The 54,357-nt window shown below is 67.6% G+C and carries 49 protein-coding genes and 1 tRNA gene; 28 read left to right on the top strand and 22 right to left on the bottom strand.

Annotated elements, in window-relative coordinates:
• A partial coding sequence (locus tag BM394_RS23930) for a DUF3662 domain-containing protein (RefSeq protein ID WP_139235220.1) occupies positions 1-692 on the bottom strand: 692 nt, incomplete at its 3' end.
• Positions 693-957: 265 nt separating this feature from the next.
• Between BM394_RS23930 and BM394_RS12930 the strand changes: the two genes are divergently transcribed.
• Positions 958-1,041, top strand: a tRNA-Leu gene (locus tag BM394_RS12930).
• 487 nt (positions 1,042-1,528) lie between these two features.
• On the opposite strand, the gene BM394_RS12925 is transcribed toward BM394_RS12930, so the two are convergent.
• From BM394_RS12925 to BM394_RS12915, 3 genes are all read right to left on the bottom strand, one after another.
• Positions 1,529-2,551, bottom strand: a complete 1,023-nt coding sequence (locus BM394_RS12925) for a CNNM domain-containing protein (RefSeq protein WP_092978099.1) — start codon at positions 2,549-2,551, stop codon at positions 1,529-1,531.
• Positions 2,552-2,846: 295 nt separating this feature from the next.
• Positions 2,847-4,247 carry a hemolysin family protein gene (locus BM394_RS12920; RefSeq protein ID WP_092978352.1) on the bottom strand — a complete coding sequence of 467 codons (1,401 nt, stop codon included), beginning with the start codon at positions 4,245-4,247 and terminating at the stop codon, positions 2,847-2,849.
• A 157-nt stretch (positions 4,248-4,404) separates the two neighbouring features.
• Positions 4,405-5,418 (bottom strand): sporulation protein, encoded by a 1,014-nt coding sequence (locus BM394_RS12915; RefSeq protein ID WP_217643487.1) that lies wholly within the window; start codon positions 5,416-5,418, stop codon positions 4,405-4,407.
• A 299-nt stretch (positions 5,419-5,717) separates the two neighbouring features.
• Here BM394_RS12915 and BM394_RS12910 point away from each other — a divergent pair, with 299 nt between their 5' ends.
• A complete protein-coding gene (locus tag BM394_RS12910) occupies positions 5,718-6,584 on the top strand; it encodes a M48 family metalloprotease (RefSeq protein WP_092978095.1) in 867 nt (288 codons plus the stop codon).
• 141 nt (positions 6,585-6,725) lie between these two features.
• On the opposite strand, the gene BM394_RS12905 is transcribed toward BM394_RS12910, so the two are convergent.
• Both BM394_RS12905 and BM394_RS12900 read right to left on the bottom strand, forming a co-directional pair.
• Entirely contained in the window at positions 6,726-6,986 is a 261-nt protein-coding gene (locus tag BM394_RS12905; protein ID WP_092978093.1) for a hypothetical protein, read from the bottom strand.
• Positions 6,987-7,017: 31 nt separating this feature from the next.
• Positions 7,018-7,710, bottom strand: coding sequence for a DedA family protein (locus BM394_RS12900; RefSeq protein ID WP_092978091.1), 693 nt, complete (start codon positions 7,708-7,710; stop codon positions 7,018-7,020).
• A 397-nt stretch (positions 7,711-8,107) separates the two neighbouring features.
• Between BM394_RS12900 and BM394_RS12895 the strand changes: the two genes are divergently transcribed.
• Both BM394_RS12895 and BM394_RS12890 read left to right on the top strand, forming a co-directional pair.
• Complete coding sequence (locus BM394_RS12895) at positions 8,108-8,797, top strand: LCP family protein (protein WP_217643486.1); 690 nt, start codon at positions 8,108-8,110, stop codon at positions 8,795-8,797.
• Positions 8,757-9,071: a LytR C-terminal domain-containing protein gene (locus tag BM394_RS12890; protein WP_139235213.1), complete on the top strand. Its 315-nt coding sequence runs from the start codon at positions 8,757-8,759 to the stop codon at positions 9,069-9,071. Before BM394_RS12895 ends, BM394_RS12890 begins: the two co-directional genes overlap by 41 nt.
• Positions 9,072-10,050: 979 nt before the next feature.
• Here BM394_RS12890 and BM394_RS12885 read toward each other — a convergent pair.
• The 5 genes from BM394_RS12885 to BM394_RS12865 form a co-directional block, all read right to left on the bottom strand.
• Positions 10,051-10,662, bottom strand: coding sequence for a DUF3800 domain-containing protein (locus tag BM394_RS12885; protein ID WP_217643485.1), 612 nt, complete (start codon positions 10,660-10,662; stop codon positions 10,051-10,053).
• A gap of 64 nt (positions 10,663-10,726) precedes the next feature.
• The gene (locus BM394_RS12880) at positions 10,727-11,503 is read right to left on the bottom strand and encodes a hypothetical protein (RefSeq protein WP_092978087.1); all 777 of its coding nucleotides are present in this window, start codon (positions 11,501-11,503) and stop codon (positions 10,727-10,729) included.
• A gap of 434 nt (positions 11,504-11,937) precedes the next feature.
• A complete protein-coding gene (locus BM394_RS12875; RefSeq protein WP_092978085.1) occupies positions 11,938-13,314 on the bottom strand; it encodes a dihydrolipoyl dehydrogenase family protein in 1,377 nt (458 codons plus the stop codon).
• A gap of 86 nt (positions 13,315-13,400) precedes the next feature.
• Positions 13,401-14,153: a Crp/Fnr family transcriptional regulator gene (locus tag BM394_RS12870; protein WP_092978083.1), complete on the bottom strand. Its 753-nt coding sequence runs from the start codon at positions 14,151-14,153 to the stop codon at positions 13,401-13,403.
• Positions 14,154-14,295: 142 nt separating this feature from the next.
• A complete protein-coding gene (locus tag BM394_RS12865) occupies positions 14,296-14,727 on the bottom strand; it encodes a hypothetical protein (RefSeq protein ID WP_092978081.1) in 432 nt (143 codons plus the stop codon).
• Positions 14,728-14,971: 244 nt separating this feature from the next.
• On the opposite strand from BM394_RS12865, the gene BM394_RS12860 reads away from it, so the two are divergent.
• Positions 14,972-15,763, top strand: a complete 792-nt coding sequence (locus BM394_RS12860) for a class I SAM-dependent methyltransferase (protein ID WP_245780161.1) — start codon at positions 14,972-14,974, stop codon at positions 15,761-15,763.
• Here BM394_RS12860 and BM394_RS12855 read toward each other — a convergent pair.
• Together BM394_RS12855 and BM394_RS22820 are read right to left on the bottom strand one after the other, a co-directional pair.
• Positions 15,727-16,104 carry a hypothetical protein gene (locus BM394_RS12855; RefSeq protein ID WP_092978079.1) on the bottom strand — a complete coding sequence of 126 codons (378 nt, stop codon included), beginning with the start codon at positions 16,102-16,104 and terminating at the stop codon, positions 15,727-15,729. The two genes, BM394_RS12860 and BM394_RS12855, sit on opposite strands and share 37 nt — an antisense overlap.
• Entirely contained in the window at positions 16,101-16,265 is a 165-nt protein-coding gene (locus BM394_RS22820) for a hypothetical protein (RefSeq protein ID WP_175530085.1), read from the bottom strand. Before BM394_RS22820 ends, BM394_RS12855 begins: the two co-directional genes overlap by 4 nt.
• Before the next feature lie 170 nt (positions 16,266-16,435).
• On the opposite strand from BM394_RS22820, the gene BM394_RS12850 reads away from it, so the two are divergent.
• The 5 genes from BM394_RS12850 (at position 16,436) to BM394_RS12830 (ending at position 23,838) form a co-directional block, all read left to right on the top strand.
• Positions 16,436-17,800: a dihydrolipoyl dehydrogenase family protein gene (locus BM394_RS12850; RefSeq protein ID WP_092978077.1), complete on the top strand. Its 1,365-nt coding sequence runs from the start codon at positions 16,436-16,438 to the stop codon at positions 17,798-17,800.
• A gap of 81 nt (positions 17,801-17,881) precedes the next feature.
• A complete protein-coding gene (locus BM394_RS12845; RefSeq protein WP_092978075.1) occupies positions 17,882-19,534 on the top strand; it encodes a radical SAM protein in 1,653 nt (550 codons plus the stop codon).
• A complete protein-coding gene (locus BM394_RS12840) occupies positions 19,524-20,330 on the top strand; it encodes a class I SAM-dependent methyltransferase (RefSeq protein WP_092978073.1) in 807 nt (268 codons plus the stop codon). Before BM394_RS12845 ends, BM394_RS12840 begins: the two co-directional genes overlap by 11 nt.
• Before the next feature lie 284 nt (positions 20,331-20,614).
• Positions 20,615-21,337, top strand: a complete 723-nt coding sequence (locus BM394_RS12835) for a DUF4386 domain-containing protein (RefSeq protein WP_092978071.1) — start codon at positions 20,615-20,617, stop codon at positions 21,335-21,337.
• Between the two features lie 332 nt (positions 21,338-21,669).
• On the top strand, positions 21,670-23,838 hold the full coding sequence (locus tag BM394_RS12830) for a HelD family protein (protein WP_245780160.1): 2,169 nt from the start codon (positions 21,670-21,672) through the stop codon (positions 23,836-23,838).
• A gap of 28 nt (positions 23,839-23,866) precedes the next feature.
• Here the strand turns inward: BM394_RS12830 and BM394_RS12825 are convergent, their stop codons facing one another.
• Positions 23,867-24,067, bottom strand: a complete 201-nt coding sequence (locus BM394_RS12825; RefSeq protein WP_175530084.1) for a DUF2795 domain-containing protein — start codon at positions 24,065-24,067, stop codon at positions 23,867-23,869.
• A 194-nt stretch (positions 24,068-24,261) separates the two neighbouring features.
• Between BM394_RS12825 and BM394_RS12820 the strand changes: the two genes are divergently transcribed.
• Entirely contained in the window at positions 24,262-24,636 is a 375-nt protein-coding gene (locus BM394_RS12820; RefSeq protein ID WP_092978067.1) for a MerR family transcriptional regulator, read from the top strand.
• A 143-nt stretch (positions 24,637-24,779) separates the two neighbouring features.
• On the opposite strand, the gene BM394_RS12815 is transcribed toward BM394_RS12820, so the two are convergent.
• On the bottom strand, positions 24,780-26,264 hold the full coding sequence (locus BM394_RS12815) for a SulP family inorganic anion transporter (protein WP_217643484.1): 1,485 nt from the start codon (positions 26,262-26,264) through the stop codon (positions 24,780-24,782).
• Positions 26,265-26,670: 406 nt separating this feature from the next.
• On the opposite strand from BM394_RS12815, the gene BM394_RS12810 reads away from it, so the two are divergent.
• Positions 26,671-28,275, top strand: a complete 1,605-nt coding sequence (locus tag BM394_RS12810) for a peptide chain release factor 3 (protein WP_092978065.1) — start codon at positions 26,671-26,673, stop codon at positions 28,273-28,275.
• A gap of 105 nt (positions 28,276-28,380) precedes the next feature.
• Entirely contained in the window at positions 28,381-29,730 is a 1,350-nt protein-coding gene (locus tag BM394_RS12805; protein WP_092978063.1) for an MFS transporter, read from the top strand.
• Positions 29,731-29,736: 6 nt separating this feature from the next.
• On the opposite strand, the gene BM394_RS12800 is transcribed toward BM394_RS12805, so the two are convergent.
• Positions 29,737-30,213: an Lrp/AsnC family transcriptional regulator gene (locus tag BM394_RS12800; protein ID WP_092925235.1), complete on the bottom strand. Its 477-nt coding sequence runs from the start codon at positions 30,211-30,213 to the stop codon at positions 29,737-29,739.
• A gap of 105 nt (positions 30,214-30,318) precedes the next feature.
• Here BM394_RS12800 and BM394_RS12795 point away from each other — a divergent pair, with 105 nt between their 5' ends.
• The 5 genes from BM394_RS12795 to BM394_RS12775 all read left to right on the top strand — a co-directional run bounded on the left by BM394_RS12795 (position 30,319) and on the right by BM394_RS12775 (position 36,171).
• A complete protein-coding gene (locus BM394_RS12795; RefSeq protein ID WP_175530083.1) occupies positions 30,319-30,948 on the top strand; it encodes a LysE family translocator in 630 nt (209 codons plus the stop codon).
• A gap of 580 nt (positions 30,949-31,528) precedes the next feature.
• Positions 31,529-32,731, top strand: a complete 1,203-nt coding sequence (locus BM394_RS12790) for a CynX/NimT family MFS transporter (RefSeq protein WP_217643483.1) — start codon at positions 31,529-31,531, stop codon at positions 32,729-32,731.
• A gap of 137 nt (positions 32,732-32,868) precedes the next feature.
• Positions 32,869-33,648, top strand: coding sequence for an IclR family transcriptional regulator (locus tag BM394_RS12785; RefSeq protein WP_092978061.1), 780 nt, complete (start codon positions 32,869-32,871; stop codon positions 33,646-33,648).
• Between the two features lie 329 nt (positions 33,649-33,977).
• The gene (locus BM394_RS12780) at positions 33,978-35,060 is read left to right on the top strand and encodes a DUF418 domain-containing protein (RefSeq protein ID WP_217643482.1); all 1,083 of its coding nucleotides are present in this window, start codon (positions 33,978-33,980) and stop codon (positions 35,058-35,060) included.
• A 460-nt stretch (positions 35,061-35,520) separates the two neighbouring features.
• Complete coding sequence (locus BM394_RS12775) at positions 35,521-36,171, top strand: hypothetical protein (RefSeq protein WP_175530082.1); 651 nt, start codon at positions 35,521-35,523, stop codon at positions 36,169-36,171.
• A 602-nt stretch (positions 36,172-36,773) separates the two neighbouring features.
• Here the strand turns inward: BM394_RS12775 and BM394_RS22815 are convergent.
• Together BM394_RS22815 and BM394_RS12770 are read right to left on the bottom strand one after the other, a co-directional pair.
• Complete coding sequence (locus BM394_RS22815) at positions 36,774-36,926, bottom strand: hypothetical protein (protein ID WP_175530081.1); 153 nt, start codon at positions 36,924-36,926, stop codon at positions 36,774-36,776.
• On the bottom strand, positions 36,923-37,225 hold the full coding sequence (locus tag BM394_RS12770) for an HC3 family zinc finger protein (protein WP_245780159.1): 303 nt from the start codon (positions 37,223-37,225) through the stop codon (positions 36,923-36,925). The genes BM394_RS22815 and BM394_RS12770 overlap by 4 nt, the downstream gene beginning before the upstream one ends.
• A gap of 119 nt (positions 37,226-37,344) precedes the next feature.
• Here BM394_RS12770 and BM394_RS12765 point away from each other — a divergent pair, with 119 nt between their 5' ends.
• The 6 genes from BM394_RS12765 to BM394_RS12745 all read left to right on the top strand — a co-directional run bounded on the left by BM394_RS12765 (position 37,345) and on the right by BM394_RS12745 (position 42,534).
• A complete protein-coding gene (locus tag BM394_RS12765) occupies positions 37,345-38,211 on the top strand; it encodes a helix-turn-helix domain-containing protein (RefSeq protein ID WP_092978059.1) in 867 nt (288 codons plus the stop codon).
• Between the two features lie 14 nt (positions 38,212-38,225).
• Positions 38,226-38,429 carry a DUF397 domain-containing protein gene (locus tag BM394_RS12760; RefSeq protein WP_092978057.1) on the top strand — a complete coding sequence of 68 codons (204 nt, stop codon included), beginning with the start codon at positions 38,226-38,228 and terminating at the stop codon, positions 38,427-38,429.
• 740 nt (positions 38,430-39,169) lie between these two features.
• Complete coding sequence (locus BM394_RS22430) at positions 39,170-39,505, top strand: hypothetical protein (RefSeq protein WP_139235209.1); 336 nt, start codon at positions 39,170-39,172, stop codon at positions 39,503-39,505.
• Between the two features lie 26 nt (positions 39,506-39,531).
• Positions 39,532-40,143: a DUF3558 domain-containing protein gene (locus BM394_RS12755; RefSeq protein ID WP_092978055.1), complete on the top strand. Its 612-nt coding sequence runs from the start codon at positions 39,532-39,534 to the stop codon at positions 40,141-40,143.
• Between the two features lie 529 nt (positions 40,144-40,672).
• A complete protein-coding gene (locus BM394_RS12750; protein WP_245780158.1) occupies positions 40,673-41,497 on the top strand; it encodes a hypothetical protein in 825 nt (274 codons plus the stop codon).
• Positions 41,498-41,718: 221 nt separating this feature from the next.
• A complete protein-coding gene (locus BM394_RS12745) occupies positions 41,719-42,534 on the top strand; it encodes an ESX secretion-associated protein EspG (protein ID WP_092978053.1) in 816 nt (271 codons plus the stop codon).
• Positions 42,535-42,828: 294 nt separating this feature from the next.
• Here the strand turns inward: BM394_RS12745 and BM394_RS12740 are convergent, their stop codons facing one another.
• A complete protein-coding gene (locus tag BM394_RS12740; protein ID WP_092978051.1) occupies positions 42,829-44,163 on the bottom strand; it encodes a D-arabinono-1,4-lactone oxidase in 1,335 nt (444 codons plus the stop codon).
• An 87-nt stretch (positions 44,164-44,250) separates the two neighbouring features.
• Here BM394_RS12740 and BM394_RS12735 point away from each other — a divergent pair, with 87 nt between their 5' ends.
• Complete coding sequence (locus BM394_RS12735; protein WP_245780157.1) at positions 44,251-45,528, top strand: alanine racemase; 1,278 nt, start codon at positions 44,251-44,253, stop codon at positions 45,526-45,528.
• On the opposite strand, the gene BM394_RS12730 is transcribed toward BM394_RS12735, so the two are convergent.
• Positions 45,498-46,145, bottom strand: coding sequence for a TetR/AcrR family transcriptional regulator (locus BM394_RS12730; RefSeq protein WP_092978321.1), 648 nt, complete (start codon positions 46,143-46,145; stop codon positions 45,498-45,500). The genes BM394_RS12735 and BM394_RS12730 overlap by 31 nt on opposite strands.
• Positions 46,146-46,736: 591 nt before the next feature.
• Between BM394_RS12730 and BM394_RS12725 the strand changes: the two genes are divergently transcribed.
• A complete protein-coding gene (locus BM394_RS12725) occupies positions 46,737-50,051 on the top strand; it encodes an L-tyrosine/L-tryptophan isonitrile synthase family protein (RefSeq protein ID WP_245780156.1) in 3,315 nt (1,104 codons plus the stop codon).
• Positions 50,052-50,874: 823 nt separating this feature from the next.
• Here BM394_RS12725 and BM394_RS12720 read toward each other — a convergent pair.
• Both BM394_RS12720 and BM394_RS12715 read right to left on the bottom strand, forming a co-directional pair.
• Positions 50,875-51,213, bottom strand: a complete 339-nt coding sequence (locus BM394_RS12720) for a hypothetical protein (protein WP_043569550.1) — start codon at positions 51,211-51,213, stop codon at positions 50,875-50,877.
• 12 nt (positions 51,214-51,225) lie between these two features.
• Complete coding sequence (locus BM394_RS12715) at positions 51,226-51,501, bottom strand: hypothetical protein (RefSeq protein WP_092978048.1); 276 nt, start codon at positions 51,499-51,501, stop codon at positions 51,226-51,228.
• 221 nt (positions 51,502-51,722) lie between these two features.
• Here BM394_RS12715 and BM394_RS12710 point away from each other — a divergent pair, with 221 nt between their 5' ends.
• The gene (locus BM394_RS12710) at positions 51,723-53,105 is read left to right on the top strand and encodes a helix-turn-helix domain-containing protein (protein ID WP_092925267.1); all 1,383 of its coding nucleotides are present in this window, start codon (positions 51,723-51,725) and stop codon (positions 53,103-53,105) included.
• Between the two features lie 76 nt (positions 53,106-53,181).
• Positions 53,182-54,093, top strand: coding sequence for a phosphotransferase enzyme family protein (locus tag BM394_RS12705; protein WP_092978046.1), 912 nt, complete (start codon positions 53,182-53,184; stop codon positions 54,091-54,093).
• Positions 54,094-54,357 lie beyond the last annotated feature (264 nt).

Below are 54,357 nucleotides of genomic sequence, written 5' to 3'. Positions count from 1 at the left end.
GGGTATCCGCCGCCGGGCTGACCGTAGCCCTGGTCGTAGCCCGGGGGTTGGCCGTAGGCCGGAGGGGGCGGGGGATAACCGGGCTGGCCGTAGCCCTGGTCGGGGAAGCCACCGGACTGGGGGTATCCGCCGCCGGGCTGACCGTAACCCTGGTCATAACCGGGCTGGCCGTAGCCGTAGTTCGGGTCCTGCCCGTACTGGCCCTGGTCGTAGCCGTACTGCGCCTGCTGGCCGTACGGATCCCCCTGGGGATATTGGCCTGGTGGCTGGCTCATGGGTCGGTCTCCTGCGGTACGAGGTGTTGCCGGCCGTCGGCTTACGTCGGGGTCGACGGACGAACTTATTCGAAACTGTCCCGTGTGCAGCGTCTCAGAGCGCTCCAGGGAGACTACGACGTCACCATATGTGTCCCACCGCTGCTCGGTGAGATGCTCCTGAACGCAGTCGGCGAGAAGATCGGTGACCCGATTCTCGTCCTCCATGAGTCGATCGTGATCGGTGGGGCTCAGCTGCACGACGTAGTGGTTGCACGCCAGCAATCTGCCGCCCGCGAGTTCACGCACCTGCAACTCGGCTTCCCGCTGCAGCGACTGCGCGACCTCCTGGGGAACGACCTTGCCGCCGAACACCCGCGCGAAGCTGTTGCCGACGATGCCTTCGAGCCTGCGCTCGAAGCGCTGCACGAGGCCCACGGCAATCCCCCTCCATACTCTCGACTCTTGCGTACCATCGTATCTGGCGCGACGAGCCGTTACAGCTACTAGTTCCGAGCGGGGGCGCACCCCGCGGGATTCCGGTGCCCCGACTGTGCTAGCCTGATCGGGCCGGTTGCGGAACACGGTTTCGCGGGCCGATTGTACCGATCGCTCACGGTCGGTGCGGCGCTTCGGACGAGGACCCCCGTTGAGGGGATCGGATCCGGGTGTTGTAGAGTGAGGTCACAACGCAAAAGCCCACGGGCGGGTGGCGGAATAGGTAGACGCGCACGGTTCAGGTCCGTGTGTCCGAAAGGACGTGGGGGTTCAACTCCCCCCTCGCCCACCGAGGGCCGACGATACAATCGATGTCGGGTGACCGACACGATGTTTCGTCGAGCTTGGACGTGATGATCGGGGAGAGCTTCGCTGGATGCGGGGCTCTCCCCGATTTTTTGTGTGTCCTGGTCTTGTAGGACTTTGTCGGCTGGACTGTCCGCTGTGCTCGGTCGGCGGCGCCTCTCGCGGGCTCTCGCTTACGTGTGCCGTGTCGGGTTTTCCGTGCCGCGGCGGGGTTTCCGGGGTGGTGGAGTGTTTCGAGTGTCACTCCGCAGTGGGTTTTCCGCGCTCTTTTCGGTTGGCACCGGGGTTGCTCCCGGACGCAACCGGAGCGTTGTCGGGGGTGACGTGCCGGCACTTTCCGCGAGTGGTCTCGCGCGGACTGTTGCTCGGGTCCGCACGCTCGTACGGCTCGACGGGCCACCGCGGCACCGGTCCTGCCCTCACTTCGGAGGGGCGGACGATCCGAGGACTCGACCGTGCCGTGGCCGTGGTCACGTCTCCTCCGATTCAGTTCCCGTCTGGCGGGGGAAGAGTCCCGCGAGGATGTCGGAGATGGTGATTATTCCGGTTGTGTGTTCGGGGGTTTGTACGAGCGCTAGTTGGGTGCTGGTGTGGCGCATTCGGGAGAGGGCGTCGAGGACGCTGGTGTGTGGGTCGAGTTGGGGGCAGTCGCGGATGAGGTTGCCGAGGGGGTCCGTTGGGTTGAGGGTGAGGGTGTCGCGGACGTGCACCAGTCCGTGGGGGTTGTTGGGGGTGCCCACGAGGATCCGCAGGTGTCCGGATTGTCTGCTGGCGGTTTGTACGTCGGTGATGGTGGCGGTGTGGGGTACGGCGGCGATGGATTCTGTGCTGGTGAGGTCGCCGACGCGGAGTCGGGTGAGTTCGAGTGCGCCGGCGAGTTGGTCGGAGGACCAGGTGTCGAGTTCGCCGCTTTCGGCGGAGTGGCGTACGAGTTGGCGGAGTTCGTCGGGGTTTTGTTCGATGGCGACTTCGTCGACGGGGCGTACGCCGACTGCTTCGACGAGTTTGTTGGCGGTGTTGTTGAGTAGTAGCAGGATGGGGCGGAACAGCCACATGAATCCGCGCATGGGGAAGGCGAGCAGGGTGGCTGAGCGTTCGGGGTGGGCGATCGCCCATGATTTGGGGGCCATTTCGCCGACCACCAGGTGTAGGAAGGTCACCAGCAGCAGCGCGAGGACGAACGACATCGTGCCGCCGAGCCAGTGTGGTAGGCCGAGTGTGGTCAGTGCGGGTGTCAGGGCGTGTTCCACGGCGGGTTTGGTGATCGCGCCGAGGGCGAGGGTGCAGGCGGTGATGCCGAGTTGGCAGCCGGCGAGTAGTACCGAGACTTCGGAGGCGTTGCGTAGTGCGGCGCGGGCGGCGCGGCTGGTGCTCGCGCGTTGTTCCAGGCGGGTGCGGCGGGCGCCGATGGTGGCGAACTCGATCGAGACGAACAGTGCGCTGGCCGCGATGATCGCGATGGTGATCAGCGTGGCCGTCCAGGGGCCTTGCATCAGGACTCCTCCTGCTCGGAGATCCCGGAGTCGGGGTTGCTCGTCCGGTGTGACGGGAGTGCGGTTTCTCGATTTCGGTGGGGCTCGCTTGGCGGAACCTCTCGCGGGTTCTCGCCGCGGGTGCCCCGACATCGGGTAGGTACTACACAACGTCGGGACCGTCCTCGCGAGAGCCCCGCGAGAGACCCCGCGGCGGTGCCGACTGCGTGAGTGCTCGCTTCGGCGCTCGCCGCGCCGAAGCACACCACCGGTGAGAGGCCCGATTTCGGCGGGCGTGCTGTGACTCGACGAAGCACTACTGGTCGCTCTCGTTCAGGTGATCCTCGGCAACGTCTTCGCTCAGTTCCAGCACCAGTTGTGCGGGGACGTGTTGGTCGATCTCGATGATGGTGGCGCGCAGCGTCCGGACCGGGGGGTGCTGTGTGTGGGCGAGTTCGGCCGGGTCGTCCGGGAGTGTGATGTCGACCACCGTGTTCTCCTCGGGCAGTGCCCCGTGGTGGGCGATGACGAGGCCGGAGACAGTTTCGTAGTCGCCGCGGGGGAGGGTGTGGGCCAGTTCGCGTTCGACTTCGTCGAGGGGGGCGTCGCCTCGGACCCGCCATCGCGTGCCGTTGTCGAGGGTGGTGACCAGGTGGGGTGGTTCGTCGGTGTCGTGTTCGTCGGTGAGTTCGCCGACCAGTTCCTCGGCCAGGTCTTCGAGGGTGACGATGCCGGCGAAGCCGCCGTACTCGTCGACGACGCAGGCCATCCTGCCGTGGGAGTCGGCCATCGCGGCCACCGCGTCGGGTAGTGACATCAGGGTGGGCAGGATGGTGGCCGGTCGGGTGAACTCGGTGACCGGACGCTCACCGCCGCTCGTGTCCGTTTCGATGGACTCGAGCACGTCCACCAGGTGCACGATCCCCGCGATGCCGCCCTCTTCGTTGAGTACCGGATAGCGGGAGTGTCCGCTGCTCATGGTTTCGCGTACCTCGGCGAGCGTGGCGGTGTCGGTGAGCACGTCCACCCGGGAGTGGGGCACGAGGGCGTGTTCGACGTCGCGTTCCGGGAAGTCCAGCACCCGGTCCAGCAGCAGCGAAAGCTCGGTGGGCAGTTCACCGGCCTGTCGGGAGGCGGTCACGATCCGCTGCAGGTCACTCGGGTTGGCGGCGTGTTCGACGTCGTGCACCGGCTCGATCCGCAGCAGCCGCAACAGCCCGGCCGAGGCCCGGTCGAAGAACCGGATCAGCCAGCCCGCCAGGCGCATGTAGACCACCGTGGAGGCCGACAGCCACCGCGCCAGCGGATACGGCCGTGCGATGGCGAGGTTCTTCGGGAACAACTCGCCGAACAGCATCTGCACGAAGGTCGAGATCACCAGCACCCCCGTGGTGCCGATCGCGATGCCCACCGCGGGGGACACGCCCACCCCGCCGAGCAGCTCGCCCACCGCGCGGCCGACCAGCGGCTCGGCGACGTAGCCGACCAACAGCCCCGTCACGGTGATGCCCAACTGGGCACCGGAGAGCATGAACGACGTCCGACGGGTCACCCGCAGCATCCGCGCGGCCACCCGATCACCCCGCTCGGCCCGATCCTGCAGCCGCGCTCGATCGACGGTCATGAACGCGAATTCCTGGGCGACGAAGTACCCGTTGGCCGCGATGATCACCGCGATCAACAACAGCCCACCGAGCAGAGACAACACGATCAACACACGACCATTGTGCCGAATGTCCGATTCCGCGGTGGTGAACCGGTGAGTCCGATCGGGGGAGGAGGCCGCTTCGCCGGTCGGGACGCAGCGGACCCGTGGCGGTGGTGGTGTCATGGTGCCGTTCGGTGTCCACGACACCACCATGTGGAGCGATCGGTTACTCCTCTTCCATCTCCTCCGCGAGTTCCTCGGCGAGTTCCTCCTCGTCGACCTCGCCCTCTTCCTCATCGCCGTCGAGCATTTCCCCGACGACCATGCCGCCCACCGCGCCGACGGCCAGCCCGCCCGCACCGGCGGCGATCATGCTTCCCATGCCGGGACCGGAATGCTCTTCCTCGTGTCCCGGGTGCCCGTGGTGTTCGTGCACGTGGTGCGTGTGGATGCCGCCGTGTCCGTGAATGCCGGACTCGTGACTGGTGGCCACGCTTTCGAGCCAGTGGGTGAGCTCCGCGTGCCAGTCGGTGTGGACGGCTTCCTCGTGGCTTCGCCGGAGGCGCCCGATGGCCTCGCCGTCGGGGGTGAACATCCCGCCCCGCTTGTCGGCCTGCAGCACGATGTCGATGCCGTCGGGGTGTGCGACGAAGGTGAGTTCGATCTCCTCGACACGTCCGGCCAACTGGGCCGGCGGGAAGAACTCGATCTCCTGGTAGAACGGCAGTTGCTGCGGGGTGCCGTGGATGTGGCCGTGTTCGAGCTCGGCCTCCTTGACGCGGGCTCCGAGGTCAAGCAGTGCCTTGATCACCGGGAGCTGGGAGTCCAGCGGCTCGATGTGGACCGGGTCCAGGTCACTGGTGTCGACCGCCTTGGCCACCGCGACCTGCGTGCTGACCCCCAGGTGCATGCCTCGCAACGTTTCACCGAAGACCGTCGTGATCGGTGCTTCCCACGGCACGGGCACGCTGAAGGGGATGGTGTGGTATTCCTCACCGGCCAGGTGTAGCTCTTCGGCGACGGTGACCTGCTGCAGTGGCATGACCCGCTTCTCGTCCTCGCCGATCTCCACCTCGGCCACGAGGGTCAGCACGACCTGCTGTATCTCGGTATCCGTGCTGGCGCCGCCGACCCGGACCTCACCGAAAACGGCACCACCCGGTCGGGCCGTGTCGTTGCTCAGGACAGCGTCCACCGACGGTCCGCCCACGCCGACGGCTTGCAGCATCTTCTTGAACATCACCGCTCCTGTGTTCCGTACGATCGGATTCGGGCCGGGCAACGTGTGCCCGTTATCAGCGGTTCCTCACGGATCGTGACGACTCGGTGATCGTTATCGACTCGTGATGGACGGGTTGTGTCCGTGCCTAAACACCGCGCACGCAACACCGCGCACGCACCCGTTCAATCCGACGAGCGGGTGTACTACGGCTCGTGTCCTCGTGCCGAGGCGTTCGTTCGGGAATCAGCCGCCCCGCAGGTCCGTTCGAGGACGAAAAGGGTTCTGTTCGGCCCGCTCCGATTCGAGATGAGGTAGAGGTGCACAGACTCCGCAACGGACTCAAGACCGCAGTGCTGTTGGGCGGCCTGTCGGCGTTGATTCTGCTGGTCGGCCAGGTTCTCGGCGGCACCGTCGGCCTGCTGCTCGCCGCCGTGGTGGCCCTGGGGCTCAACGGCGTGTCGTATTTCTACTCGGACAAGCTCGCGATCCGGGCGATGCGTGCCGAGGAGATCGGGCCGAACCAGGCCCCGCGGCTGCACGCGATCGTGGCCGAGCTCGCCGCCACCAAGGGGATGCCCATGCCCCGGCTGTACCTGAGCCCGACGGACAGTCCCAACGCGTTCGCCACCGGTCGCAACCCCTCCAACGCGGCGGTGTGCGTGACCTCGGGGATCCTGGAGGTTCTCGACGAGCGGGAACTCCGTGGTGTGCTGGGACACGAACTCAGTCACGTGGGTAATCGGGACATTCTGATCTCCTCGGTGGCGGCCGGACTGGCCAGCATGGTCATGATTCTGGTCAACATCGCCCAGCTGGGGGCGCTGTTCGGGTTCGGCGGGGACGAGGACGGTCCGAGCTTTTTCGAGATCATCCTCATGGCGGTGCTGGGTCCGGTGGCCGCCGGGCTGATTCAGGCCGCGATCAGCCGTTCCCGGGAGTACGCCGCCGACGCGTCCGGTGCTGAGGCCACTGGTGATCCGCTGGCTCTGGCCAGCGCGCTGGACAAGATCGAGCGCGTTGCCCAGGGACGCCCGTTGCCGGAAAGTTCCGAGACCGCTCCGGTCAGCTCGTTGATGATCGCGAACCCGTTCTCGGGTAAAACGATGATGCGGCTGTTCTCCACCCACCCCGACACGCGCGACCGTATCGCCCGGCTGCATTCCATGTCCGGCGAACAGCGTTGAGAAAGCGACGCGCTTCCGGAGGGAAGTGTCGACAGCGCTCTACCCCGGAAGCGGGAGGGCGGCCCGGTCACGCGTCCCCGGCGTATCGATGCTCCCGTGTCCGCCTGTCGGCGAGGAGCACTGTCGAGGTGTAGGTCCGCGTCAGCGCATCGTCCACAACAACAGCATGATCGAAACCAGCACATGTGCCGCCCCGAGCGCGATACCGAGTAGCGCGGTGATGTCGAGACGGTGATCGCCCCGGGTTGTCACCGAGGCCGCGCCGCAGACCACGGCGCCGACGGCACATACCACGCCGGGTACGAGCAACACCCAGCTCGCGATGCCCAGGCACAGGGCGACCGGGCCCAGCCAGGCATACGGGCCGGGACGATGTCGGGCCGGTATTCGTTCTCGGCTCATGCGGCTTTTCTGGGATACCGAACTCGGGAGCTCAGTGGCTCGAGGAGTCCTGGGGGAACCGGTCTCGTGACATCGAGGAGCGCTCGGTCTGCCGGTCGTTCTCGCTTTCCGGGCCCCTCCGGCGGTATCGACGCCAGAGCAGCGTGCTCACGACGATGAGGGCGAGCGCGGCGAAGAGAATCCAGCTCGCACGCCCGAGAACGTCCTCCAGGTAGGTGGCCGAAGCCCCGGCTGCTGTGCCGAGACCGACGTGCAACAACGACCAGCCACACGCTCCGAACAGTGCGGCGGGTAGAAACCGACGGAAGGACAGCCCGCTGGCCCCGGCGGCGACGGGGGTCAAGGTGCGTACGACGGGCAGAAATCGGGCGGTGAACACCGCCCCACTGCCGTGACGACGCAGCATAGCCGCGGCACGGTCCCAGTGCGCTTGCCCCAGTTTGGTTACGATACGTGTTTGCCGCATACGGGGGCCGAAACGGTGTCCCAGCCAGTACCCGAAGCAATCACCAGCGCAGGCACAGCCCGCGACGACGGCGACCAGACCCAGGAAGTAACTGGGTTCGGTCACGCTCGCGCCCGCGAGGAACAGGGCGGTCTCACCGGGGATGAGGAAGCCCAGTCCGAACGTGCACTCGCTCAGCGCCAGCACACCGGCCAGTACGATCACCAGCGGCCACGGAAGATCCGTCAGGACACTGACACCGTCTCCGATGTCGGGCATGCGGACTCCTCGTGGCCGGAAGCGGTGCCGACACCGTACCCGTGGCCGGGAACGCGTGCCGCAGCGAGCGGGGGCGCTGTGGCGGTAAGCCGCACGACGAAGCGAGCCACGGTGCGCGCGTGGGGTTGTCGTAGACACGTAGGTCGCCGTGCCGGACGAGCAGCAGCCCGGAACCGGTCGTGAGCAGCGCAGGCCCTACCGTGGTTACCGGTCCGATTCGCGGTATTCCGGATCCCTTTCCGATGACCGGCGGGGACGGGCCGGTGCGCCGCGCTCGTCCTCGATTGCCTCACACCGATCACGTCGGAACTCGCGGCGATCTCCTGACGCGACCGTCACACGCCCCATCCGTGCGGTTCCGCAACGCCCTGTCCGCCCGAGCCGGCTCCTACGTGCCGTGTTGAGGTCGACGCTGGCGCTGATGTCGGTGACGGTGCTCGTCGTCAGCGGGTACGCGTGGCTGATCCTCGACCACCTCGACGGCCGCCGCAACACCAGCGATGTCACCTCCAAGACCGATGCCGACGGCTCGATGGACATTCTGCTCGTCGGCAAGGACAGCCGTACCGACGCCAACGGCGACCCGCTACCCGACGACCTGCTCCGACGGCTGCGTGCCGGTGACAACGAGGCCGAACTCACCGACACGCTGATCCTGCTGCGCATTCCCCGTGACCGTTCGCGGGCCGTCGCCTATTCGATTCCGCGTGACACTTACGTCTCGATGCCGGACGGCTACGGCAAGCACAAGATCAACTCCGCTTTCGGGCGTGCCAAGGCGCAGGCCGCCGACGAGCTTCGCTCCGAAGGAGTGTCGGACTCGGCCGAGTTGGAACGTCGTTCCGCCGAAGCCGGCCGGGAACTGCTCGTGGACACGGTGACCGACCTGACCGGCGTGGGCATCGACGACTACGCAGAGGTCAATCTGCTCGGTTTCTACCGGCTGACGAAGGCCGTCGGTGGGGTGGAGGTGTGCTTGAAGAACGCCGTTGACGATCCGTACTCCGGAGCGGACTTCCCCGCGGGGCGACAAACCGTATCCGGTGGTGACGCGTTGGACTTCGTGCGGCAACGCCGCCGAACGTGACACCTCCCGCGTCACCTTCGGACCCGGCGCCGACACCGCCGCGAGTTACGTCGCCGAGCTACTGGACGGTCTCCCCGCCGCCGAGGATGACGGACTCGACTCCGACGAGATCCGAGTTCTGCTCGCCGACGACTACGAGGGGCCCGGTGCCGCACAAGGCTTCAGCGCCTCGGACCCGCTGTCGCTGCACCCCGACTCGCACGCACCCCTCGCGGGTCCGTCGGCTCCCAGCGACGACGCCATCACCCCCGAGGGAATCCCCTGCGTCAACTAGACACGCACTCCCCGCGTGACCGATGCGACCTGAAGAGTGACGATCGGATCACCATCTGTCGCCGGGCAGGAGTGACCCACGAACAAGCACCCCCGACGAACAAACCAGGAAAGATCGAAGGCCGACCGCTGCCCCACAGCCGGACGACGAGCACCCCACGTTCTCTCACATGTCGCCGAACTCGCCGAGCTGGTCTTTGACGGCGCCTTCGGTGAAAGCAGTACAGAGCGGCCGCATGACCCCGGCCGACACAACGTCAACGATTTCGCTTGATGTGGAAAAAGATTTCTGAACAGCGAAAAACCCGCTGATCAATGGATTTCGTCGGTGGTCCACCGAGAGTCGACGACACAATGGGTTTCGGATGACCGACGCGATGTTTCGTCGAGCTTGGACGTGATGAGCGGGGAGGGCTTCGCTGGATGCGGGGCTCTACCCGATTTTTGTGCCTCGGTTCTTGTGTGGTGTCCGGCTTTTCGAGCCGTGAGGGGTTTTCGGGGTGGTGGAGTGTTTCGAGTGTCACTCCGTGGTGGGGTTTCGGTCTGCCCCGGCTGGTGTTCAGCGGTGTGAGGTCATGGGGTTCAGGGCTTGGGTGTCCGCTGTGACAGTGGTGTGGCGGTGCGTCGGCGAAGGGCGTGGGCAGCGGCGAGTGGGCGACACCGGTGTCGGCGGCCGGATGATCTCCATGAGGCGAGCGTGTGTGCCACATCGAGGTCGTATCACTTGGAGGGCCGCTTGAGGAGCCATATAGTCGGCCGTCACGCTTTGCCGTACGAGATCGCCATCATTGGTCACTCGGCTGTTGTGATAGTCGATCGTGGTGAGCACGGCCGCGCCGAGTACTGTGGCTCGTTTCGCCTGGTGCGGCACTTGAAGGTTGGGTTAAGATATCGGTGTCGGTTCCCGTGGGGCACCGAAAGTTGGGCCAGGCGACCTGGGGCAGACCGGGAGCCTGGCCTTGCGTATCTTCCTCGCCCGCTCAGCACTCCGTGTCCAAGGGGATTTCGTAGATCCGTTCGGCGAGGACCGAGCGCGGTTCGGGCTTCCCTTCGCGGGCTGCACGGCAGCTTCCCGCTACTACATCCGCAGCCCACAGCAACGGCTCGTTGGCACCGTGAACGTGGTCGATACGAAGCTGTGAGCCTTTCGGCAGATCGCTTTGTCGTACTCCTGCTGTCGTCCGACTATCCGCGTGGTTGAGCTCCTCTTCCCGTGCTTCCAGGATCAGATGCCGTACTCCGTAGCCGTGGAGTTCGTATATCAGGTGTTTGAGGCACTGGCTTCGTGCCCGTTCTTGCCTGCGACGGGGTACGGGTTCGCCTGTGACGACGACATGCAGTCCGTCGAAATCAGCCAGTCGTTTGGCGACGCGTCGTTGTTGCGAGCGATCCATCTCGTTCCAGTGCAGCTTCGCGACGCTACGCGGGCCGCGCATCGCTCGAAAACAGTCGCGGGCCTCGTCCTCGATGTTGTGGTTGTCGAAAACGACGGTCGCCAACACGTAGAACCCGGACTCCTGGTCTTCGTGGAAGGACTCGTCGCCGTAGGCGACGAGACCGGCGGTGTTCGACGGTTTCTGTGCGGTATCCAATCCGAGTGGTCCTCCGGAAGTTTTAGCCACCAACGGATGAAATGAGCGTAGGGCTCTCGCGTGCTCATGCGTCCCGTTGTCGGATGGGACGTTTCCCAGGCTTCGGCGGCCTCATTTCCCCCAGCAGGGCGTACTGGTGCAGCATGGTTGTGCCGGTAGGAGTCAGCGGGGCTTCTTTGTACCGTGTGCGTCGCTCGACCAAGCCGAGTTCGTTGAGCTCTTTCAAACCCCGTTGCGTGGTGTCGGCACTGATGCCGTACCAGTCGGGCATCTTGTCCGGCGGAAACGCGGACCAACGGCGCTCTTTGAGGAGTACCAGCAGCATCGTCATGGCCGGTAGAGACAAACGCGCGTCGAACCTCTCGTTCCAGAAAACAACGGGTAACCGCAAGAAGCGGTCAGCGGTATCCCCGCCGTCAGGGCGGTCGTAGGGCTTTCCCGAGCCGTCCTCCCGAAGTAGTGTCACCGCGATCTGGCGGGAGCCCCGTGCGCTACGCGCGCGGTGAATGAGACCACGGTCCTGCAGCCGGTCGAGGATCCGTTGGGCTGCCGCACGTGCACCGCGAGGACCGGTGTGCTGGTCGGTGTCGAACAATCGCGCCCACACCATGCTGTCCAACTCGGTGGTCCAGCCGTCCTCAGCGCGTTCTCCGCCACTGGCGGCGACGACCACCAAGTACGCGCGTAAACCTCGCAGGTCTCCGTTGCGCACGAACTCGCACAACGGGCCGTGTCGAGGTGTCTCCTCGCTGGGGCGCTGCACGAAGGTGTGACGCAGCGGTACGGCGGGGCGCTTGTTCCGTTCCAGCAGCTTTACGCGGGCGTCGTGTCCGGTAACCACCGGGGGCTGTTCGTGTTCGTTCCTTCGAGGCGTTTTCATTACTGGCTATGAGGCCATACAGCATCAGCGGACAGCAAATGAGCGCGTGAGTGTTTGGTGTCATTGCAGCGGTTTCTATGAAAGAGCCATGATACATCCACTGATACAACCCATGAAACCACCGTGCAAGCACTGTTGAAGGGGAGGGCCAGCTCTTGGAGTCACACGGTTCGGCCTTCTCTCCGCTACCTCTCCGGGATCGTTCGTCAAGCATTTGCCCCCGAGGATCGGGGCCGCATCGAGCTGTGCCGGAAACCACCTACAACGCTCACCACCGAGCTCCACACATGGCTGAGCCATCATGCCGATGGGCCGGCACACCAGGTGCGGCCTCGAACACCCCGGTACGGTGCGATGCTCCGTCCGGACCGTGCTCGGTTCCTCGTGGACCGGGCTCAGTCGACGAGCTGGTCGAGGGCGGCTTCGATCGCCCGGTGGAAGGTGGGGTAGGCGAAGATCATTCGGCGGAGCTGGGCGAGGTGCACCTGGGTGTGGACGGCGACGGTGAACGCGCCCAGGATCTCGCCGCCCAGCGGTGCGACCACGGTGGCGCCGAGGAGGATGTCGCGCTCGGTGTCCGCCACCAGTTTGATCAATCCCTCGTTGCCCGCTTTGTGGATCCAGCCGCGGGCCGAGGAGGGAATTCCCGTGATCGCTGTATGCACGGGGAAGCCCGCTCGGCGGGCTTGGTCCTCGGTGAGCCCGAGGGAGGCCACCTCGGGGTCGGTGAACGCGACACCGGGCATGGCCCGGTAGTCCGCCGTTTCCTCCCCGTCCCCGAGTATGTCGTCGGCGGCGATGCGTGCCTGGTACACCGAGGTGTGAGTGAAGGCGCCGTGGCCGGTGACGTCACCGATGGCCCAGACCCCGTCGGCGGCGCGCATCCGCTCGTCCACGGCGATAATGTTCGCGGTCTCGTCGAGCCCGAGTGATCCCACCCCCAGCGCGGCGAGATCCGTGCGGCGTCCGGTAGCGACCAGCAGTTGTTCGGCCGAAGGGCTCTCCCCGGAGTCGAGTTCCACGGTGAACCGGCCGTCGTGGTGACCCACGTGCCGCGCGGAGGTGCCGGTGTGCACGGTGATCCCCTCGGCGGTGAACACCTCGGTGATGCTCTCGGAGGCTTCGGGCTCGCCGCCCGGCAGCACTCGCGGCGCGGCCTCGACCACGGTGGTGTCGACGCCGAACCGTGCGAACACCTGGGCGAACTCCATCCCCACGGGACCCGCGCCGAGTACCACCATCGAACCGGGCAGCGAGTGGGCCCGCACCGCTTCCCGGTTGGTCCAGAACGGGGTGTCCCGGAGTCCGTCGATCGGCGGCACGGCGGGATCGGTGCCGGGGTTGAGCACGATCGCCCGGCGGGGGCGGAAAACCCGATCCCCCTCCGCCGTGGTGACGGTGACCTCACCGGGAGCGGTCAGCCTGCCGAGACCACGTACGAACCGCCCTCCCGTGTCCTCGAAGCGCCGTACCGCGACCCGGTCGTCCCAGTCGGTGGTGGCCTCGTCACGGATGCGATCGGCGACCGGGGTCCAGTCCGGTCGAACCGACGCCGTTCCCGCCAGCAGCGGAACCCGTCCGGCCTCGGCGAGTGCACCGGCCCCGCGGACCATCATCTTGGTGGGAACGCAGGCGAAGTACGGGCACTCGCCCCCGACCAGACGGTTGTCCACGCCGACCACGCGCAGCCCCGCCGTGGCCAGTCGTCCGGCGACGTCCTCGCCACCCGGACCCATGCCGACCACCACGGCATCGACCTCGTCCTCCGCCATCTCCGCCCCCTCGGCTCGGGATTCCTGTCGCGCTCAGCCCAGCACCGGAACGGCGAGCACGCACGGCGGAGCGAGGTTCCGGGGCGCTACTGGCCGGGTTCCTGTTCCAGGACGCGGTGCAGTCCGGCGATGTCGTGGAGTTCGATGGCGGCGTAACGCACGGTGATCAGCTTTCGGGTCTCGAACTCCTTGAGGATCTTGTTCAGTGAGGGGCGCTGCGCACCGACCATGGCGGCCAGGGTCCGCTGGGGCAGTGGGACGCGGTCCTCGGCGGCCTCGTCGAGCAGCAGCTGGGCGATCTGCTGGGGCAGCGAACGGCCGAGCAGGCCGATCACCCGTTGTTGGCTGGTCGCCAGGCGCTGGGCGACGCTGGACAGCCAGCGTCGCAGGATCGCCGGGTGCTGTCCGAGCAACCGCTCGAAGTCGGCGGCGGACAGGAACAGGACGGTGGCGTCCCCCAGGGCCCGGGCGGTGTAGGGCAGGGGCATCTCCAGCAGGTGCTGGATGTCGCCGTCGACGTCGCCCGGACGCAGGACGTGCACCACCGAACGCCGTCTGCCCGAACCCACCGACAGCTCCACCCGGCCCTCCCGGACGATCCACACCCCGGCGGGTGCGGAACCACCGTGGAACAGCGGGGTCTGCCGGGACACGTGCCGAGTGCGCAGGAACGTCGCCAGTGCGGTGAGGTCGTCCGGCCGCAGCGGTGCGGCTTCCCCACGTCCGACGCAGCGCGCCACCCACGCGGCCTGCCGGACGGCCAGCTGCGCCTCGTCGCCCGGGCCGAGGGCCCGTACGGCCCGGTCCAGCGCCGCACTCGACAGGCGGGAGAAGGTCATACGGTCATCATGGCACCGGACGTCGGTTCCCGGGGGTCCGATCAGCCCGAGGCGATCCCCTCGGTCCTCGGGCGTTTCGCGGCGGCACGAGGCGGATCGCCTCACGGGACGAGGCGATCCGACGGTAGAAGGTGATCCGTGCTCAGTGGGCGGTCCTGTGACGGATGCCGTACAGCACCAGCGCGGTGACCGCGCCGTAGAGCAGGTGGCCGAGGAGCGAGGGCAGCGCGGTGGCGCCGAGCTGCAGGATCGGCATGCCGAGCACGGCGGGCATCAGCACCAGCGGCCCCAGAACCCACCAGGCGAGTCCGTACAGCAGCCCGTAGCCGAACAGGTGCCACAGCCGTGCGTGCGGAGCCAGCACCCCGAAACCCGCTCCGATCCCGGCGGAGATGACCAGGTGCACCACCAGGCCGATCACGGGACCGCTCGCTCCGACCAGGCCCGCGATCATGGTCAACATCCCCATCATCGCCATCAGTATTCCGAACACGATGCCGCCACCGATCCCGGCTGCCGCGCCGGACAGCGCACCGGTCACCAGCCTGGTCGGCACGGGTGTGGTGGTGGACATGGTCGCTCCCTCCTTCGTCGTCGCTGAGTAGCCACGACTCCGCTCCCGGAGGAGGGGAGCGGAACCGTTGGCGGAAGTTCCTTCCGCACGGATGTTCGTCCCGTGTGAACCGGTCTGGCAGATGTTGGTTCGTGCCGCCGGTCACACCGTCCAGTACAGCGCATGTGTCCTCGGTCGGGGTGGGGAGTGTCAGCCTGATGACACCTTCGGCCGGGTTTTTCCGTCGGCCGCTCCGGGGCATGTCGTGAGCGTGGGTGAACGCGAGGACTGGCGGGGCTATCTCACCGCGTTCCACGCGCACCGACCCGGTGTGACCGAGCGGGTGTTCGCGCGGCTGGAATCCGATCCTTATGAGTGGGTGACGGCCCCGCTCCGCGAACTCGGAAGCGGGTTGGTCGTGGATCTGGCCTGTGGCTCGGCACCGACCCGGCCGTGGCTGCGTGAGTGCCGTTGGGTCGGGGTGGACGGCAGCGCCGAGGAGCTGGCCGCTGCCGCCGTCGCGGGGCGTGGACCGCTGGTGCGGGCACGCGCCGACGCGTTGCCGGTGACCACCGGGGCGGTCGGGGCGGTGTGCGCGGTGATGGCACTGCCGCTGCTGACCCCGCTGCCGGTCGTGCTCGACGAGATCCGCCGGGTGCTGCGGCCCGGCGGTCCGCTGGTGGCGCTGGTACCCGCCCGGCTCGGCCTCGACCCGAGGGGGTTGTTCGCGTGGCTGCGGGCGCTGCGTGCCGCGGGGGTCGCGGCACCGCGCTGGCCGAACCCCCGTGCCCGCGAACACCTCGGCGGGGTGCTCGGCCGTGCCGGTTTCGAGGTGCTCGACTCCGAGCGCCGCGTGTTCTCGTTCCCGCTGGAGTCCCCGGAGGACGCCGCGCTGCTGCTGCAGAGCCTCTACGACCCCGCCCGTCCTCCGTCCCGCCCCACGGATCCGCACGTGGCGGCGACAGTGGCGGAGTCGGTCCGCGCGCTGCCGATGCCGCTGCGCCGGGTCGTGGCTCGGCCTCAGGCCAGGGTGCCCAGCCACGTGGTCAGTCCGTAGAGGGCCGCGTAAGTGGCGACTCCGATGAGCAGGACCCCGGCCAGCCTGCCCTTCCACCGGCGCACCCCGGCGAGGCCGCACTGGTCGCGTCGCCGCAGCGCGAACCACACCAGCAGCGCCATGACGGCCAGCCCCGCCAGCCGGAACCACCACGCGTATCCGGCGTAGAGCTCGGTGGCCCAGCTGAAGGCCGTCGCCGCCGTCACCACGCCCAGCAGCGCGAGCACCGTGGGGCCCACACAGCACAGCAGCCCGACGATCCCGCCGGTGATGCCGATGTGCCACACGGGCAGGCGGGTGGAGCGGTGTGCCGGGCTCCGAGGCCGGGTCGGCCGGGTCACCTTCGCCCCGCCAGCCTGGACCGCAGGGTGCTGATCAGTCCGTTCCGGGGGCCTTCCGGACTGCCCTCCGCCCGCGCGGTGTGCGTGCCTTCGGCCATTACCCGGCCGTGGTGGATCGCGCGCAACATGGCTCGTTCCTCCTTCGTCGCCTGCCCAGTCAACGGGTCGCACCCCTAGGAAGCCAGCGGAGTGTCGGCGCGATGACAACTTCGGACGGCGCGGCCGTGTCCGTGCCGGGCTGCCGGGAGCACCGCGGAACTCGTCCTGATCGGTGTCAGCGGGCGGACACTTCGCGTGTCGGCGTACGCGGCGGTGTGGTGCGCTCGGGGCCATGACCGACGGCGAGGTGCTGGTGCTCGGTGGTGGGGCGGCCGGGCTGGCCGCCGCGAACACCGCGCGCCGAGCGGGGATGCGGGTGACGCTGGTTTCCGAGGGAGCACCGGGTGGGGACTGCACGTTCACCGGTTGCGTTCCGTCGAAGACGCTGATCGAGGCCGCCGAGGCGGGGCTGTCGTTCTCCGGGGCCATGACCCGGGTGCGGCGGACGGTCTCGCGGGTGGCCGCCACCGAGGACGAAGACGTGCTGCGGTCGGACGGCATCGACGTCGTGCGGGGGCGGGCGCGCTTCGTGGCCGAACGCACGGTGGAGGTCGACGGCCACCGCAGGAGTGCCCGGCGGGTGGTGCTCGCCACGGGGGGTCGTCCCGCCGTTCCCCCGGTGCCGGGGTTGGGTGAGCTCGCGTACCTGACCACCGACACCGTGTTCGACCTGATGGATCCACCCACCTCGCTGGTCGTGCTCGGCGGGGGACCGGTCGGGTGCGAGCTCGCCCAGGCGCTGGCCCGGCTGGGGGTGGGCGTGACCCTGGTCGAACAGGCGCCACGGCTGCTGCCCGGCATGGATCCCGACGCCTCCGACGTGCTCGCCCGGGTGCTGCGCAGCGACGGCGTGCGGTTGCGCACCGGCGCACCGGTCCGTGAGGTGCGCTCCTCGGACGGGAAGGCCCTGGTGGAACTCGCCGACGGTGAGGTGGTGCGGGCCGAGCGGTTGCTGGTGGCCACCGGACGTCGACCGAACACCGAGGGGCTCGGGTTGGACGCGGTGGGGGTGCGTACCGACCGGCGTGGCCATGTGCTCGTCGACCGGCACATGGCCACCACGGCGCGGGGAGTTTCCGCCGCCGGTGACGTGACGGGGGTGTTCGGTCACACCCACGCGGCTTACGCGATGGGACGCGTGGCGGTGCTGGCCGGCACCCGACGCACCCGACGCCCCGCCTTCGAGCCCGACTCGGTTCCCCGCGTGGTGTTCACGAATCCGGAGGTCGCCACCGTCGGCCGCGTCGAGCACGAACTCGCCGACACCGCCGCCAGGGCGGCGTACCTGCCGATGAGCGAGGTGGACCGGGCGGTGACCGCCGACGCGGAGGCCGGGTTCGTCAAGCTGTTCGCCGGGCCGCGCGGGCCGCTCGGCCATCTGGGGGGAGGACGTGTGCTCGGGGCGAGCATCGTGGCCCCACGGGCCGGGGAGATGATCCACGAACCGGCGCTGGCGATGCGTACCGGCATGTTCGCCGGGCGGCTGGCCCAGACCGTGCACGCCTACCCCAGCTGGTCGATGGCGGTCCAGCGGACCGCCGCGCAGTTCGTCGGCACCCACGGCGGACGAACCGCCCGTCCGGTCGCGGTGGGCTGAACCGGTGAACGTGATCGTGGACAGTGTCCGCTCGCCGACAGTTCCACTGCGAACCGGGCCGGGGACTGCTGTGCTTCCCCCATGACCGAACTCTCCGAGAGTGAGCGACCGAGCGATCGTGCTCGGCGCAAGCGGGACCGCGACGAGGTGTTCGTGGAGTTCACCAGGAGCGTCTGCCCCGTGTGCAAGACGGTGATCGACGCGCAGGTCAACCTCCGCGACGACAAGGTCTACCTGCGCAAGCGCTGCCGCGAGCACGGCGAGTTCGAAGCCCTGGTCTACGGCGACGCGCGGGCCTACATGAACTCCGCCCGGTTCAACAAACCCGGCACGATTCCGCTGAGCTTCCAGACCGAGGTGGCCGAGGGGTGTCCCTCGGACTGCGGGCTGTGTCCCGAGCACAAGCAGCACGCCTGCCTGGGCATCATCGAGGTCAACACCGACTGCAACATGGACTGCCCGATCTGCTTCGCCGACTCCGGGCACCAGCCGGACGGCTACTCGATCACCCCAGAGCAGTGCGCGCACATGCTCGACACCTTCGTCGAGGCCGAGGGCGAGCCGGAGGTGGTGATGTTCTCCGGCGGGGAGCCCACCATCCACAAGCACATCCTCGACTTCGTCGATCAGGCCCAGCGACGACCGATCAAGGCGGTCAACCTCAACACCAACGGCATCCGGCTGGCCACCGACGAGCGGTTCGTGCACGCGCTGGGGGAGCGCAACCGCCCCGGCAGGCGGATCAACATCTATCTGCAGTTCGACGGGTTCGATCGGGACACCCATCTGGCGATCCGCGGCAAGGACCTCCGCGAGCGCAAACGACGTGCCCTGGACAACTGCGCCGAGGCCGGGCTGACCGTCACTCTGGTCGCCGCCGTGGAACGCGGGCTCAACGAACACGAGATCGGCGACATCATCCGGTTCGGCGTCGAGCACCCGGCGGTGCGCTCGGTCGCGTTGCAACCGGTGACGCACTCGGGCAGGCACGCCGAGTTCGACCCGCTCAACCGGTTGACCAACCCCGAGGTGATCGGGCACGTCGCCGAGCAGTGCCCCGACTGGCTGCGCGGGGACGACTTCGTTCCCGTGCCGTGTTGCTTTCCCACCTGCCGCTCGATCACCTACCTGCTGGTCGACCACAAGGATGACCGCACCGACGTCGTGCCGATCCCCCGACTGATCGATGTGGACGAATACCTGGACTACGTCAGCAACCGGGCGGTGCCCGACCACGCCGTGCGCGAGGCGCTGGAGAAGCTGTGGAGCGCCTCGGCGTTTCCGGGAACCGAGACCACCGAGACCAATTTGGACACCACTGCCGCCGAGCTGGAGTGCGAGGCGTGCGGCATCGACCTGCCCGAGGCCGCCCGAGGGCTCGGCGACAAGGCCTTCATGATCGTGGTGCAGGACTTCCAGGACCCCTACACCCTCAACGTCAAACAGCTCATGAAGTGCTGCGTCGAGGAGATCACCCCCGACGGGCGGATGATCCCGTTCTGCGCCTACAACTCCGTCGGCTACCGCGAGCGGGTCCGCGCCGAGCAGTCCGGGGTGGAAGTGGACGGCGTGGTGCCCAACTCGACCGAGCTGCGCGGGATCACCACCGACTCGCCCTACGGATCGAGGATCGTCCCCCGCGATACCGACGCCACCACCGCCGAGCGGCGTCGTGCTCGTTCGGGAACCGACTCGACCGGCACCGGGGTGAGGGGAAGCGGTCATGACGAGTGAAGGTGCTCCCACCGATCCCGACACGATCAAGCACTGCTGCGCGGCGGCCTACGGCCGCGACGCGGTGGCGCTCGTGCTCGGCGAGTCCTACCACCCGGGCGGGCGCGCGCTGACTCGGAGGTTGGCCGGGGCGGTCGGGCTGCGGCCGGGGGCGCGGGTCGCCGACGTCGCCACCGGTCCCGGCGACACCGCCCGGCTGCTGGCCGCCGAGTACGGTGCCGTCGTCGACGGCGTCGACCTCGGAACGGAGACCGTGCGGCGGGCACGCGAGACGACCGAGCGGGTCGGGCTCACCGGGCGGGTGCGGTTCCACACCGGCGACGCCGAACGGATGCCGCTGCCCGGGGAGTCCTTCGACGCGCTGGTGTGCGAGTGCGCCCTGTGCACCTTCCCCGACAAGCCCGCCGCCGCGGCCGAGTTCGCCCGACTGCTGCGCCCCGGTGGTCGGGTGGGCATCACCGACATCACCGTCTCGCCCCACGGGCTTCCCGACGAGCTGGCGAGGCTGACCGGCTGGATTGCCTGCCTGGCCGACGCCCGCCCGCTCGACGACTACACCGCCACGCTGGCCGAGGCGGGGTTGCGCGTCACCCGCGCCGAACGGCACGACCAAGCACTCACCGACATGATCGACCGGATCGAGGCACGCCTGAAGCTGCTGCGCATGACCGCCCCCGAACGCCTGGCGAACTCGGGGGTCGATGTGGACGCCGTGCTCGCGCGCACCCGCGAGGTCACCGAGGCCGTCGCGGACGGCGTCCTCGGCTACGCCCTGCTGACCGCCACGAAATCCTGAACCCCTGAACCGCTGAACCGCGGTGGTGACTCCTGCCGTCCGTTCGCCTCGCTCTGCGGGGATCGCGGGGAGGAACGCGATGTTCCACCACGGGACGACGCGGCGGCGAGGTCGACAACGTCCTGTCAGGGGCCACGACGCCGCGAGCTCCCGTGCCCGGACCCCCGTCTCCGAGTTCTCCGGGGAGAACGGGGGAACTCCCGGATCGGCTCCGGTGTGGGAGGGCGGGGACCCTCACCGGTGCGTACCCCCACGTGAGAGCCGCGAGAGGAGAGGGGAGATCGATGCCGGAGTCGGTGGAATCGGAAGTCCGGGTACGTCGGTTCCGGACGAGATCGGCCGGGGTCATCGTTCTGCTGGGGACCGCTCTGACGTTCGTCAGTCAGTTCCTGCAGCGGCGGGGGGACATCCCGCGTGGTGATCCGGTCGGGGTTTTCGAGCACGTCCTGGGGACACCGTGGCTCGTAGCCGCGCTGCTCGGTGTCCTCGGGGTGCTCTGCTGGGGCGTGGCCTTCACAACTGCCGGGCGTACTCTGCGGGAACCGGTGGGCAGGGCTGTCGCGCGGATGACGGACCCCGTGATGGTGGTCGCGGTGGCCCTGTTCGCGGTCAACTACGCGCACGACGGTTTCAGCGGTGGAATGCTCGCACGCCGGTGGGTCTCCGGTGAACTCGAAGCCGGTGCGGCGGCGGGTGACTTCCGCGTCGTGGAGGTCCTCGTCGGTGGAATCTCCGTCCTTTCCCAGGCCCTCCTGGGACTGGCGCTGGGCGGATACGCCCTGGCGATGCTGCGGAGCCGCCAGTACCCGCGCCCGCTGTCGTGGTTGGGCGTCGTGGCCGCCGCGGGGTGGTTCCTGCTCGGTTCGGCGCTTTTCCTGCGACTTCCCTGGGTTTCCTTCGAGCTGCTCCTGCCGTTCACGGGTCTGGCAACGGTGTGGGCGCTGGGCGTGGGGATTACCCTACTGTGGCTGGGAGCCTCGGACAGGCGGCTCGAAGCCGACCGATAGGAGTTCTTCGTCCCGCTTCCCGGCGTGACTCGGTCGGTGGAACCCCCTGTCGACTCCACTGTGGACGGACCTGTCGAGGGGTTGACCGGGGCCGGGGCGGCGGTGAGGGTGTCGCGGATATGCACCAGCCCCTGAGGTTGATCCCGGTTCCCCACGATGATCCGCAGCTGTCCGGACCGGCGGTTGGTGGCCCGCGCGGCACGAGCGCGGGCGGTTACCGGGCGTGCTCCCTCACCCGCCGGCGGGCTGTCCGCGTACCGGCGAGGATCGTGATCGAGCCACTACTCTACCCTGACGTAAGGGTAGATTCTGTCCGGAGACCCGACCCGGAGGTGGCCTTGACGGACGCGGGGACGCGAGAGGAAGAGCGGGAGCGTCGGCATCTGGCCGAGACGATGCGGCTGCTGAACGCGGAGCTGGAGCGGCTGGTCGATTCCATCGACAGGTCCGCCGAGTTCATCCAGGCGCAGAAGGAGCACCTGTGGGAGCACTGGCGCGACATGGACAGCTCCGAGAAGGCCAGGTTCCGCGTCGACGTGGACCTGTCGGTCGCCCAGGGTGAGCACTCGGTGAAGCGGCGGGAACGCGTCGAACGACTGCTGGAGTCCCCCTACTTCGGGCGCGTGGACTTCCACCCGGACACCGACACCGCGGCCGAGGCCCACTACATCGGGGTGCACAACTTCTCGGACCCCGAGACCCAGGAGATCCTGATCCACGACTGGCGCGCGCCGGTGTCCACGCTGTTCTACGACTTCGAGTCGGGGCGGGCGCACTTCGAGGCGCCGGTGGGCACCATCCAGGGCGAGATCACGAGCAAGCGCCAGTACAAGATCCGGGGCGGGCAGCTGGAGTACATGTTCGAGAGCTCGCTGAACATCGGTGACGACGTGCTGCAGCGGGAGCTGGGCGAGTCCGCCGACGACCGGATGAAGAACATCGTGGCGACCATCCAGCGGGAGCAGAACGCCGTGATCCGCAACGAGACGGCGCGGGTGCTGATCCTGCAGGGTGTGGCGGGTTCCGGGAAGACGTCGATCGCGCTGCACCGTGTGGCGTTCCTGCTCTACCGCTTCAAGGACACCCTCTCGTCCGACAACATCATGATCCTCTCGCCCAACAGGGTCTTCGGTGACTACATCGCCGATGTGCTTCCCGAACTGGGCGAGGAGCAGGTCTCCGAGATCGACTTCGACCGGATCGCGGGCAAGTTCCTGGCCAAGGTCACCGGCTACGAGACGTTCAGCGAGCAGGTGATCAAGCTGCTGGAGAACGGTGACGAGGCGGCGGCCGAGCGGATGCGCTACAAGGCGACCCCCGAGTTCGTCGCCGAGTTCGACGAGTGGATCGCCGCGCGCGCGGACGAGGACTTCGTGCCCGCCGAGGTCGAGCGTAAGAGCAGACGCCTCTCGTCCGACTGGGTCGCCGACGCCTTCGAGGAGGCCCGGGGGCTTCCGATCTTCACCAGGCTCGACCGTGTGGCGAGCAGGGCCGTGAACCAGCTCAAGCGGCAGGTGCTGGACAGGGGCGGCGGCAAGTGGTCCTCCTCGGACGCTTCCAGCGTCCGCAGGCAGGTCCACGCGATGTTCCCCTACAAGGACGCGCTGGCCCTGTACAAGGCGTTCTACGACGATCCGGCCCGTCGCGGCATGTTCCAGCCGCTCGCCCGGAAGCGGATCGAGTACGCCGACGTGTTCCCGCTGATCTACACCATGATCAGGACGGCCAGGCAGGAGGGCTACGGCCACATCCGTCACCTCGTGGTCGACGAGATGCAGGACTACACGCCGGTGCAGTACGCCGTGCTGCGCGAGCTCTTCTCCTGCGACATGACGATCCTGGGCGACTCCAACCAGTCGGTGAACCCGTTCAGCTCCTCGTCACTGGCCACGATCCACAGTGTTTTCCCGGAGGCCGACTGCCTGGAGCTGTGCAAGAGCTACCGCTCCACGATCGAGATCACCGAGTTCGCCCAGCGCGTCTCCAGGAACGACAAGCTCGTTCCGATCGAGCGGCACGGGCCCCGACCCCGGATCGTCGCCTGTTCCGACGAGCGGGCGCAGCGGGAAGAGATCCTGGGCGTCGTCGAGCGGCACGGCGAGAGCGAGCACCGTTCCCTCGGCATCATCTGCAAGACCGTCACCCAGGCGGAGGCACTCCACGGCTTCCTGTCCGAGGCCGGTGTCGACCTGACCCTGCTCGACTACGAGAGCACGGAGTTCACCGGTGGCGTCGTCGTCACCTCGGCACACGTCTCCAAGGGGCTGGAGTTCGACGCCGTGATCGTCCCCGCCGTGGACGACGCGAACTACGCCGACGAGATGGACAGGTGCATGCTCTACATCGCCTGCACCAGGGCCATGCACGAACTCCACCTGACCCACGACGGGCGGCTGTCGCGTTTCCTGAAGTTCGCCGCGGAGTCAGCGGAACGTTCCGGCGACGTCGACGATGAGACGGCGGGGATCCATGACCAAGCCACGAAGACACCGGTGGGGTGACTGATCCCAGCGGGGGCGGCTTTCGCGGTCACGCCTCGACGGGCACGTCCGGGAGGTGTTCCCACAGCTCGCGCACGCTGCCGAAGCGTTTCTCGGGAAGCCGGTGGAGAACTTCGAGGAGCGCGGTGCGTGCGCCGCTGTCCTCGGCGGTAACGAGGATGTCGGAGGTGGCCGTCGGCGGTGCCTCGAATGCCTTGTCGACGGCGTCGAGTATTTCGAGTCGTGTCACCGGATGATTCGTCTGTTCGTCCACCACGTCGAGCAAAATTACCCTTACGTGACTGTAGGGTTTGGGTGGGGTTCACGGGAGCACGACGGAGCCGTGCGCGTGGTCCGTGCCCGGTCGGCTTCGTAGGTGCGCGAGAATCGTTGGTCACCGTCGTTGCGAACAGCGGGCGTTCCGGGTGGCGAGGAAAGGACGGCATGGTGGACGGGCATATGCAGATCGGTGAGGTCGCCGAGCGCACCGACCTGTCGTTGCGCACGATCCGCTACTACGAGGAAGTCGGTCTGGTCGTGCCGAGCGCGCGCAGTCAGGGTGGGTTCCGGCTGTACACCGAGGCCGATCTGCGGCGCTTGGCCGTGATCAAACGGATGAAGCCACTGGGGTTCCAGCTCGAGGAGATGCGTGAGCTGCTGGAGCTGCTCTCCCGGGACACCACCGAGCTGACGGACCACGAGCAGGAGCGGCTGCGGGATTTCCGGCACAAGGCCGATGAGCAGTGCGACCGGCTGCGGACCCGGCTGCGGACCGCCGAGGAGTTCGCCGAGACGCTGCACAAACGTCTGACCGACTGAGCCTAGCCGGGGGAGTCGGTGGGATTCCCGACCGGCTCTCGCCGTGGTGAGGACCGATGTCGGGTGGCTGGGTCCGCACGGGCGGCAGCGCGGCAGCGGTACCGCCCGTGCGGTGCTCGATCAGTGGTGCCCGATCAGTCCGATCAGTGGTGCCCGCCGAGATTGCCCGCGAGGGCGGCGTGCCGCTGCTCGCTGGGTTCGTTCATCCCCGAGATGCTCACCTCGGTGCCACGTTCCCGGTATTTGGTGGTGATCGCGTCGAGCGAGGCCACGGTGGAGGCGTCCCAGACGTGGGCCTCGGACAGGTCGATGACCACGTTGGCGGGGTCGTTGGCGTAGTCGAACTGGAACACCAGGTCGTTGCTGGAGGCGAAGAAGAGCTGGCCGGTCACGCGGTAGATCTTCGTGCTGCCGTCCGGATCGAGGACGCTGTCCACGCTGACCAGGTGCGCCACTCGGTGCGCGAAGAGCACCAGCGCCACCACCACGCCGACCACGACCCCGATGGCGAGGTTGTGGGTGAACACGGTGACCGCGACGGTGGCGAGCATGACGGTGGTCTCGCTCTTGGGCATCCTGCGCAGCGTCTTCGGGTGGATGCTGTGCCAGTCGAAGGTGCCCACCGCGACCATGACCATGACCGCGACCAGGGCGGCCATCGGAATCAGCGCGACGACGTCGCCCAGTGCGAGCACGAGCACGAGCAGCAGTGCCCCGGCGAGGAAGGTCGACAGCCTGGTCCGGGCGCCGGACTTCACGTTGATCATGGTTTGGCCGATCATCGCGCAGCCACCCATGCCGCCGAAGAAGCCGGTGACGATGTTGGCCACACCCTGTCCCCACGAGACGCGGGTCTTGTTGGAGTGGGTGTCGGTGAGGCCGTCGACGAGCTTGGCCGTCATCAACGACTCCATGAGGCCCACCAGGGCCAACGCCAGCGCGAAGGGGGCGATGATCCGCAGGGTCTCGAAGGTCATCGGTACGGCGGGGATGCCGAGCACCGGCAGGCTGTCGGGCAGCTGCCCCTGGTCACCGACCGTGGGAACGGGGATTCCCGCCGTCACGGCGATGCCGGTGACCACCACGATAGCCACCAGCGGGGCCGGGATCGCCTTGGTCAGCCGGGGCAGGCCGACCATGATGCCCAGTCCGACCGCTGCCAGTGCGTATACCTTCCAGGAGACGTCGGTCAGGTAGGGCAGCTGGGCGGTGAAGATGAGAATGGCCAGCGCGTTGACGAAGCCGACCATCACGCTGCGCGGCAGGAAGCGCATCAGCCGGGCGACGCCGAGCGCGCCGAGCAGGGCCTGCATCACCCCGCCCAGGACGACGGTGGCCACCAGGTACTCAACGCCGTGCTGCTGGGCGACGGGAGCGACGACCAGCGCGATCGCCCCGGTGGCACCGGAGATCATCGCGGGGCGCCCACCGGCGAACGCGAGCGTGACGGCCATGGTGAACGAGGCGAACAGCCCTACGCGCGGGTCCACCCCGGCGATGATGGAGAACGAGATCGCCTCGGGAATGAGCGCGAGCGCGACGACGAGTCCGGCCAGCGCCTCGGTGCGCAACACACGCGGGGGCAGCCAGGACGGACGTGTTCGCAGGACAGCAGGAAGCGACATCATCTTCTTTCGACAACGACGGAAACGGAAAAGTCGACCCCAGTGGGGGGCCACGCCGATGGGGCCCCGCGATCGAGTCCAACACTACCCTTACGTCAGGGAAGGTTTGGGAAAAATGTGACGCGGCTCGAAGTGTGACTCGACTTACCGCGCTGTTTCCCGTGCGAGGCAGCCCCCGCTCGACGTTGTTCCCGCCGGACGCCGGTTCTCGCGCACTCGGCCCGGCCGGGGGTGCGGGTAGCTCCGCGCACGGAAACCTACACTGACGTAAGTGTTGTGTACGGGGGTCTCGACCGGCGGTACCCCGGCACGGCAGCGTTTTCGTATCGGGACGGCGCGGATCGACGTGGCGGTCCGGCCGCGTGGTGTTTCGACGAACCTCGGTGATCCGGCTACAGCGGGAGACAGATTGAGCACGGCCCCTCAGACCCAGCACGCGGATCCGGCGGGGGAGGCGGCGCGGCGCCGCACCTTCGCGGTGATCAGTCACCCGGACGCGGGCAAGTCGACCCTGACCGAGGCGTTGGCGCTGCACGCGAAGGTGATTTCGGAGGCCGGTGCGGTACACGGCAAGGCCGGTCGTCGCGGGGTCGTCTCGGACTGGCTGGACATGGAACAGGCACGAGGTATCTCGATCACCTCGGCGGCGCTGCAGTTCGAGTACGACGACTGCGTCATCAACCTGCTGGACACGCCGGGCCACGCCGACTTCTCCGAGGACACCTACCGGGTGCTGGCGGCGGTGGACTCGGCGGTGATGCTGCTGGACGCCGCGAAGGGCCTGGAACCGCAGACGCTGAAACTGTTCGACGTCTGCCGCCACCGCGACATCCCGGTGATCACCTTCATCAACAAGTGGGACCGTCCCGGGCGCGAGGCGCTGCAGTTGTGCGACGAGATCAGCGAGCGGATCGGGCTGCGGCCGATGCCGCTGACCTGGCCGGTCGGCGAGGCCGGGCACTTCGAGGGCGTGCTCGACCGTGAGTCCGGGGAGTTCGTCGGCTACGAGCGCGCCGACGGCGGCGCCCACCTCGCGCGGGAGAACCGCCTGACCGCGGCGGAAGCCGCGTCGGAGGTCGGCGAGGAGTGGGACCGGGCCGTCGAGGAGTCCGAGCTGCTGACGGAATCCGGTGGTGACCTCGACACCGAGGCGTTCCACGCGGCAGTGGCCACCCCGGTGCTGTTCGGTTCGGCGGTGCGCAACTTCGGTGTCGGGCAGCTGCTCGACCTGCTGGTGCGGTTGGCGCCCCAACCCACCGCCCGGCCGGACACGCGGGGGAACCCCCGAGCGCTCGACGCGCCGTTCTCGGCGTTCGTCTTCAAGGTGCAGACCGGTATGGACCCCGCCCACCGGGACCGGGTGGCGTTCGCCCGGGTGTGCTCCGGCGAGTTCGAGCGCGGCATGGTCGCCACCCACGCCGCCACCGGCAAGCCCTTCGCCACCAAGTACGCCCAGCACATGTTCGGCCAACAGCGCGACACCGTCGAGACCGCCTACCCCGGCGACGTGGTCGGCCTGGTCAACGCCTCCGCGCTCGGCGTGGGGGACACGTTGTACGGGGGCAAGCCCGCCGTCGAGTTCCCAGGCATCCCCAGTTTCGCCCCGGAGCACTTCGCGGTGGCCCGCACGAGCGATCCCGGCCGGGCGAAGCAGTTCCGGCGCGGTGTCGAACAGCTGGCCCAGGAGGGCGTCATCCAGGTGCTGCACTCCGAGGTTCGTGGTGAGGGAGCTCCGGTGCTCGCGGCGGTCGGGCCGATGCAGTTCGACGTCGTCACACAACGGATGGAGTCGGAGTTCCGCGCGCCGATCAAGCTGGAACGGCTGCCCTACCAGGTGGTGCGCCTGGTCGGCGACCGGAACCAGAGCACCGCACTGCGGACCCACAACAGCGAGGTCCTGGAACGCCGCGACGGCGTCACCCTGGCCGTGTTCACCGACAACATCGCGCTGCGCTCGCTCGTGCGGCTGAACCCGGATCTGGACCTGCGCCACCTGGTCGCCGACGCGGAGTGATCCCCGTCTTTCGACGGGTTCCCGGATTCCGTCCGATACCGTCGCTTCCAGACCGATCCCGTCGCTTCCGACCGGCCACCACGAGTCGACCGAGGACCCCGCCCAGTGCCCACCACTTCCGACGGCTCCGGTAACAGCACTACAGCGACGAACACCACGACAGCGGCCGAGCCTCGCCTCTCTCGCGTGGTCGTTCCCACCGCGACGGCACTGGCGCTGACCGCCCCGGGACAGACCCCGGCCGTGTCGGTCTTCGTCGATCCGATCATCGAGTCGTTGGGAATCTCCCGCACCGTGGTCTCGACCGCCTACATGGCGGGTTCGATCTCCGGCGCGCTCGTCATGCCGCTGCTGGGACGCGTCATCGACCGCTTCGGCCCTCGCACGATCATGGCCGCCATCGGTGCCTGCTTCGGGATAATCCTGCTCGCCGCGTCCACCGTGTCCGGCATCATCGGCCTGACCGCGGCCTTCATCGGAATCCGGGTCGGTGGGCAGGGAGCGCTCAACCTGGTGGCCACCACCACCGTGGCCGTCTACGTCCACCGCCGCCGCGGCTTCGCGATGGGCCTCACCTCGGCCATTGGCACGGCGGGCATCTCCCTGGTACCGGTGCTGCTCGAACGGCTCGTCTCCCAGCTGGGCTGGCGCGAGGTCTGGGCCCTGGAAGGGGCGGTCGTCCTCGCGCTCGTCGTCCCCGCCGCGCTGCTCGTCCTACCGCGCAACCCACCGCGATCCGAAGAACACCGGCGGGAATCCACTTCCGGCGACGGCGGAACCGGCCGCCGGAACGGCCCTGCCGTGGACTGGACGCTGCCCGAGGCGATGCGCACCGGCATGTTCTGGGTCGTCGCGAGCGGTGTCGGGGTGTGCAGCCTCGTGGCCACCGCGCTGACCTTCCACCAGGTCTCGTTGCTCGGCGAGCGGGGGCTGAGCGCCGCGCAGGCCGCGGCCGTGTTCATTCCCCAGACGCTGGCCGGACTCGCCGCCAGCTTCCTACTCGGCTGGCTCGCGGACCACGTGGCCGACCGCGTGCTCATCGTCGCCACCATGACCGTCCTCGCCGTGGCCACGCTCGGCGCCGGATGGGTCCACCCCGGTTGGACCGCCTTCGCCTACGGACTCGCGCTCGGCGTGTGCACCAACGGCATCCGCACCCTGGAAGCCGTGGCCTTTCCCCGTTGCTTCGGGCTGCGCCACATCGGCGCCATCCGAGGGGTCGTCCACTCCGTCACCGTCGGAGCCTCCGCCTTCGGGCCGCCGCTGCTGGCGATCGGGCGTTCGATGACCGTGTCCTACCGGCCCGTGCTTCTCGTGCTCTGCCTGCTGCCCGTCACGGTCGTGGTGGCCGCAGCGCTGGTCCGGCACCCGCCACCGGCCCCTCCGGGCCGGGCCCCGACCGAGCGGAAGGAGGAGCGGCCCGCCACTGACCCGTCCGAGGATCGGGTCGACTGACGACGCTCACTCGTCCGGCGGAAGGAGCGGACCTCCGAGCCATCTCTGGAACACGAGGTTCGTGTGCACCAGGGCTATCTCGTCACGTGCGGTGAGTTCGTCGAGCACCAGTCGTTGCAGGGCATTCGCGTTCTCCGCCGCCACGTGAATGAGGAAGTCGTCGGGGCCCGTCAGGTGGTAGAGCTCGCGGGTCTCGGGCTGGTTGAGGACGTGTTCGACGAAGGGGTCCACCAGCGGACGACGATGCGGCTGCATCCGGACGTAGAGCAGTGCTTCCAGCGGTCGATCGAGCTTGGCCGGATCGACTCGTAGCTGATACCCAACGATGACTCCGGTTTCGCGGAGTCTGTTCACCCGGTCCAGACAAGTGGACGGTGCGATCCCGACCGTCGCGGCCAGTTCTTTGTTGGGGAGCCGGGCATTGTTCTGCAGTGCCGCCAGAATTTTGAGATCCACCGAATCCAATGGGACAGATCGGGACATTGGTCGAATTCTACACGGATGTGTTGTCCTTTCCCGTGTTGTCAGCGGAGACTTTGGTCCAGTCGCGCCGAGAATGTTGAACCGGTCTCACTCAATTGGACCATTATGATCGAGCATGTTTTCGTCTTCATCGGCACGACCGTGCTGATGCTGGTCGTCCCCGGACCGGATTTCGTACTGGTGACCAGGAATGCCGTGGCCGGTGACCGAACTCGGGGATACCGGACGATGGTGGGCATCTGCGCGGGACTGGCGTTGCTGACCATGATCACTGCCAGTGGGCTGGCAGCGGTGATAGCGGCCAGCACCACCATGCTGACGATCCTGCGCATGGCCGGAGGTGTCTACCTCCTGGCGCTCGGCGGCTTCGTCCTGCTGTCGCTGTTGCGTCGGCGGCAGCGTCCTCCCGCTACGACCCCACCGCCGCCGCGACGGGCGAACTCGCCGTTCCTGCAGGGATTTCTCAACAACGTGCTCAACCCGAAGGCACTGCTGTTCTACCTCACCTTCATGCCGCAGTTCCTGCTCGCGTCGGGGCCGCCCGTGTTCGTGCAGACCCTGTTCATGGGGATGCTGGTGGTCGGCTGCGCCGCGATCTGGTGGACCCTGTACGTCACCGCGCTCGGTTCGATCCACACCACGCTCGCACGCGGGTCCGTCCGCACCGCCGTCGACGCCGGGGCCGGGACAGCGCTCGGCGCGCTCGGCGCGGTGACTCTCGTGGGGGGACTGTGAGCATCCCCGCGGGTTGTTCTCGCGTCGAGAGCGGCGGAAGAATTTCTCCGCGAGGGCTTCCGGACGGTTTCCGATTCCTCGGATTCTTCGGATTCCTCGCGGCGGAGTTCCGTCGGGCCCCTTCGTCGACCACACCATGTTCGGACCGCCGTGCTCGTGACACCGCGCTGAACCCGTGACGGTTTCGGGCGACGGATGCTCCCGCGCAAACGCGCTCGTGCGGCGCGACGCCGCCCTACCGTCCCCCGGCGAACGGCCCGGTGCCCCGTATCACGATCCGGAAGGCTCTCCCCCGGAGCCGGGTTCGTGATTTCGTGTGGGAGTGGCAGTTTCTACACCTGTTCGCCGCGAAGCGGCGACGATCGCCGCCGATTCCGCAGCCGACCGCCCAACTGACCGTGCCGTCGACCCCGCAACCGACCGTGCCGTCTGGCGAGGCCGTTCCGGAGCGTTCCGCGTCATTGCGGTACGTCGACGTGGGGTGCCGTCCTCCCGCGCGGCTCCCGAGTCGAGTGCGACGAGCCCGACGCGAGGCTCGCGACCGCTGTCGGGAGCACGCCGGACGGGAGGGCGGTGAACGGTGCGGAAGCGTTCGGTGTGGCTGCTGGTGGCGATCGCGGCGCTGGCGCTGAACCTGCGTCCGCCGTTCACGGCGGCGGGCGCGCTGCTGCCGGACATCGCGGCCGGACTGGGGATGTCCACCGGGATCGCGGGCCTGCTGCCGACCCTGCCGGTGGTCTGCCTCGGTGTGTTCGCGCTCGCGGCCACCTCCATCCGCCACCGGTGGGGCGACGAGGGCGTGGTCGCGGTCTGCCTGCCGCTGCTGGTGCTGGGCAGCCTGCTCCGCGCGGGGCCGGGAACGGTGACGCTGTTCGGCGGCACGATCGTGGTCGGCGCGGCCGTCGGAATCGCCAACGTCACGCTCCCCGCGCTGATCAAGCGGGAGTACCCGGGCAGCGTGACGCTGGTGACCTCGCTCTACACCGTGTTCCTCACGCTCGGCAGCAGCCTCGCCGCGGCGCTGGCCGTGCCGCTGATGCGTGCCGCCGGCGGCTCCTGGCGGGTGCCGCTGATCGCGCTGGCCGGACTCGCACTGCTGGCCGGCCTCGTGTGGCTGCCGTTCCTGCGGCGTGGTCGCGCGATCACCCCCGATTCCGGCGTTTCGGCCGTGGAGCTGCTGCGCAGCCCGCTGGCCTGGCAGGTGACCGCGTTCATGGGGCTGCAGTCGTTGCTGGCCTACGTGGTGTTCGGCTGGCTGCCCACCATCGCCCAGGACCGAGGGATGGCCGCCACCGCCGCTGGACTGGTGCTCTCGGTGTCCACGCTGGTGCAGGCGCTCGGCGCGATGGCACTGCCGCTGCTGGCGGGCAGACGTGCGGACCAGCGGGTGCTGGGTGTGTCGCTGCTGGCGGTCTCGGCGTTGGGGCTGCTCGGGGTCTTCCTGGCGCCGCTCTCCTGGATGTGGGCGGCGGCCGTGGTGCTCGGCTTCGGGATGGGCGCGCTGTTCGGCCTCGCGCTGAGCGTGATCGGGCTGCGTGCCGCGGACGCTGCCGTGGCGTCCCGGTTGTCGGCGATGGCACAGGCGGTGGGTTATCTGGTCGCGGCTACCGGACCGCTGTTCGTCGGGCTGCTGCACCAGATCAGCGGTGGTTGGACGCTGTCGATGTGGCTGCTGCTGGCGGTGTGTCTGTTCGGCGCGCTGGCCGCGCTCGGTGCGGGTAGGCCACTGCGCATCGGTGCGGAATCGGCGGTGCGCCGTTCGGGTGAGCGCTCGGTGGGCTGATCACCGAATCCGCTGTGTGCGCCGTTTCACCCTCCCAGTATCTTTCCGGGTGAGGGCCGGTACGTGGCAGGTGTTCGCGACGCGGCGACCGCGTCCCACGACCGGGGTCCCCGACGCCGAGGAATCGGGAGAGGTCGATGGCGGGCAACAGCAGGCAGTCAGGTCGTTCGGTCACCGAGCGTGCGCTGAGCGTGCTCACCGCCTTCGGTCCGGACGCCGACAGGTTGTCGTTGACCGAGATCTCCCACCGTGCCGAGATCCCGCTGGCGACCGCGCACCGCCTGGTGGGGGAACTGGAGAACTGGGGCGCGTTGCAGCGCGAGTCCGACGGGCGCTACGCGATCGGGTTGCGGCTGTGGGAGCTCGGGCTGCTCGCTCCGGTGCACACCGGGCTGCGCGGGGTGGCGATGCCCTACATGCAGCAGCTGCACGAGCAGACCGGCGCCAACGTGCAGCTGGCGGTGCGCGACGGGCTGCAGGCCGTCTACGTCGAGAAGCTCACCGGCAGGCGCTCCACCCCGATCATCTCCCGCAGCGGTGGCAGGCTGCCGCTGCACACCACCGGCGTGGGCAAGGTGCTGCTGGCGCACGCCTCGCGGGAGGAGGTGCAGGAGTACTGCGCCCACCACCTCTCCCGCCACACCCCCTACACGATCGTCGAGCCGGGCAGGTTGGTGCGCGAGATCGGCGGGATCCAGCGGCGCGGTTTCGCCTGGACCACCGAGGAGATGACGCTGGGTTCCTGCTCGGTGGCCGTGCCCGTGCGTTCCGAGGGCGAGGTGGTGGCCGCGCTCGGGCTGGTGGTCGACAGCGCGCGTGCCGAGGTCGCCAAGCTGGTCCGGCCGCTCTCCCGGGCCGCCGGGTCGATCGGGGAGCGGTTGGCCGAGGCGAACCGGACGACGGCCGGTGTGGACTGATTGAGGTTTTCCGGTCGCGGCCGCTCGTAATCGGTCCGATTCGGACACATCGCCGAAAGCCCGGGCCGTCCCGTCCGGAATCGGATCCGCCGAAATTCCCTCGGAAGGATTGTCCGCGCGGCCCGCGCCCGAGGCTCCCGTCGGGGATGACCCTGAGTTCCGCCCCTCGATAACGGGGCAGGATTCCGGATCATTCTCGGGATGAACCCGCATGCGCCTCGCGATCTCTCGCGGAAAACTGTGCCGTGGCCGGAGAGGCCGCGGTTCGCGCACCGGTTCGCTCTCCCCGGCCGGTCAGTTTTCCGCGTCAGCGACAGCCGGGTGAAGCAGTGAGTTCCAGCCGTCCCGAAGAGTCCACAAGGGACAAAACAACCGAACGGGCGGACGCGGCCGAACCGGCCGGTTCCGCCGCACCGCGCGCTTCGGAGGTTCCTTCCCGCCGGGGTCGCGTCCGCGCGCTCGACGCCGTACGCGGCCTGGCCATCTGTGGGATCCTGCTGGTCAACATCCCGCAGATCACCCGCATGCGCGGCGCCCCGGAACCGGGGGTGTACGTGCCCGCCGAGTACTGGTCGCAGCTGCTGGTTCACCAGCGGTTCTTCCCGGTCTTCTCGTTCCTGTTCGGGTTGAGCTTCGCGATCTTCCTGGACGGTGCCGCCCGCCGCACCTCCGTGCCGCGAGTGGTGCTGCTGCGCAGGATGGTCGCTCTCGGCGTGGTCGGGGCGCTGCACCACTTCCTGCAGCCGGGTGAGGCGTTGCTGCCCTACGCGATCGTCGGCATCGCCGTGCTGCTGCCCGCCAGCTGGCTGCCCCGTTGGCTGGTGCTGCTCGCCGGTGTCCTCTGCACCGCCGCGGCCGTGCTGTTGCTGTACGGCGGTACCGCGCTCATTCCCGGACTGTTCCTGCTGGGGCTGGCCACCGCGCGGTACGGGGTCCACGACCGGCTCGACCGGTCGAACACGGCCGTGGCACTGGTGTTCGCGCTGTCGCTGGCCGCCGCCGCTCCGCTGCTCCACTGGCAGAGCGGCGACATCGTGCGCAACAGCTACTCCCACGGCGCGGCGGCGGCCGGGATCCTCCTCGCCTCGGCCTACGTCACCGGTCTGCTCCTGCTGCTGCGCACTCGGGTGGGGCCGGCGGTGTCCGCTGTTCTCGAACCGCTCGGCAGGATGGCGCTGACCAACTACCTGACGGCGACCCTGCTGGTCGTGGCCCTGGCGCCCGTGCTGGGGCTGCCGCACTCGATGCGGTTCGGCACGGCGTTCGCGCTCGCGGGGGGCATCCTCGGCGTGCAGGTTCTCTGGAGCCGCTGGTGGCTGCGCCGGTTCCGCTACGGCCCGTTCGAGTGGGCCTGGCGGGTCGTGACCTGGTGGTCGCCGGTTCCGCTGCGCGGTGCCGGGCAGGGCGTCTGATCGAGGTTTTTCGGTCGGGTTGTCGGGTCGCTCGGCGGAACCTCCCGACGGCTCTCGCTCCGGGAGGCCCGACATCGGGTAGGTGCCGCACGATGTCGGGGCTCTCGATGATTCGGCATGTGCGGGGTGGTTGTGGGGATCCGCCCCGCTGTGGCCGAATTATGTCGGCCGTTCACTCGGATGGTGAAAATCAGCGAGAGGTGTCGGGTGTCGGTTCGCCGCTTACTCACCCGAATGGCGGTCAAGCCGGACCGAATCTCCCGAACCATTCAGCTACCGGTCACCGACGTCTGCTGGCCGTCTGTCGCAGCGAACCCGAGGTGAGCGCATAGAACCCCCTCGTGGCTGTTCTAGTCGGGTGCACGTGCAGATGCGCCGAGTAGGCGGCGCCGGAGCCGTTCCGACGGTTCCGCCCGCTTCGGCCGTTGGTTTCGCGCAATCACCCTTGGAGGCGGGAAAATTGACCGCGACACCTGGATACGCCGCGAGAGACAACCGCGGTGACAACGGGATTCGAATCTGTTCGACCGGGCTCACCGACACGTGTGATCTGCCGAGCTCCGTGGAGGAGCTGGCCGACCTCGCCGTCGGAACGCTCGATTGGACGGGCAGCGTGCTGCCCGCGGTGCGGCTGCTGGGGCGGCGTGTCGTCCCGGTCGCCGAGCTGGTTCCGGACGCGCACGCCGAACGGGTCTGCGTCGGCAGTGCACCGGTGCTGGACCGCACGGAGATCGCCACCTGGGTGTGGCCGGAGATGAGCGACCGGGTGCCGCCCGCCGCCGCGCGGCTGTCCGGGGTGCTCGCCCCGGCGCGGCACTGGCGTACCGCGCTGACCGCCGTGGTGCCCTTCGCGCGCTTCACCAGCGCGGCGATCGTGGTCCCGCGCAGCGTCAGCGACCGCGACGGTTTCGTCTCGACCTGCCTGATCAGAGCCAGGCAGTTCGGTGTGGCGGTGCTCAGCGCCGACGAGAACAGCATCCGCGTGGAGCTGGAGGGCAGGTCGTTCGCGGACAGCGCTCCCGTGGAGCAGACCGCCGTTTCCCGCTGGGTCAACGAAGTGGTCTACGACCAGCTGCTGGCTTCCGAGACCCCCGCGCCTTCGCGCAACTGAGGTCCAACGACCGGTTTCGACACGTGCGCTGCCGGATGTGCGCTGCCGAAACCGCCCGACACCGTGGTTGGAAGATCGCCTGCCGGATGTTCGGCGCTCGTAGGCGGTTCGCGGGATCTCGTGGGGGTTGTTGACTGTTCCCATCCCTGTGTAACTGTATGTAGAATAGTGTGATACTTTCCGTATTGAAGGAGCTCGGGGTGGCGAAAACCAAGCCGTGTCGAGGTCTTTCGAGTGTCCGCTACGGCGGCGTCCACGGAGAGTTGCGCCGGGACGGTAAACAAGCCCGCTGGAAACCCCGGTGAGACCAGCGCTGCTGGCATGGGGTATCGCCACGGGAAGACCGCACCTACGGGGTGCGGCCAAGGCCGCGTAGCGATACGACGGCTCAGGAACACTTTTACACGTTTCCTGAACGGTCCACGCGCGATACGAGCAGCCCCGGGTTCTTCCGCGGAGTCCGGCGCGGGCCCGGTGTCGGTTTCCAGTCGGGGAGCAGCGAGGATCGCGGCGAGCGGTTACTGACTGACATATCGGCGAGGGCCGACATCGCGGGTGCGGTGTCGGCCCTTCTCGTGTTCGCGGGGCATCCTTCGGCGGGGTCACGCCGCGACGAGCCGATGTCGTTCGCCGTGCCCGCCGCGTAGTGGGGCCAGGGCGCTGCCCACCGCCAGCGCCAGCGCCGTTCCCAACAGCCACAGCAACCCGAGTGGTTGGTGCGGCACAGCCGGACCCAGCGTGCTGGCCGCCGTCACAGCGCGCCTCCGTCCCGGCCGAAGCGTTCGCGGAGCTTGCGACTGGTCTCCTGCTCGCGCTGTTCTTGTTCGCGGCCGTGTTCGATGGCCGCGCTCATGCAGATGTCACAGGTCGGCACCAGCCAGTCCACCTCGGACGGATCCGTCAGCACGACCTGCTGCCCGCACAACGTGTCGCGCCGCTGCTCCGGACGCGGCCGGACCTCCCGCGAGAAGGCGTGGCGAAACCCGCCCACCGGGTTCCACCACACCACCGGACCCGACCAACCCCAACCCAACAACGGAACCTCAAGCACCACGAACACTCCTTACTACTCAACGTACGTGTAAAATCACCTTTCGTTATCGACAGTAGATGACGATAATCTAATTAGATAGCCAGATCACCAGAAAGCGTGACGCAGTGAAGGAGCGTTCGATGGCCCCGAGCTCACCGACCGTCGCCGCCTGGGAACTCGGACGTCGGCTCCGCGAGAAGCGCAGCGAAGCCGGGTTGAGTGCCACCGCCGCTGCCAAGCGGTTCGGGATTACGGCGGCCTACCTGTCGGAGTTCGAGAACGGGAAGAAAAACATCGGCGAGGAACGACTCACGACGTTGGCCGAAGTGTACGAACTCGATAGCCAGGAAGCCGCTGAACTGCGTAACCTGCGCGACGAAGCGGGTAACCGTGGTTGGTGGAGCGACTACTCTGCCCTGTTCAGCGACGAGCTACTGCGCTTTTTCGGCTACGAGCACGGCTCGGAGAGCGTGCGCTCCTACGACAGCGCCATCGTCAACGGACTACTGCAAACCGAGAACTATGCCCGGGCCGTTATCGAGGCAGGCGCACCCAACATCCGGCTGGCCGAAGTGGAACGCAGACTCGAATGCCGCAGGAGGAGACAGCATCGCATCACCGGCTCGGAGCCGCTCCAGCTCAGCTCGGTGATGAGTGAAGCAGCGCTGCATCAACGGATCGGCGGCACCGAAGTGCTTGCCGAGCAGCTCGATCACCTCGTCGAGCTCATCAACGCTTACCCTGACACTCTCGACATTCGCGTCGTGCCCTTCGAAGCGACCGGGCACGACGCGATCGGCGGTTCACCGTTCCTGCTCATGACGTTTCCCACCGGCAAGCTGCCCATGCTGCTGTGGCACGAAACCGTGACGAGCACACAACTGATCACCGATTCACTGACCATTCGCGAACACAGCCTCGCACACACCGAAGCGAGCAAAGCCGCCCTGAGCCGCGAAGAGTCGTTGGACAAAATCGTCTCCGCTTCCCGGAACTTGCGAGAATAACTACAGTCCCAGGTATGGCAGGAAAAAACGCACCGCACACTTGGCGTAAGTCCAGCCGCAGCGCCAACAACGCCCACTGCGTCGAAGTGGCCTTGACCAGCCGGGCTGTCGGCATCCGCGACACCAAGGACCGTGCTGGCGGCACCCTCACCGTGACCCCCGCGGCCTGGGCCGGATTCCTGAACCACCTCAGAACCGGCGGCTACGACCAGGGCTGACCCAACCAAGCGCCGTTTACGCCGTGGCCGGGGCGTCGATTTCCCACGAAATTCACGAAGCCCCGGTGTGGTGGACTGAGCGTTGTGCGGTTGTCGGCCTGTGGCTCGGGGCTGGTCTGCTTGGGCCGCGGGGCTGAGGGGACACCTATTGGGATTAGGCAACTTTACTGTAACGATTTGTTCGGCTTCCGAATGTTTCATCGGAAGATTTAGCGCTCGGTGGTCTGGTGACTCTGCCGTGGTGGCCCCGAGTTGATCCTCCGGTGTCAGCGGTGTCGGTACTGACCGCTCGGATTGTGATCCTGCTGCTTGCGTCGGACGGAATCAGTGAAGCAATACGAAGTGTGTCCGGAAACGGACCTCTTCTTTTGTTTGCTTTCGCAAATCAGTGGTTGAGCAGCTGAAATCTATTCCAGAAACGTGAGAGCTGTTGCTGACCGTAATCGATCGGTGATCCGCGGCTGACATTACATCGGGCTTCCCGGTGCGCCAGTGCTGGGGTAAGAACGTGGTTGAAGGTCATGCGGGTGGGTGAGTAGTGGCGGTAGCTCTTTACTCGTACGAGGGATCACTATGGGTGGGCTGAGCCGTTCGAGTGATCGCAGTGTGTTTTCCGGAACACGTTAGAGTGTCGATCGTCATAGTGATAGTGGGTCTGTTCTGCTGACGTGGCGTGCGCTGGTCCGGCAGGATGTGGCCCGGTTTCGGATCATGGCCCAGGGGACCAGGGGGAAGCAGACTTGAGTCAGCAGAACGGCTTCGGCGTTGACCACGAGAAGCTACGTGAAGCCATCAAGGAACTCGAAGTCGCACGTGACGAGGCGTTCGACCTGTCGCGTCAGGTACTTTCGAGTACTCCAGGTGAACTGACCGCTTACGACGATACTACTCAGCAGGCACGTAGTGTATTCGAGATGCGGATGAATGGTTCTGAAGGATCACTACGTAGCGCTGCGGTTGCTATTCAGGACAAAATTCAAGAAAAGATTGATGCCTACTATGCTGTACTTGGGGAGTACGACAAAGCCGATGACAACGCGTCAGTAGTCCAAGGTAATGCGGAGAGGAAGAGCTGAGAATCGTGGATAGCGTAAGCAGTACGATGCGACGCGGCGCTGCTGTCCTGACGGCGCTCGTGCTGAGTTTAATGCTGGCTGCATGTTCTTCCGATGCGGTTGATGAGGGCGATGAGGGCGGAGCATCGGGGTCGACGAGAACCAGCGAGGTGACGGGTTCACAGTCGCAGACCGAGGTTGAGATCGCTAACCCGAAGGACGCAGCTGCACTTGAACCATGTGAGTTGCTTCCTGCTCAAGCTGCGAAATCGTTAGGGATGAAAACTCGCGGGGAGAGAAAGCCGAACGATATCAACCCATCTCTCCCAGACGCATGCGATTGGGAAACACCAGACGGTGGGGCCGAAAAAATATCTCTTACTGCGTTCGGTGAAAGGTCTATTCAGTCTTACTATGACAACAAATCGCAGTATGGCCACTTCGAGAAATTGAGTATATCGAACTATCCTGCTGTGGTTGCTATGGATTCTTCTCCGATGGAAACCGGAATATGCTCCGTATTCTTGGCTTCTAAACAGGGTGAGGTAGTGGGGTCTGTCGCGAACGTTACGTACGACAGGGTCGGCAAGGTGGACCCTTGCTCTACCGCCAAAAAGGCTCTTAAATTGTCGTTGCCGTCGTGGCCTGCGGCGAAGTGAGAAGGTGGGGGTAATGTCTTCGAGTCCTACTGTTCCGATCAAGTGTTATGCGAGTCAGGCGAAGGACATCCGGGCCAGTATGGCCGGTTCACCGGACGCGACCCAGCTTCCATCGGCGAGTAGTCAAGGGTCGACCACGTTTGGTGTTGCTTCGACGAAGTTCCAGAACATTATCAACAGGGTCGACTTTGCGTTGAAAAAGGCTGACGAAGCCCACGTCGGCCGTGCCGCCGAATCGGCGAATTCTTCTATTGCCGAGGTTAAGCCGATCGCTCAAGACGCAATCAAGTTCACCGTAGATGTTCAGAAAGCGTTGGACGCTCAGGCCGGCACGCAGCACAAGGCCTTCCAGGATCTTCCGGTTGAGGGTGGCAAGCTCTCCGATGGTGGTCCGGCTCAGTTGGAGGTTCCGGAGAAGAATTGGGCGGATGACAGTGGGGTTAGTGGTTTTCCTGGGTTGGGGTGGACCAGTGACTACGAGGAGAAGCAGGAGCGCTATCGGGCTACGAATGAGGAGGCCAATAGTGTGATGGCTCGGTATACGGAGCAGACCACGGCGGCCACGCAGGGGTTGCCGGAGTTCACGCCGCAGGAGGCCTCGGATACGGACGCGTCGCGGCAGGCCGATTACGGCGGTAGTGCGGGCAGCGTGGTGGCGGGCAGCACCTTCGACAGCGGTGTGGGCTCGGGTTATGCGGTGCCGGCTTCCTCGTCCTCGGCGTGGGCCGGGGGTTCTGGCGGTTCGGTTGGTTCGGTCGGTGGGTCGCATGTCCCGTCGGGTGGTTCCGGTGTGGGTGGTGGTTCCTACACCTCGCAGCCGGCCGGTTCCGGGTCGGCGTGGGTGAATCCTTCGGGTGGTGGTTCCGCGGGCAACGGCTCGCTTCCGCCGGGCGCGGTGCGCGGTTCGGATGGCACGGTCTACCGGCAGGGTCCTGATGGGGGTTGGCAGCGGCAGAATCCGTACAACGGCCGGTGGGCGCCGGCTCCGAGTGGTCCGCCGGGGGTGTCCGGTGGTTCCGGCTCGGGTGGTCGTGCCGGTGGTTCCGCTGGAGGTGTCGGTGGTCGTGCCGGTGGGCTCGGTGGTTCCGGTTCGGGTGAGCCGGCTGCTGGTGGTCGGTCCGGGACGGGCTCTTATGGTCCGAAGGGCGGTGGCTCGGTGGTGTCGGGTGCCAATGCTGCCGGTGGTGGTCGTGGTGGGCCGATGGGTGGTGCCGGGGCTCGGCAGGGCGGTGGTGACGAGGAGGAGCACGATCGTCCGAGCTGGTTGGTCGAGGACGAGGACGTGTTCACCAACGACATGCAACGTGTCGCTCCGCCGGTGCTGGGTGAGACCCCCTACGAGCAAGGCCGCTGACCAGCGGTATCACCGAAGCGAGGCAACAGGCCGTCCCACCCCGACAACGGGACGGCGCCCAATCGAGACCGAGGCGAACACTCGCGTGGAGCCGGGCGCGGGCGTGCTCAACCGGACACGTCCCACTGGGCACGCCACAGGAATCCCGCCGCTCGCCACGCGAGTTCCCTCCGCCACGCGCCCGCGAACGCACGGCGCGTGGATCGGCTGAAACAACGGAAATGACGGTGCGGAACCAGATCTCTGTCGGCCCGGCGGCGGCCATCTACCTGTGTGAGCGTTACGACCTGATGATCCACCCGCTGTTACGGGTGGGCATGTTGTCGGTGCAGCTCGACGAGGACGAGCGGGTACGGATCCCCGAAGAGGGCCGGGCCGAGCTGCAACGACAGGGGTTGATCCAGACCGACGAGGTGCACCCCTTCCTCGACGACGCCTGGCACCTGCTCGCCTATCCGCCGCTGGCGCTCGGCATGGCGGTGCGCGACGACCGGGAGAGCTTCAATGCGGTGCTGGCTGAGCAGGGGCGCGGCACGCTGCGCGCCTACCAGGCCGACGCCCCCGATTCCGGCTCGGCGGAGAACATCCTGCTCGACCGGCAGGAGTACGGCGGCCTCGGCGGCAACGCCGTCAAACTGCTCGGCGAGCTGAAACCGATCTCCGGCGGCTCGGCCAGCGTGCCCACCGAGCTGCTCAAGCAGGCCGGGCAACGGATGAGCTCCGACCCCTCCGGCAACGCCATGAGCGCGCTCGCCTCCGTCGGAATTCGGCAGAACGACGCCCGGGTACTCGGCAACGTCATGACCACACCGCGCGGCACCGAGGCGGTCATCACGGCCCGCCGCCACGACCGCAAGGTCAACAGGACGCACAAGCTGCCCAACGGATTGCAGGTCTTCCGCACCGAGCAGGGCTGCTACATGACCCAGCAGAGCACCGGAAGCGACGGGCGCGAGTGGTTCACCGTCGCGCCCGCCGATCAGCGCAAGATCACCGCCAAGCTGGAAGAGATGCTCGAACACCTTCGTAGAGCCTGAGCCTCGTCCGGTTGCCAGGGTGGTCGCTTGGCGGAACCTCTGGCACGGTTCTCGCTGTGGGTCCGGCGACATCGGGTAGCGACCTACACAACGTCTCCGGTGTCCTCGCGAGAACCGCACCGGAGAACCCGCGGCGGTGCCGACTGCGTGAGTGGTCGGAGTTCATCTTGCGGGGTTGGCGGGAGCTCGGTCCGCGTCGAAGGGGCGCGGCGATTTCGCGGGAAATCGACGCAGTCGGGGCCGAGCCGCCGCCCCGGGTGCGTTGCGGATGACGGCCGGGCCGGGAAAGCCCGGTCAGCTGCCGAGGACGCGGGTCAGGTAGGGGTTGCCGAACAGCCGGTCCGGGTCCAGCCGGTCCCGCACCCGCAGGAAGTCGTCGAACCGGGGGTAGCTGCCGCGCAGCTCCTCGGCGCCGAGTCCGTGCATCTTGCCCCAGTGCGGTCTGCCCCCGACCTCCCGCACGATTCCCTCGAAGGTGTCGAACCACTCGCGGTACGGCATCCCCTTGTACTGGTGGATCGCGACGTAGGCGGTATCGCGCCCGTGGGCGGTGGACAGCCAGATGTCATCGGCCTCGGCCACTCGAACCTCGACGGGGAACATCACCGGATGGCGCAGCCGCGCCACGGCACTCCGCAGCCGTTCGATCACCTCCGGCAGCCGCTCGCGAGGGATCGCGTACTCCGACTCCACGAACCGAACGGTCCGGCTGGTCACGAACACCCGGTGCGAGGTGTCGCCGTAGGAGCGTCCCGACCAGGTGGCACCGCAGATCCGGTTCAGCCGCTTCACCAGTGCGGGGCGGCGCCTGCCGATCTCGCACGCGAGACCGAACAGCCCGTTCTCCAGCACCCGGTACTCCAGCCAGGACCGCACCGGGTGCAGCGGTCGGGGCCGTTCGCGCTCGGGCAGCCTGTTGTTGCGTTTGACCAGGGTGTGCGTGCTGTGCGGGAACCAGTAGAACTCGAAGTGGTCGTTCTCGGCGGCGTACCGCTCGAACTCGGCCAGTACCTCGTCGAGCTGCTGCGGCCGCTCCTCGGCCGCCAGCGCGAACGCGGGAACGCAACGCAGCGTCACCGTGCTGATCAGCCCCAGCGCGCCGAGACCGACCCGGGCCGCGTCGAACACCTCGGGGTTCTCGGTGGGGGAGCAGCGCAGCGTCGAACCGTCGGCCAGTACCAGTTCCAGCGCCGTCACCTGGGTGGCAAGCCCGCCCAGGTTCGCCCCCGTGCCGTGGGTGCCGGTGGATATCGCGCCTGCCACGGTCTGCCGGTCGATGTCGCCGAGGTTGGGCAGTGCCAGTCCCAGCCGGTCCAGCGACTCGTTGAGCAGGTGCAGCGGCGTGCCGCCGCGAACCGTGACCGTCCTCCGGTCGGGGGCCACATCGGTGATCCCGGTCCACCCCGAGAGGTCCAGTGCCACGACCTCGCCGCGTTCCCCGGACGGCAGCGGTGCGGCGATCTCGCTGAACGAGTGGCCGGACCCCAGCGGGCGCACCCCGTGACCCGCGGCACGCGCCTCGGTGACGGCGGTGACGAGGTCGGTCCGGTCGCGCGGGCGTGCGGTTCGGCTCTCGGGCGCGACCACCGTGCTCGCCCAGTTCGACCACGTGGTTCGGGTAATCGTCATGACCGCATCGTCCTTCCGCCGCCGATTCCCGGAAAATTATGTGAATATCTCTCGCGTAACAAGGGGTGCGGGCTTACCTTGAAATGCGTGACCCCGTCGGCAGCACCCACCATCGCCGGCTCCGCGACACGGCTGGACGCCGTGACCGCCGAGCTGGAACCACCTTTCGGGGTGGCGGATCTGGACGCGTTCGACCGCAATGCCGCCGAGCTCGCGAGACGCGCCGACGGCAAGCCGATCCGCCTGGCCACGAAGTCGCTGCGCTGCCCCGAGCTGATCCGTCGCGCACTGCGCTCACCGGGGTTCGCGGGACTGATGTGCTACAATCTGCCCGAGGCGCTCTGGCTGTACCGGCTGGGAATCTCCGACGACCTGCTGGTCGCCTACCCCACGGTCGACCGCGCGGCGCTGGCGGAACTGGCCGCCGATCCGGGCGCCGCCGCCGCGGTCACGATCACCGTCGACTCCGCCGAGCAGCTCGACCTGATCGAGCGAGCGACCTCCGGCCCCGCCGAGCGACTGCGGATCTGCATGGAGGTCGACGCCGCCTGGCGTCCGCTGGAAGAGTCATTCGTGTCCCGCGTTCCCGGGCTCGGCGCGAAGCTCGGCGAGCGGCTGCACGTAGGTCCGTTGCGCTCGCCGGTGCGTTCGCCGCGACAGGCACGCGAGCTGACGCGGGAGATCCTGCGGCGGGAAGCCTTCCGGCTCGTCGGACTGCTGGTCTACGAAGGACAGATAGCCGGGATCGGTGACGCCCCACCCGGGCAGCCGCTGCGCGCGGCTGCCGTCCGGTGGGTGCGGCGAGGCTCGGCCAGGGAACTCGCCCACCGCCGCGCGGCGGTCGCCGAGGCCGTCGGCGAGCTCTGCCCGCTGGAATTCGTCAACGGCGGTGGAACCGGCAGCCTGGAGACGACCACGACCGAATCGGCCGTCACCGAGGTAGCGGCGGGCTCGGGGCTGATAGGACCGACCCTGTTCGACGCCTACGAGGCGTTCCGACCGCTGCCCGCCGTGCTGTTCGCGCTGCCGGTGGTACGTCGCCCCGACCGTCGTAGCGCCACCCTCTTCTCCGGTGGATACACGGCTTCCGGGGCAGCGGGACCGGATCGGCTTCCCAGCCCTTACCTGCCCAGTGGACTGCGACTGACCGGAACCGAAGGCGCCGGGGAGGTACAGACCCCCGTCGTGGGGCCGGGAGCACGGCGTCTCCGGCCGGGTGATCGGGTTTGGTTCCGGCACGCCAAGGCAGGCGAGCTGGCCGAGCGGCTTCCCGAGTACCACCTGCTCGAATCCCCCGACTCCGGAGCGGACCGCAGACTCGGTGCCGTCGACACTTACCGCGGCGCCGGCAAGTCCTTCGGCTGATCCTCCGAGATCCTGCTGGACAGGTAACCGCGGACCAGCTCCCTCGCCTCGTTGACCAGTGTCTGGTCACCCTCGGGAGCGCGCCGGAACGCCAGGTGCAGCACCGCGTCGGCGGCCTCCACCGCGACCGAGAGCGGTAGCTCCAGTTCACCCGGCGGCATTCCGAAACGATCCGAGATGAGATTAGTGAGCTTCTCCGCGATCACCGCGTTGTTGTCCTTGGTCTCGTGCAGCAGCCGCAGATCCACCACGTCGCCGAAGTGCAGCTTGCTGAACGCGGGGATCTCCCGGTGCATCCCCAGGTAGACGTCGAAGACCGTGTCCACGGCGTCCCACCAGTGGGCGAGCTCTATCCGGTCCAGTCGTTCGGAGACCGTCTGCACGAAGCGGTCCAGATTGCGCAGCGTCAGCTCCTGCACCACCGCGCGTTTGTCCGGGAAGAACTGGTACAGCGAACCGACGGCGACACCGGCACGTTCGGCTATCAGTGTCGTGGTCAGCCCGTCGTACCCCACCTCATCGATGAGCTGTGCGCAGGACTCCAGCATCCGCTCGACACGCTGGGCGCTGCGTTGCTGGACGGGCTTGCGGCGCAGCGGGGCTACTTCGGTTGGCAAGGTGACTCCTTGATCGTATCCGAGCTCCAGGTTTTCCCGGACCGAGTCCGAGGCGCGCCGCAGGCGCCAGCGGCCAGGCAAGCGGCACGGCTTGCCTAGTCTCGCGCTCTTACAGCGATCATGCTTCCTGAGCGGTCCTTCAGAGTGTCAGTCGATAGGGTGAGCAGTGATCCTTCGTCCGCACGACCGCCGCTGCCGCCGGCCCGGCGAACCGTGCCGACGTCGGCGGGATCCAGCGCCCGAGTCGGATCGCGTTACGCGATTATGCACCTCGTCACACGGGCGGCGAAAAAGATCGCTCACTAGCGTGAGACGGTGCGCTCCGACCGGTCCGGTCGTCCCCCGCACGATTACTCGATGATTGACTATCGCGATCTCGGGGTGGCGCATGGTGTTGTCTGACCGAGACGAATCGCTGTCCGCAACCCCGGCACTTCCCATCCGGTACCCCGGACCGGATGGTTCGAACCGCGGAGCTCGGTGTCTCCGCCCGCAGCCGGAGGAAGAGCAAGGAGATACCCGTTGGACGGTCGGTCCCGGCTTGGCCCCGAGGAAAACACAGTACCGCCGTTCGGGACGTGGCCGCTAGACGTGGCCCGGGCCGATTCCGTGCTCGTCGAAGGCGAGTACGGGGTGCGTCTGTCGGGTCGCGACGGTCCGGTCCGGCTGGTCGGGAAGCGGGCGGGTAGTGGGATCTCCCTGGGCGGTGCCCCGACCTGGCGGGAGCTCTACCGGACGCTGATCCGGCTGCGTCTCACCCGTGGACGCCGTGATCCGGCATGGCTGGCGCTGCTCACCGAAGCACTCGAAAGGATCCCCGATGATTCTTCCCCGGACGAACCCCCGCGGCACGAACCCCCGCGGTACGGATCCCCGCGGGACTCGTTCCCGCGGGGCGGGGTCCGACAAGGCGGAGCTCGTCGTCCCGGATCGGCGTGGAGCCGGTTCGCCGGGATGCCGGCAGAGGACCCGATAATCCGGATGCACTGCGCCACGGCCGAACCACGCGTTCCCGACGATGCGGTGGCTCCGCTGGGTGAGCCGACCCCCGCCCACCCCGCCTTCCCCGGCGGGACCATAGCCGTCCGGCTACCCACCCTGCTGCGGACCGGTCCGACGCTGCCGCACCCCCTGCTGGGCGAGGTGGTGGGCAACCGCTTCGAACGCGGCGAGAGCGCGTCGCGCTACTTCCTGGAACACTTCGTCCGGCCGCTGCTGCGGGCCTTCCGACTCGCACTGGAGAACCCGCCGGGAATGCTGTTCACACCGCGTGTGGAGAACCTCGCCGTGGAACTCTCGCCGGAGACGCAGGCCACCGGCCGGTTCGTCGTGACTCCGGAGACCGCGGTGCGCGAGGCCCGGGAGGTCACGGCGACCGAGGTGCGCGACGGGGTGCGCGAACTGGTCCGCACGCTCCAGGAGCTGTCCGCGACGTTCGAGCGGACCGAGTTCGGCGAGCGGGACCGGGCGGGTCGCGGCGAGTTCCGCGCCGCGATGCGGCAGGTGATCTCGGCCGAGCTGCGTGATCTGGAAACCGGCAGCGCCGATGTGCTGTCCGGCAACCATCCGCTGCGCGGTTTCGTGCACACCGTCCCGGCCGAACAGGACGAGCTGCTTCGCCGGGTGCTGCGCACCGTGCAGGAGCGCACCCGGCTGCGCAGGTGGAACCGCGAGCTCGGCCAGCCGACCGTGGTGATAGACCTGGAATCGTGCGGACTGGTGCCGGAACGCACGGTCCCATCGGGACAGGCCGGGAGCGACCCGTTCCGGAACCGCTCGGACGTCGAGACGGTCCTGCGCTCCTTGCCACGCGAGGAACGGGCGAGTCGTTGCCGGCCCGGGGGCGTCGGCCCCGAATCCCACCGCTCGGAGAACGTCCTGCCGGAAGATTCCCTGCCGGAGGCCTCCTTGTCGGAGGCTTCCCGCCCCGAGAATTACCCGTCCGACCCCCGCCGCTCCGAGCCGAGCCCCGACGAATCCGGCGGGGCGGGCGGACTGCGATTCCGGAGCCGGGAGTCCCACCGCCTCGCCGAATCCGTGTGGGACCCCCCAACCGCCGAGCTCGCGGAGCTGAACACGCCGGTCACCGGCAAGGTCGGATCGGGACTGCCCAGGTTCGTCTGGGACATCCGCGACGCGGGTGGCCGGGTGGTGTTCTGCGTGCCGGGCTCCGAGCGGCACTACGACCACGCCCGAGTCGTACTGGATCGCGCCGGGGTTCCCGAGGCCGACCTCATCCGGGTTCCGCTCACCGGGTCCGGTCCCGCGACCGAGTGGACCGTCCGCCGATTGCGCGAACTCGGCGACACCGATGTCGTGGCGATCTTCGACACCGAATCCGCCGCCAAGGGCATCGAGCTCTCCGGAGTGCTGACCGTCGCGGTCTCGCCGCGCGGGGATCTGCCCCGGCAACGCGACGGTCGGGAGAACGGCGCCGCCGAGTCCCGCGCCGTTCCGGATCGGGGCGTGCCCGTGATCTCCAGTTTCGAGACCTCCCCGTGGCGCCGCTCCGCGTGGTCCCAGCCCGTGCTCTCCAACACGCATTCCCTGGAAGAGCTCCAGATAGCATCGTTGCGGGAGAACCGCAGTTCGTGGCGCTGGGCGGTCCGGCTGACCCGTGCGGAAACCGAGTCCATGATCGAATCCGTGCTCGACGACGCCGACCGTGCCGCGGACCGAACCGCGCGTGGCGCGACGGTGAAGTTCGCGGCGGACGAGCCGGTCGCCGACCCCGCCGAACGGACCCGGCGCACCGTCGGGGCGCTGCACCACGTGCTCACCAGGAAGCAGTTCCTCAAGGGATCGCGGTCCAACTACCTGCTGGCGGACATGCACCGCGACGCGGATTCCTTCGTGGCGCGCGACGAGCCGGTCGAGGTGATGCTGCTGGGTTTCCCGATCAAGCAGTCGCTGAACCGGCTGAAGGCGTGCGGGCCGCTACCGGACATCGCCGAGCTGGGCGGGCTGATCCGACTGCGCGAACTGCAGCGGGCGGCGCGCGGTGTCCACCCGCCCGGGCTGCGCTTCAACATCCTCACCGACGGCAGGCACTTTCGCCCCAGGCCGGCGTCGGTGACGGCCGCGTACACCCGCAAACTGCGCGAATACGCCTCCCTGGTCGGACTCGACGACTGCGTGTCCATCCGCGAGATCGACTCACTGGCCACCGAACGGCTCGGTCGGGAGGTGACCGCCCGGCGCCCCGCCATGTACGAGCGCTTCCGAGGTTCGCTGGAAAGCGCGTTGCGCGGGCTCGACATCACCGATCAACCACTGCGCACCCTGGACCGGGTGCGGGATCGGGCGGATGCGCGGGTCGGGCCGGACGCGGAGAGCGTGGCGCGTTCGCTCTACCTGTTCCGCGAGATGGTGATGTCCATGGTCTACTCCGTGCCCGTGCCGACCCCCACGGGCACGGATCGGTTCGGCTGGGCCCGAAGGGTCTACGCCGACGTGTACAACTTCGGCGACTCGCGGCTCTCGCCGCGGCTCCGGCAGGCGCGCGTCGCGGTGCTGCGTCGTGCCTGGCACAACGCGATCCGCTATCTGTCCACCATGCAGGTGGACGAGGAACTCGGTTACGAGAAACTGTTGGATCCCCGGGTGAGGCTCACCGTGAGCGCCGTGACCAAGGGACGCTGCGGTTTCACCTATCTGGGTGGTTCCGGGTTGCTTCCCTGGCAGGGGACCGGGGTGCTCGACAGCAGGGGATACGTCGCAGTGGACTTCGCGGTATCGCTGATCGACCAGGGATTCGTGCCCGCGTTCTCCCCGCTGTTGGGGCCGAGTCAGCCGTTGATGATGGTTCCGCCGCAGTACGCGCGGCTGCCTTCCCGCGGGGCACGTACACCGGGCGCCCTGCTGGACGGCTCCCTGCGGGACAGAGCCCGCCTGCGCCGCAAATGACCCGGCCTGGGACGGCCGTCAATTTCTCGCGAAATCGCCGAGCCAGCAGCACTGACGAGTAGTCGAGTCCCAAGCACCAGCGCAGGCCGAACTCCCACCATGCACGCGGTCGGCACCGCCGTGCGCGAGGTTCCGCCGAGTGAGCGGCTATAACGGCCGAGTCACGGAGTCGCGCCAGCCGTCATACCCCGAACAGCGTGGGTGTCCCCGGTGCGTGAGTCGGATGCATTGCGAGGCCGGGCCGCTCGCCGCGTAGGTCGCTACTCAAGAGCCGGCCCAACGCCGCAAGGCGCCGACTCACGTGCCGGCTACCCGACCACGTGCGCGGGTCCCACTGTCCATATTCGAAAAAACCGGGATCCCGGTACTCGCCAGGGGGGAAACGAGTACCGGAATCCCGGTTCGACTCCGTCGTCGTTGATGATGTTGAGCAGCGGAGTATCTCAACGACGGAGCTGTTGGAATCCGCGAGCCGATACCGGTTCGGGGGAGGGGAGTAACGTCGGTACCGGCTCGCGGAAGTCTGGAGGGAGCACGATCTTTTCGGTGAAATCGTTGGTCCGAAAAGGTGTTCGTGTCTTCACCTTGTGACGCTGTAAGGCATTGTGGAGTTGTTGGGCAGGCCGAAGTTTCCACCGTGGCGTCGTCCCATCGGCGCCGTAGCCCTGTCGGGGAAACAGGATGCTCGGGGAAACGGGGGAGACCGGTGATCGGCATAGCCGTGGTCGGGGGGCACGTCATGCCGACCACCGGTCAACCGGCGGTGACTCGGTCCGAAACCAGTTCGGGGGAGGTGGTATCCGGTGACCGAGTCCGCCGAGTCCTACGGCACCGGCGCCGCTCGGCGCAGAGCCTGCGCCGGGCGCAGGTGCCGTGCGGGACGGGGTGCGAGGCCACCGGCCACCAGGTGCTCGTAGGCCGAGCGCCACACCGCGCAGGGTGCCTTGCGCTGGCGCAACCGGGTCGAGCACTCCGGGCAGTTGCCTCGTTCGTCCGGTTCGTGTGCGGTCAGCAGCGTCCGCCACCCCGCGGTGAGGCGCGGGATCTCGGAACGCGCTACGGACAGCAGGGACGACGCATCAGCGCGGTTCGCGAGCTCGGAAAGCACATCGAGTCGCTCCCACACCGCGTTGCGCAGAACCTGTCCCAGGATCGCGTCCACCGTACGTCACCGTCACTTTCTCGCCTGATCAGCGGCGAACCGCAGCGCGGAGCTGAGTTGGCCGACCCGCTCGGTCGGCACCGCCGCGGTTGCGCCGGGCGGTCCGGCGAGAACCACCCTGTCCCTATCGAGGAGCACCTCGAGGGTCCGGGGAGTGTGGTCCACACCCCGGCACTGCACCCGCAGTCGATTCGCCCCGGCGGTCTCACCGGAATCGTCGTGGCGGTGTTCCGGTCGGGGGACGGGGCCCACCGATTCCGGTTCGCCGGACTGCTGGGAGGAATCCACTTCGCGGATGTCCTTTCGGTGCTCGGTTGCTTGCTGGTGTCTAGATTGGAACGAACCGGCGCCGGCTGGCTAGGTGGTGGGCGACGACCGGACATACCGCGCGATGAGCGGTCAGCGGACTTCGGTCCCGCCGATCACCACGTCTCGATGTCGACTTCACCGTCTGTTGGGCGGAGCCTTAATCTGCGATCGACGCCCGAGAAGCTTAGAGGGGTCTTCAAATGAACACCATCGGTTCCAACGGCTCTCTCGTTACACCCGAGGTCTGGGAAGGACGAGAGATGCGCCAAGCGCTGGCCAATCGCGACATCAGCGACATCTACAAGCTGCTGCGCAAGCACGGTGTTTCGCAGCGTCAGATCGCCGCCGCGACCGGCCAGTCGCAGTCCGAGGTTTCGGAGATCCTCAAGGGCAGGCAGGTCATCGCCTATGACGTGCTGGCCCGCATCGCGGATGGTCTCGGCGTCCCGAGGGGGTACATGGGCCTCGCCTATGACGGGGCGACGGCAGTGAGGGCCACCGAACAGGACACCGGTGGCTCCCCGGCTGAGGAGGACGAGACGGTGAAGCGTCGGAAGTTTCTTACCCATGCCGCGGCGGTTGCGATGGGGGCTTCTGTCTTCGGTGCGGAGGAAGGCGACTGGCTGATGTCCAGTGCCCAGACTCCGGCACCGTCGCGTATCGGCATGACCGACGTTCAACAGATTCAGGCAGCGACCAAGGCACTGCGCGATCTGGACTACCGGCACGGCGGGGGGACTTGCCGTGACGCTGTCGTGGCTCAGCTGAACTGGGCCAGGCAACTGCTGCACGCCGACTGCGCCGAACACGTCAAACAGCGGTTGTTCGTCTCGCTGGCCGACATGCACAGCCTCGCGGGGTGGACCTCGTTCGACATGGGGCTGATGGACCCGGCCAGGAGCCACTTCGGCAAGGCGCTGCAGTTCGCCAAGCAGGCCAACGACGACAGCCTGGTCGCCAACGTGCTTTACCGCATGGGGCGGGTCTACCTGCACTACCAGCAGCCCAACGAAGCACTCAAGCTGTTCCAGCTGGGACAGATCGCCGCGCAGGACTCCGGGTCCTCGTTGACGGTCGCGGTGATGTGCGCCAACGAGGGCTGGGCCTACGGCATGCTCAACCGCCCCGATCAGGTCGGCAAGATGTTGGGGCGTACCCAGGACGAGTTCGCCAGGGCCGAACTCCATCAGGAGCCGGACTGGGTGAAGTTCTTCGACCAGAACGACCTGCACGGCATGACTGGTTCGGTCTACGACGCGTTGGCCGAGTTCACCCCGGAGCGCTACGCACCGCTGGCCGTCGCGGAGACGCTCAAGAGCAACCAGTCGTACGGGGAGAACATGCAGCGCAGCCACGTGTTCATGCTGGGAATGCAGGCGACCAACCACATGCGGTCCGGCGACGTCCAGCAGGGCATCAAGGTCGGCAGGCAGGCACTGGAGCTCGGTTCGCTGGTCAAGTCCGCGCGGGTGCCCGACCGGCTGCGACCCTTGCAGCTGGAAGCGGCCAAACACACCATGAACCCGGACGCGCGTGATTTCGCCGAACAGGTCCGCACCTTCCGCGAGGCGAGATCGGTTTGAGCCCGGTTACCGGTGGTGCCGGAGCGCGGATGCCGGTTCGACCACATCGAAAAGACACAACATGACATCGGCAAACATGACTTTCCCGCCGAACTCGGCACACGATGCCGAGATTCCGCCCGAACTGGAAACGGCACTGGCCGAGATATGTGCCGAGGCAGGGCTCGACCACCGCGGCGCGCGGCTGCTGCGGTTCGTCAACAACGGGGTCTTCCTGCTGCGTGCTCACCCCGTGGTGGTGCGTATCGTGCTGTCGCCGTCGCTGGCCTACCGCGCGGACAACGTGGTCGAGGCCGCGAGCTGGTTGGCCGAACACGGCATCGACTCCGTACGGCTGTTCCGGGGAGTTCCCCAACCCGTTCGGACCGGAGCCCACATCGCCACCCTGTGGGAGGAAGTCGCCGATTCCGGAGTCGCACCCACGGGAAGTGACCTGGGCAAGCTGCTGCGCGAGCTGCACGCGCTGGGGGAACCGCCTTCGGCGCCGCGTTGGCAACCGATGGCCGACGCCCGGCGCCGCCTCGCCGAGGGCGAGCACGAACTCGACCGCAGTGATCGGGATTTCCTGAAACGTCACTGCGACGACGTCGAGCACCGGCTCTCCGAGCTGGAGTTCGTCCTCCCCCGCAGCACGGTGCATGGCGACGCCCACCTCGGCAACGTCATCGTCGGCCCGAACGGCCCGGTGCTGTGCGATTTCGACTCATTGTGCGCGGGACCTCCGGAATGGGATCTCACGCCGATGGCGGTGGGATATCTGCGACTGGGACGTTCTCCGCTCGCGTATCGGCAGCTCGTGGACGCCTACGGGTTCGACGTCACCGACTGGTCGGGTTTTTCGGTATTGCGAGACCTGCGCGAACTGAAAATAACCGTGAGTGTACTTCCGAATCTTCGCGGTAATCCCACTGTCGCGGAAGAGTTTTATCGTCGGTTGCGTTCGATGCGTGAGCGCGATTTCACGGTGCGGTGGTCGCCCTACCGTTGAAAGGGGTGCCCGACGCGAGGCTCCGATAGCCGAACGCGCGGGGTTCTCCGTGGTCGAACGTGGGGTTTCACCGGTTGAGCGCGGGGTTTCGTGACCGAACGCGGGTGGTTCGATTCGTGCCGTATCGGCCTCGGGGAGAACGCCGATCCCCTCGTGCCGACGGTTCGTGGCCGGCTCGGCCCGCCACGTCTCGTCCGGTCCCGGAATTTGATCGGTGCGGCCGAAGTCCGGCAACTCACCGACGAAAAACAACCGTTCGACGAC

Origin of the sequence: Actinopolyspora lacussalsi subsp. righensis (genome assembly GCF_900116555.1) — a bacterium.
Classification (GTDB): Bacteria; Actinomycetota; Actinomycetes; order Mycobacteriales; family Pseudonocardiaceae; genus Actinopolyspora; species Actinopolyspora lacussalsi.
The sequence above is the reverse complement of the archived record's forward strand: the minus strand, read 5'-3'. Positions and strand labels throughout refer to the sequence as shown.

Excerpts from the sequence above, each read along its gene's own strand:
- BM394_RS12875 (WP_092978085.1), bottom strand. The coding sequence starts at position 13,314 with ATGGCGGAGGACGAGGTCGATGCCGTGGTGGTCGGCATGGGTCCGGGT.
- BM394_RS12915 (WP_217643487.1), bottom strand. The coding sequence starts at position 5,418 with ATGTTCAAGAAGATGCTGCAAGCCGTCGGCGTGGGCGGACCGTCGGTG.
- BM394_RS12740 (WP_092978051.1), bottom strand. The coding sequence starts at position 44,163 with ATGACGATTACCCGAACCACGTGGTCGAACTGGGCGAGCACGGTGGTC.
- BM394_RS12815 (WP_217643484.1), bottom strand. The coding sequence starts at position 26,264 with ATGATGTCGCTTCCTGCTGTCCTGCGAACACGTCCGTCCTGGCTGCCC.
- BM394_RS12745 (WP_092978053.1), top strand. The coding sequence starts at position 41,719 with ATGACGGTGCGGAACCAGATCTCTGTCGGCCCGGCGGCGGCCATCTAC.
- BM394_RS12905 (WP_092978093.1), bottom strand. The coding sequence starts at position 6,986 with ATGAGCCGAGAACGAATACCGGCCCGACATCGTCCCGGCCCGTATGCC.
- BM394_RS12850 (WP_092978077.1), top strand. The coding sequence starts at position 16,436 with ATGACCGACGGCGAGGTGCTGGTGCTCGGTGGTGGGGCGGCCGGGCTG.
- BM394_RS12795 (WP_175530083.1), top strand. The coding sequence starts at position 30,319 with ATGATCGAGCATGTTTTCGTCTTCATCGGCACGACCGTGCTGATGCTG.
- BM394_RS12900 (WP_092978091.1), bottom strand. The coding sequence starts at position 7,710 with ATGCCCGACATCGGAGACGGTGTCAGTGTCCTGACGGATCTTCCGTGG.
- BM394_RS12840 (WP_092978073.1), top strand. The coding sequence starts at position 19,524 with ATGACGAGTGAAGGTGCTCCCACCGATCCCGACACGATCAAGCACTGC.
- BM394_RS12760 (WP_092978057.1), top strand. The coding sequence starts at position 38,226 with ATGGCAGGAAAAAACGCACCGCACACTTGGCGTAAGTCCAGCCGCAGC.
- BM394_RS12820 (WP_092978067.1), top strand. The coding sequence starts at position 24,262 with ATGGTGGACGGGCATATGCAGATCGGTGAGGTCGCCGAGCGCACCGAC.
- BM394_RS12755 (WP_092978055.1), top strand. The coding sequence starts at position 39,532 with ATGCGACGCGGCGCTGCTGTCCTGACGGCGCTCGTGCTGAGTTTAATG.
- BM394_RS12835 (WP_092978071.1), top strand. The coding sequence starts at position 20,615 with ATGCCGGAGTCGGTGGAATCGGAAGTCCGGGTACGTCGGTTCCGGACG.
- BM394_RS12750 (WP_245780158.1), top strand. The coding sequence starts at position 40,673 with ATGGCTCGGTATACGGAGCAGACCACGGCGGCCACGCAGGGGTTGCCG.
- BM394_RS12865 (WP_092978081.1), bottom strand. The coding sequence starts at position 14,727 with ATGTCCACCACCACACCCGTGCCGACCAGGCTGGTGACCGGTGCGCTG.
- BM394_RS12925 (WP_092978099.1), bottom strand. The coding sequence starts at position 2,551 with ATGCAAGGCCCCTGGACGGCCACGCTGATCACCATCGCGATCATCGCG.
- BM394_RS12765 (WP_092978059.1), top strand. The coding sequence starts at position 37,345 with ATGGCCCCGAGCTCACCGACCGTCGCCGCCTGGGAACTCGGACGTCGG.
- BM394_RS12800 (WP_092925235.1), bottom strand. The coding sequence starts at position 30,213 with ATGTCCCGATCTGTCCCATTGGATTCGGTGGATCTCAAAATTCTGGCG.
- BM394_RS12710 (WP_092925267.1), top strand. The coding sequence starts at position 51,723 with ATGAACACCATCGGTTCCAACGGCTCTCTCGTTACACCCGAGGTCTGG.
- BM394_RS12785 (WP_092978061.1), top strand. The coding sequence starts at position 32,869 with ATGGCGGGCAACAGCAGGCAGTCAGGTCGTTCGGTCACCGAGCGTGCG.
- BM394_RS12870 (WP_092978083.1), bottom strand. The coding sequence starts at position 14,153 with ATGACCTTCTCCCGCCTGTCGAGTGCGGCGCTGGACCGGGCCGTACGG.
- BM394_RS12705 (WP_092978046.1), top strand. The coding sequence starts at position 53,182 with ATGACTTTCCCGCCGAACTCGGCACACGATGCCGAGATTCCGCCCGAA.
- BM394_RS12845 (WP_092978075.1), top strand. The coding sequence starts at position 17,882 with ATGACCGAACTCTCCGAGAGTGAGCGACCGAGCGATCGTGCTCGGCGC.